The 54,130-nt window shown below is 69.3% G+C and carries 47 protein-coding genes and 2 pseudogenes (1 of these 49 only partly in view); 29 read left to right on the top strand and 20 right to left on the bottom strand.

Annotated elements, in window-relative coordinates; translation table 11 throughout:
* Positions 1-470: ABC transporter permease (locus tag AB0J06_RS07460; protein WP_357425691.1), on the bottom strand; the 470-nt coding region annotated here is incomplete at its 3' end.
* Positions 471-734: 264 nt separating this feature from the next.
* Here AB0J06_RS07460 and AB0J06_RS07455 point away from each other — a divergent pair.
* A complete protein-coding gene (locus AB0J06_RS07455) occupies positions 735-2,756 on the top strand; it encodes a prolyl oligopeptidase family serine peptidase (RefSeq protein WP_357425689.1) in 2,022 nt (673 codons plus the stop codon).
* A gap of 411 nt (positions 2,757-3,167) precedes the next feature.
* On the opposite strand, the gene AB0J06_RS07450 is transcribed toward AB0J06_RS07455, so the two are convergent.
* The 3 genes from AB0J06_RS07450 to AB0J06_RS07440 all read right to left on the bottom strand — a co-directional run bounded on the left by AB0J06_RS07450 (position 3,168) and on the right by AB0J06_RS07440 (position 6,596).
* A complete protein-coding gene (locus AB0J06_RS07450) occupies positions 3,168-3,836 on the bottom strand; it encodes a hypothetical protein (protein ID WP_357425687.1) in 669 nt (222 codons plus the stop codon).
* 229 nt (positions 3,837-4,065) lie between these two features.
* Positions 4,066-6,093 carry a DEAD/DEAH box helicase gene (locus AB0J06_RS07445; RefSeq protein ID WP_357425685.1) on the bottom strand — a complete coding sequence of 676 codons (2,028 nt, stop codon included), beginning with the start codon at positions 6,091-6,093 and terminating at the stop codon, positions 4,066-4,068.
* Positions 6,090-6,596, bottom strand: coding sequence for a helix-turn-helix transcriptional regulator (locus tag AB0J06_RS07440; RefSeq protein WP_357425683.1), 507 nt, complete (start codon positions 6,594-6,596; stop codon positions 6,090-6,092). The genes AB0J06_RS07445 and AB0J06_RS07440 overlap by 4 nt, the downstream gene beginning before the upstream one ends.
* 76 nt (positions 6,597-6,672) lie before the next feature.
* Here AB0J06_RS07440 and AB0J06_RS07435 point away from each other — a divergent pair, with 76 nt between their 5' ends.
* The 6 genes from AB0J06_RS07435 to AB0J06_RS07410 all read left to right on the top strand — a co-directional run bounded on the left by AB0J06_RS07435 (position 6,673) and on the right by AB0J06_RS07410 (position 15,548).
* Positions 6,673-7,221: a hypothetical protein gene (locus tag AB0J06_RS07435; RefSeq protein ID WP_357425681.1), complete on the top strand. Its 549-nt coding sequence runs from the start codon at positions 6,673-6,675 to the stop codon at positions 7,219-7,221.
* A gap of 435 nt (positions 7,222-7,656) precedes the next feature.
* Positions 7,657-8,973, top strand: coding sequence for an AAA domain-containing protein (locus AB0J06_RS07430; RefSeq protein WP_357425679.1), 1,317 nt, complete (start codon positions 7,657-7,659; stop codon positions 8,971-8,973).
* Between the two features lie 620 nt (positions 8,974-9,593).
* Positions 9,594-11,099 carry an ATP-binding protein gene (locus AB0J06_RS07425; protein WP_357425677.1) on the top strand — a complete coding sequence of 502 codons (1,506 nt, stop codon included), beginning with the start codon at positions 9,594-9,596 and terminating at the stop codon, positions 11,097-11,099.
* Positions 11,096-12,070: a PD-(D/E)XK motif protein gene (locus AB0J06_RS07420; protein ID WP_357425675.1), complete on the top strand. Its 975-nt coding sequence runs from the start codon at positions 11,096-11,098 to the stop codon at positions 12,068-12,070. The genes AB0J06_RS07425 and AB0J06_RS07420 overlap by 4 nt, the downstream gene beginning before the upstream one ends.
* A gap of 7 nt (positions 12,071-12,077) precedes the next feature.
* Positions 12,078-14,930, top strand: coding sequence for a Z1 domain-containing protein (locus tag AB0J06_RS07415; protein WP_357425673.1), 2,853 nt, complete (start codon positions 12,078-12,080; stop codon positions 14,928-14,930).
* A 12-nt stretch (positions 14,931-14,942) separates the two neighbouring features.
* The gene (locus tag AB0J06_RS07410; RefSeq protein WP_357425671.1) at positions 14,943-15,548 is read left to right on the top strand and encodes a hypothetical protein; all 606 of its coding nucleotides are present in this window, start codon (positions 14,943-14,945) and stop codon (positions 15,546-15,548) included.
* Here AB0J06_RS07410 and AB0J06_RS07405 read toward each other — a convergent pair.
* Positions 15,545-15,967, bottom strand: coding sequence for a DUF4259 domain-containing protein (locus AB0J06_RS07405; RefSeq protein ID WP_357425669.1), 423 nt, complete (start codon positions 15,965-15,967; stop codon positions 15,545-15,547). The genes AB0J06_RS07410 and AB0J06_RS07405 overlap by 4 nt on opposite strands.
* Positions 15,968-16,128: 161 nt before the next feature.
* Between AB0J06_RS07405 and AB0J06_RS07400 the strand changes: the two genes are divergently transcribed.
* Both AB0J06_RS07400 and AB0J06_RS07395 read left to right on the top strand, forming a co-directional pair.
* Positions 16,129-17,433: a DNA cytosine methyltransferase gene (locus AB0J06_RS07400; RefSeq protein WP_357425667.1), complete on the top strand. Its 1,305-nt coding sequence runs from the start codon at positions 16,129-16,131 to the stop codon at positions 17,431-17,433.
* Positions 17,430-18,254: a very short patch repair endonuclease gene (locus tag AB0J06_RS07395; RefSeq protein ID WP_357425665.1), complete on the top strand. Its 825-nt coding sequence runs from the start codon at positions 17,430-17,432 to the stop codon at positions 18,252-18,254. The genes AB0J06_RS07400 and AB0J06_RS07395 overlap by 4 nt, the downstream gene beginning before the upstream one ends.
* Position 18,255: 1 nt before the next feature.
* Here the strand turns inward: AB0J06_RS07395 and AB0J06_RS07390 are convergent.
* Both AB0J06_RS07390 and AB0J06_RS07385 read right to left on the bottom strand, forming a co-directional pair.
* Positions 18,256-19,091: pseudogene (locus AB0J06_RS07390) on the bottom strand (IS481 family transposase).
* 198 nt (positions 19,092-19,289) lie between these two features.
* Entirely contained in the window at positions 19,290-19,529 is a 240-nt protein-coding gene (locus tag AB0J06_RS07385) for a winged helix-turn-helix domain-containing protein (protein ID WP_357425663.1), read from the bottom strand.
* A 569-nt stretch (positions 19,530-20,098) separates the two neighbouring features.
* On the opposite strand from AB0J06_RS07385, the gene AB0J06_RS07380 reads away from it, so the two are divergent.
* The 8 genes from AB0J06_RS07380 (at position 20,099) to AB0J06_RS07345 (ending at position 26,037) form a co-directional block, all read left to right on the top strand.
* Positions 20,099-20,326 (top strand): hypothetical protein, encoded by a 228-nt coding sequence (locus AB0J06_RS07380; protein WP_357425661.1) that lies wholly within the window; start codon positions 20,099-20,101, stop codon positions 20,324-20,326.
* A gap of 356 nt (positions 20,327-20,682) precedes the next feature.
* On the top strand, positions 20,683-20,922 hold the full coding sequence (locus AB0J06_RS07375) for a hypothetical protein (protein WP_357425659.1): 240 nt from the start codon (positions 20,683-20,685) through the stop codon (positions 20,920-20,922).
* Complete coding sequence (locus tag AB0J06_RS07370; RefSeq protein ID WP_357425657.1) at positions 20,919-21,269, top strand: DivIVA domain-containing protein; 351 nt, start codon at positions 20,919-20,921, stop codon at positions 21,267-21,269. The genes AB0J06_RS07375 and AB0J06_RS07370 overlap by 4 nt, the downstream gene beginning before the upstream one ends.
* 2 nt (positions 21,270-21,271) lie before the next feature.
* Positions 21,272-21,484: a hypothetical protein gene (locus AB0J06_RS07365; protein WP_357425655.1), complete on the top strand. Its 213-nt coding sequence runs from the start codon at positions 21,272-21,274 to the stop codon at positions 21,482-21,484.
* A complete protein-coding gene (locus AB0J06_RS07360) occupies positions 21,453-21,761 on the top strand; it encodes a hypothetical protein (RefSeq protein WP_357425653.1) in 309 nt (102 codons plus the stop codon). The genes AB0J06_RS07365 and AB0J06_RS07360 overlap by 32 nt, the downstream gene beginning before the upstream one ends.
* Positions 21,762-21,896: 135 nt before the next feature.
* Positions 21,897-22,490 carry a helix-turn-helix domain-containing protein gene (locus AB0J06_RS07355; RefSeq protein WP_357425651.1) on the top strand — a complete coding sequence of 198 codons (594 nt, stop codon included), beginning with the start codon at positions 21,897-21,899 and terminating at the stop codon, positions 22,488-22,490.
* A 6-nt stretch (positions 22,491-22,496) separates the two neighbouring features.
* Positions 22,497-24,686, top strand: coding sequence for an MMPL family transporter (locus AB0J06_RS07350; RefSeq protein WP_357425649.1), 2,190 nt, complete (start codon positions 22,497-22,499; stop codon positions 24,684-24,686).
* 313 nt (positions 24,687-24,999) lie between these two features.
* Positions 25,000-26,037 carry an alpha/beta hydrolase family protein gene (locus AB0J06_RS07345; protein ID WP_357425647.1) on the top strand — a complete coding sequence of 346 codons (1,038 nt, stop codon included), beginning with the start codon at positions 25,000-25,002 and terminating at the stop codon, positions 26,035-26,037.
* 329 nt (positions 26,038-26,366) lie between these two features.
* Here the strand turns inward: AB0J06_RS07345 and AB0J06_RS07340 are convergent, their stop codons facing one another.
* Positions 26,367-27,302, bottom strand: a complete 936-nt coding sequence (locus AB0J06_RS07340) for a peptidoglycan DD-metalloendopeptidase family protein (protein WP_357425645.1) — start codon at positions 27,300-27,302, stop codon at positions 26,367-26,369.
* A gap of 449 nt (positions 27,303-27,751) precedes the next feature.
* Here AB0J06_RS07340 and AB0J06_RS07335 point away from each other — a divergent pair, with 449 nt between their 5' ends.
* Entirely contained in the window at positions 27,752-28,258 is a 507-nt protein-coding gene (locus AB0J06_RS07335) for a DUF6461 domain-containing protein (RefSeq protein ID WP_357425643.1), read from the top strand.
* A gap of 206 nt (positions 28,259-28,464) precedes the next feature.
* Positions 28,465-28,911, top strand: a complete 447-nt coding sequence (locus tag AB0J06_RS07330; protein WP_357425641.1) for a pyridoxamine 5'-phosphate oxidase family protein — start codon at positions 28,465-28,467, stop codon at positions 28,909-28,911.
* 31 nt (positions 28,912-28,942) lie between these two features.
* Here the strand turns inward: AB0J06_RS07330 and AB0J06_RS07325 are convergent, their stop codons facing one another.
* Positions 28,943-29,320, bottom strand: a complete 378-nt coding sequence (locus AB0J06_RS07325; RefSeq protein WP_357425639.1) for a hypothetical protein — start codon at positions 29,318-29,320, stop codon at positions 28,943-28,945.
* Positions 29,321-29,414: 94 nt separating this feature from the next.
* Between AB0J06_RS07325 and AB0J06_RS07320 the strand changes: the two genes are divergently transcribed.
* Complete coding sequence (locus AB0J06_RS07320) at positions 29,415-30,326, top strand: TIGR03619 family F420-dependent LLM class oxidoreductase (protein ID WP_357425637.1); 912 nt, start codon at positions 29,415-29,417, stop codon at positions 30,324-30,326.
* On the opposite strand, the gene AB0J06_RS07315 is transcribed toward AB0J06_RS07320, so the two are convergent.
* Positions 30,323-30,754 (bottom strand): TIGR03668 family PPOX class F420-dependent oxidoreductase, encoded by a 432-nt coding sequence (locus AB0J06_RS07315; RefSeq protein ID WP_357425635.1) that lies wholly within the window; start codon positions 30,752-30,754, stop codon positions 30,323-30,325. The two genes, AB0J06_RS07320 and AB0J06_RS07315, sit on opposite strands and share 4 nt — an antisense overlap.
* A gap of 432 nt (positions 30,755-31,186) precedes the next feature.
* Here AB0J06_RS07315 and AB0J06_RS07310 point away from each other — a divergent pair, with 432 nt between their 5' ends.
* Positions 31,187-32,038, top strand: coding sequence for a hypothetical protein (locus tag AB0J06_RS07310; RefSeq protein WP_357425633.1), 852 nt, complete (start codon positions 31,187-31,189; stop codon positions 32,036-32,038).
* Between the two features lie 301 nt (positions 32,039-32,339).
* Here AB0J06_RS07310 and AB0J06_RS07305 read toward each other — a convergent pair.
* The 7 genes and pseudogenes from AB0J06_RS07305 to dacB all read right to left on the bottom strand — a co-directional run.
* Positions 32,340-32,483: pseudogene (locus AB0J06_RS07305) on the bottom strand (IS5/IS1182 family transposase); the annotation flags it as partial.
* A gap of 207 nt (positions 32,484-32,690) precedes the next feature.
* Positions 32,691-32,927 carry a hypothetical protein gene (locus AB0J06_RS07300; RefSeq protein WP_357425631.1) on the bottom strand — a complete coding sequence of 79 codons (237 nt, stop codon included), beginning with the start codon at positions 32,925-32,927 and terminating at the stop codon, positions 32,691-32,693.
* Between the two features lie 113 nt (positions 32,928-33,040).
* Positions 33,041-34,354, bottom strand: coding sequence for an EAL domain-containing protein (locus AB0J06_RS07295; protein WP_357425629.1), 1,314 nt, complete (start codon positions 34,352-34,354; stop codon positions 33,041-33,043).
* Between the two features lie 37 nt (positions 34,355-34,391).
* Positions 34,392-35,237 (bottom strand): alpha/beta hydrolase, encoded by an 846-nt coding sequence (locus AB0J06_RS07290; protein WP_357425628.1) that lies wholly within the window; start codon positions 35,235-35,237, stop codon positions 34,392-34,394.
* A 50-nt stretch (positions 35,238-35,287) separates the two neighbouring features.
* A complete protein-coding gene (locus AB0J06_RS07285) occupies positions 35,288-38,653 on the bottom strand; it encodes a glycosyltransferase (RefSeq protein WP_357425626.1) in 3,366 nt (1,121 codons plus the stop codon).
* Complete coding sequence (locus AB0J06_RS07280; protein WP_357425624.1) at positions 38,653-39,168, bottom strand: hypothetical protein; 516 nt, start codon at positions 39,166-39,168, stop codon at positions 38,653-38,655. The genes AB0J06_RS07285 and AB0J06_RS07280 overlap by 1 nt, the downstream gene beginning before the upstream one ends.
* Positions 39,169-39,646: 478 nt before the next feature.
* Positions 39,647-41,245 (bottom strand): D-alanyl-D-alanine carboxypeptidase/D-alanyl-D-alanine-endopeptidase, encoded by a 1,599-nt coding sequence (gene dacB, locus AB0J06_RS07275; RefSeq protein WP_357425622.1) that lies wholly within the window; start codon positions 41,243-41,245, stop codon positions 39,647-39,649.
* Positions 41,246-41,401: 156 nt separating this feature from the next.
* Between dacB and AB0J06_RS07270 the strand changes: the two genes are divergently transcribed.
* Genes AB0J06_RS07270 through AB0J06_RS07245 form a run of 6 tightly spaced genes read left to right on the top strand, consistent with a single transcriptional unit; the run spans position 41,402 to position 48,077 of the window.
* Positions 41,402-41,935, top strand: coding sequence for a hypothetical protein (locus AB0J06_RS07270; protein ID WP_357425620.1), 534 nt, complete (start codon positions 41,402-41,404; stop codon positions 41,933-41,935).
* On the top strand, positions 41,935-42,633 hold the full coding sequence (locus AB0J06_RS07265) for a PIG-L family deacetylase (protein ID WP_357425618.1): 699 nt from the start codon (positions 41,935-41,937) through the stop codon (positions 42,631-42,633). The genes AB0J06_RS07270 and AB0J06_RS07265 overlap by 1 nt, the downstream gene beginning before the upstream one ends.
* Positions 42,627-44,066 carry a glycosyltransferase gene (locus AB0J06_RS07260; protein ID WP_357425616.1) on the top strand — a complete coding sequence of 480 codons (1,440 nt, stop codon included), beginning with the start codon at positions 42,627-42,629 and terminating at the stop codon, positions 44,064-44,066. The genes AB0J06_RS07265 and AB0J06_RS07260 overlap by 7 nt, the downstream gene beginning before the upstream one ends.
* Entirely contained in the window at positions 44,063-46,189 is a 2,127-nt protein-coding gene (locus tag AB0J06_RS07255; protein ID WP_357425614.1) for an ATP-grasp domain-containing protein, read from the top strand. Before AB0J06_RS07260 ends, AB0J06_RS07255 begins: the two co-directional genes overlap by 4 nt.
* Positions 46,186-47,364, top strand: a complete 1,179-nt coding sequence (gene wecB / locus AB0J06_RS07250; RefSeq protein WP_357425612.1) for a UDP-N-acetylglucosamine 2-epimerase (non-hydrolyzing) — start codon at positions 46,186-46,188, stop codon at positions 47,362-47,364. The genes AB0J06_RS07255 and wecB overlap by 4 nt, the downstream gene beginning before the upstream one ends.
* Complete coding sequence (locus AB0J06_RS07245) at positions 47,361-48,077, top strand: HAD family hydrolase (RefSeq protein ID WP_357425610.1); 717 nt, start codon at positions 47,361-47,363, stop codon at positions 48,075-48,077. Before wecB ends, AB0J06_RS07245 begins: the two co-directional genes overlap by 4 nt.
* 201 nt (positions 48,078-48,278) lie before the next feature.
* Here the strand turns inward: AB0J06_RS07245 and AB0J06_RS07240 are convergent, their stop codons facing one another.
* The 3 genes from AB0J06_RS07240 to AB0J06_RS07230 form a co-directional block, all read right to left on the bottom strand.
* Entirely contained in the window at positions 48,279-49,865 is a 1,587-nt protein-coding gene (locus AB0J06_RS07240; protein ID WP_357425608.1) for an MASE4 domain-containing protein, read from the bottom strand.
* Between the two features lie 69 nt (positions 49,866-49,934).
* Positions 49,935-50,504, bottom strand: a complete 570-nt coding sequence (locus tag AB0J06_RS07235; protein ID WP_357425606.1) for a hypothetical protein — start codon at positions 50,502-50,504, stop codon at positions 49,935-49,937.
* A gap of 260 nt (positions 50,505-50,764) precedes the next feature.
* Complete coding sequence (locus tag AB0J06_RS07230; protein ID WP_357425603.1) at positions 50,765-51,418, bottom strand: PilZ domain-containing protein; 654 nt, start codon at positions 51,416-51,418, stop codon at positions 50,765-50,767.
* Between the two features lie 158 nt (positions 51,419-51,576).
* Between AB0J06_RS07230 and AB0J06_RS07225 the strand changes: the two genes are divergently transcribed.
* Both AB0J06_RS07225 and AB0J06_RS07220 read left to right on the top strand, forming a co-directional pair.
* Positions 51,577-52,662: a MerR family transcriptional regulator gene (locus AB0J06_RS07225; RefSeq protein WP_357425601.1), complete on the top strand. Its 1,086-nt coding sequence runs from the start codon at positions 51,577-51,579 to the stop codon at positions 52,660-52,662.
* 177 nt (positions 52,663-52,839) lie between these two features.
* Positions 52,840-54,130, top strand: the 5' portion of a protein-coding gene (locus AB0J06_RS07220; protein ID WP_357425599.1) for an EAL domain-containing protein. The gene runs 560 nt beyond the window's last position; the window shows 1,291 of its 1,851 coding nt (coding positions 1-1,291); the start codon lies at positions 52,840-52,842; the stop codon falls past the right edge of the window.

Raw genomic sequence — 54,130 nt, 5'->3', positions numbered from 1 at the left:
TAGGCGGCGATCGCGGCGATGCCCATCGTCATCTGGGTGGAGACCCGGATCCCGGCCAGGATGACCGGCCAGGCCAGCGGGATCTCCACAGTGGCCAGCCGTCGCAGCGGGCTCATCCCGATGCCGCGCGCGGCCTCGGTGAGTTGCGGGTCGATCTCGGTCAGCCCGACCACGGTGTTCCGCAGGATCGGCAGCACCGCGTAGAGCGTCAGCGCGACCAACGGCGGCATGTAGCCCAGCCCCAACGGCGGGATCAGCAGGCCGAGCAGCGCGAACGACGGGATCGTCAGGACCGCCGCGGCGATCGCCACCGCGATCGCCCGGCTCCGCCGGTGCCGGTACGTGGCGACAGCGATCAGCACCCCGATGACCGTGGCGATCGCGACGGACATCAGCACGATATTGGCGTGTTCCAGAGTCTGCGCCAGCAGCAGGACACGGCGACTCTGCAGGTATTCGAAAAACGTCATGCGTCACCTCCCTTGCTGCGGTTCGGACAAATCCGCAGGCGGCCCACGGATGCACACGCATGCGACCGCGGCCCTGGCAGTAGTGACCGCGGTCGGACGAGATACCCAGGCGCTCGGCTCGCTAATCGTTACGAAGGTCACGGTTGAGCCAATATCGACCTATCTCAACATTTAGCGGGGACTGGTTGCACCGGCGAGTCTCGCTTGTCCCGCGTCCCCGCGGCGTTGGTGCGGAACGGCCGCGCGTCCGGAATAGTTCGCGGGGTGATCGAGGATGACGGGTGGCTGTGGCTGGAGGAGCTCGACGCCGCGGACGCCGCCGCGTGGGTGCGGGAGCGCAACGCGGAGACGGTCGCGGCGCTGGCCAGCGGTGACGGGTTCGACCGGCTGACGGCCGAGCTGCGGCAGGTGCTCGACGCTGACGACCGCATTCCGTACGTGCGCTGGCGCGGGGAGCACCTCTACAACTTCTGGCGCGACAGCGCCCACCCACGCGGCCTCTGGCGGCGAACCACCCTCGACCAGTACCGCCGGCACGAGCCGGAGTGGGAGGTGCTCCTCGACGTCGACGCGCTCGCCGCCGAGGAGGGCGAGAACTGGGTCTGGCAGGGCGCCACGGTGCTGCGTCCCGAATACGAGCGTGGCCTGATCAGCATGTCCCGCGGTGGGTCCGACGCGGCGGTCGTCCGCGAATTCGACCTGAAGCGTCGCGCGTTCGTGGCGGAGGGCTTCACGCTGCCCGAGGCGAAGAGCCGGGTGTGCTGGATCGACGTCGACCACATCTACGTCGGCACCGACTTCGGGCCCGGCTCGCTGACCTCGTCGGGCTATCCGCGCATCGCCAGGAAGTGGCGGCGGGGCACGCCGCTATCGGACGCGGAGACCATCTACGAGGGACGGACAGACGACGTTTCCGTGTACGCGACGCACGATGCGACACCCGGCTACGAGCGTGACTTTGTGGGGCGTCGCCTGGACTTCTTCCGCAGCGAGGACTACTTCCGCAATGGCGCGGGGGAGCTGGTCCGGATAGCGGTGCCGGAGGACGCCACCTGGGACGTGCACCGGGAGTGGCTGCTGATCCGACCGCGTTCGGCGTGGAGCGTGGACGGGGTGACGTACCCGGCGGGTGCGCTGTTGGTGACCCGGTTCGACGCGTTTCTCGCCGGTGAGCGGGAGCTGACGGTGTTGTTCGAGCCGGACGCGCGTACCTCGTTGAGCTCGTACGCCTGGACCCGCAACCATCTGATCCTGGTCCTGCTCGCCGATGTGCGGACCCGGCTGGAGGTGCTCACCCCGCACGGGACGGGCTGGCGGCGGGCGCCGCTGCCGGGGGTGCCGGAGTTCGACTACACCGGCATCCTGGACACCGAGCCGGACCGCAGCGACGCGTACCTGCTCTCCTCGGCCGGTTTCCTGCAGCCGGACTCGCTGCGGCTGGGCGAGGTCGGCGGGGCGGTCGAGACGCTTAAGCAGGAGCCGTCGTTCTTCGACCCGGGCGGCATGACCGTCCGGCAGTTCTTCGCCATCTCCGCCGACGGCACGTCGGTGCCGTATTTCGTCGTCGGCGATCCGAGCAGCTCCGGCCCGACGCTGCTCACCGGGTACGGCGGGTTCGAGATCCCGCTGACCCCGCACTACAGCGGGGTGACCGGGCGGGGCTGGCTGGCCCGGGGCGGCACGTACGTGGTGGCGAACATCCGGGGAGGCGGCGAGTACGGCCCCGAATGGCACCGGGCGGCGCTGCGCGAGCGGCGGCCCCGGGCGTACGAGGACTTCGCGGCCGTCGCGACGGACCTCGTGCGGCGCGGGATCACCGAGCCGGAGCGGCTCGGCATCGAGGGCGGCAGCAACGGCGGTCTCCTTATGGGTGTCATGCTGACCCGCTATCCGTCGCTCTTCGGCGCGGTCGTCGCGCAGGTGCCGCTCTTCGACATGCGGCGCTATCACCGGCTCCTGGCGGGCGCCTCGTGGATGGCCGAGTACGGCGACCCCGACCGGGACGACGACTGGGCGTACCTGCGGGAGTACTCGCCCTACCACCAGGTGCGGGCCGGACAGCCGTACCCGCCGGTCCTGCTCATCACGTCGACACGGGACGACCGCGTGCACCCCGGGCACGCGCGGAAGATGGCGGCCCGGCTGCGCGAGCACGGCCACGACGTGTCCTACTACGAGAACGTCGAAGGCGGGCACGGTGCCGCGGCGGACAACGAGCAGCGCGCGTTCATCTCGGCGCTGACGTTCGAGTTCCTGTGGCGGCGACTCGCGAGCGTGAACGCCTGACGTTGCCGACGCTTGCGAGCGTAAGTATCTCCCCGAGCCGTGCGCGACGTATCTGTGCGCGTACGTGCGCCGGCCGGGCGTGTGCACGTACGCGCACAAGCAAGCGGTTGTGCGCGTACGTGCACATGGAAGTGTTGAGTGAGGATCGGAAGCGGCGCGCGATCTGCCTCTGTTGGTGCCGATCAGGACGTCGTACACGCCGCCTTGGCGAGACGCTCGTCCCACAGACGACGAGTCGTTGCCCGCAGTGCCGTAGGGAGAGGTTCGCCAACCCGGTGCAGAAGGAAGGCGGGGCCGGGGAGGCTGTCCGGGGGCCGCCGTGTGTGCAAAGGTGCGAGCGATCGTGTCCACGGTCGGGCGACGTGTCAGCGCATGCTTGCGTTCCGAAGTGAGTGTTGAGACACCGCCTGACTAGTGCCGACCGGGTACGTCGGGGGCCGGGAACCAGGCGTCGTCTTCGAGTTGGCCGAGATACAGGTACGCCCAGTTGCCCCCGCCCGCATGCACTCGTGCGAAGAACGCACAGGCTTCGTTGATGTAGATCCCGCCCCCGGCCTGCCCCTTAATCGACCCGAGCCGCTTAGCGAGTAACCTCGCCGGCCCTGGGCCCACGTAGTCGGACAAGCGGTGCTCAATCCTTGCTCGGCCGGACGCCACCTCGTACTTGATGTTGCCGTCGACTTTCAGGACGTAATGGATGCCGACGTGCGGGCCTACCCAGGGGTCACCCGGAGCGAGGTCGGGCGGCGGGACAGGGGTGATTTCCTTCCCGTCATAGTCGAACTTGAGGAACTCGTTGTACGTGCCCGCGAAATACGCCCCGTCCCGGTCCGGGACAAGAACGTCGCGGTACTCGTTGATGTAGAACGATCCTCCGGGGAAGCCGTTCAGTTCTTGCTTCACCATGTTGACCATCTCGACGAGGCGGTCATGGCGGTCCGTGGTGAGCAGCTGCTTCTCCCGGTCGCTGACTCGGTAGATCAGTCGGACTTCCATTCGTCCACTCGGCCCGTGGACGACGGAGTACTTGGCGTCTTTGGGGGCATTTGAGGGCGACAGCCCTGGATAGCGCACCAACATGTGGCCTCCTTGATCGCTCAGCTAACCGCGGGCGCGTTCGTGGAGATGTCGATCGCCGCCTCCAACCGACTCGCGCATTGGAGGTGAGCGTAGTGCATCGATTCGATGTCGGCAGATGACTGTTATCGGCACTCAAGCCCGCACTCAATCTGTGGGGCTCACCAGCAGACCAGGAGGTACAGCCGTCGAGTTTGGACTCCCCGTTCGTGGCGTGACCAGCGAAGGGAGGTCAGGAGGGCCACGCAAAGCCGCCCGGGACGTGGGCGAGAAAACGGCGTTGGCCGCCTTCCATGTACCACGCTCGTCCATCGTGGGTCACGGAAAAGCTGATACCGCGATCGAACAGTTTCCGCCACGCGTCCAACACTCGGCGTGCATTTGTGGCTAGTTCGACAGGCGCAGGATCGTCCACAAGGGCGAACTCTGTCGCGCCGTCGGGGGCGCGCCGTTCGATGACTCCGCCACGCTTCTGCCGAAGTCGGTAGCTGCCGCCATCCTTGTCCGTGGGTCCGGGCAAAGGGCTGCCCGGTGTTAGGGCGGCCGTATCGCCTGGATCTAGATCCTGCGGTTGTGGATCGGTCGACTCGACCTCGAACGGCTCGGTTAGCTGCCCAGCAACGTACGGCGCGAGTCCGGCGGAGTCTTCCCCCCACACGAGCACCAGCCGACGAAGCGGCGTTACGCGAAACCGGCCGCCCGGGCGGCCACGCACGCGTTCGACCATCGTGAACACGTGCTGGGGATTACGGATCAATGCCCCAGAGCTGTTGGTCACGGTGCCAAGGGTGTCGACCGAGTACTCCTGGCCGACAAGCATCCCTTCCCAGCGAACAGGCTCATCCGGCGGGCGATGACCCAGCCGGTCCCACTCCTGTTCCTCGGTCGGCCGCGGGGTGGCCGGCGGCCCGGACATCCGCTCCGGTTTCTGATCTGGGTCGAGCGGCCAGCACTGGTAGTGGTTGGTTCCTTCGCCGGTGAGGTCCGCCCAGTCCTCCTTGGCATAAATCTGTTCGTCGACCGTCCCGGCCACATACATCAGGTGCATGTCGGCGTGCTTGCGCGGTGCCGACTCATCGAAGTGACGGCGTAACACCCGTCCGAGCGCCTGAATCCGCTGCCGAACACTGGAGGTAGAAGCGACTGAGACGCCGATATCGGCCTCTGGCACGTCGATGCCCTCGACGAGGGATTTCACGGATACAAGTACCTGGACCTCGCCGGTACGGAATCGCTGTAGGGCGTGAACCCGGTTGCGCGTTCCGAGCCGCGAATGTTCCAACGCGATCGACACGTCCGGCATCTGCGACACGAGTTGGTCGTATAGCGCCTGCGCTTCTGACACTCGTTCGTGGAACAACAGCACCCGTCGCGCCTTGCCATTCCGCAAAGCCTCTGTGATGATTCGTTGCGCCACCCGGCTCCGCTCGACTGCCCGGTAGAGCAGATCCTTGCGTCGCGCCGTCATCGCCATGTATCTGCGCGCGACCTGTCCAACGTCGTCACGACGCGTCTGCAACTGCTGTGCACGACCCGACTCGAAGCCCAGAGACCGCAGCTCGTCGGCTAGGTCGTCCACCCGTCGGCTGATTGCGTCGTACTGCCGCTGTTCCTCGTCCACGAGCCGTACCCCGTGATGATGGATGTCGTAGTCCGGCAACCATCCTTGGAGTCGTGCATCGCGCAACGTGAAGCGGTACACCACGGATCCCAGCGAACGACCGACAAGTTGTTCGTCGTATCGCAGCGGCTGCCCTGCTTCGTCTAGCTCCTCGCGGTCTGGAGTCGCGGACAGGCCTAGCCGATAAGCTGCGTCTGTCTTCAGCACCTGGGCGAACGTGGGTGCACCGGCACGGTGGCACTCGTCGACCACGAGCATCAGAGGCTGTGCCGCACGGGCTAATGCTGGCAGCTGCTTCGCAGCGGTGTTGAGCACTCCCACCAGAGCTCGGCACCGGGACAGATCGGCCGATTTGCCGGCACCGAGCAGGCCAATCTCTGATGGTTGAAGGGTGGTATACCGCGTTAGCACGGCTTGCCACTGTCGAGCGAGGGCCTCGGTAGGGACAACGACGGCAAGCCGGAGGTCAGGACTTTGTTCGGCGGCGCGGGCTGCGCAGGCGAGCGCGATGAGCGTTTTGCCGCCACCGGTCACGATCTCGAGTGTTCCGCGGTACGGCCCGCCAGCATCGCCGCGGGTCCACGCTTGCACCGCATCGGCCTGCCATGGCCACACCGCGAAGTCACGTGTCTTAATCACTGCGACTGAGTCTTCCTGTCGTCGAGCACGCGGCGCACCTCGTCATGGATGAGGGCGGGCAAGGTGGTGCGCGCCCAGGCAGCTAGTTCCGCGCGTACCGTCGCCGCGACTACGTCTGCCAAACGATCAAGATGATTGTCGTCGGCGGGTGTGGCCGAGACGCTCGGCGGTCGCCTGTCGGCGTCCTGGTCGGGGTCGTCCGGCCGTGAGGTCGCGGTTGAGGGCAGGGCGAACGCGGCGTTCGCGACATGGTCGAGAGCGAGACGGTTGTCCGGGATCGTGAGGCTGGACTCGGCTCGAGCGAGCAACTCGGCTTGCGAGAGCTTGAGGGCATCGGCGAGCTGGCGTAATGCCTTCGGAGAAGGAGTCTTTGTACCGTTCTCCAACTCCGAGACGTAGGGATAGCTGAGGAGGGCTCGTTGAGCGACCTCCTTGCGCTTGAGCCCGAGCTCCGCCCGACGCACCTGGATGGCTCGACCGAGACCCCGAGCGTGGTCCTCCATGATCGACCTCCGGCTAGCGTAAAAATTCTGCAGATACTTCTTCCCAAGGCGGGACGTCTAGCGTAATAATTCTGCCATGAGCAAACATGCACCGCGTCAAAGCAGAAGAGCTACGCTGACGAGCAAGACTATTATGCCTGGCCACCGGAGGCTTGCCGATATCGGAGTACGCCGCTGGCGTGTCGCGCCGAGCCCGGTAGACGCGCGCCTGCCGAATTTCTCCATCGTGCGCGTCATCCCGCGAACACGGTTGCGCCCAGGGGTCGTCGTGTGGGCGCATGTGCCGTTCGCGGAGTGCGACGAATACAAGACCCGGCCGGCGGTGGTCCTTCATTGTGACGGGCGAGACGTGACGCTGCTGCCGTGCACCAGCGCGGCGTCCCGGCATCGCCGGCCGGACCGGTATATCGAGCTGAAGCACCCCGACGCGGCGGGCCTCAACAGGGCAACGGCGGTCGGGCTCAAGCCCTTCATCGTCGACGTTCTGGACCTCCTCGATGTGATCGGCGAGTTGTCGGCCGCCGACAGGCAACGCGCTTTCACTGCGTCAGCGCTGTCACCCAGGGCTGCGGAAACGATTGTTGGGCGCTTGCGCGTAAGCAGGGCTCCCCGCGACCGCACATGATCTCATCGTGATGGTCACTTGCGACGTGCGTCGCTGGATAGCTGCCTGAAGGGCCGCGGTCGACGCGACGCCGGAGACGGCCGCGGCCCTGTTGCAACGCTGGTGTGAGCGGAACACCCCCACGGCCCGCGCCGACCTGCGCGCACTCGCCGAGCGTACGGACGATCCGGCGCACCGCCGGTTCGCCGCGGCGTACGCGAAGCGCTGAGCCCTCCCGGGCCTCGATCGGTGACCAGGAGGGTAGCTGTTTCGATCCGTTTGGGTAGCGAGCGCCACCGATGGCCGGGTTGCTCCCGGTGCGATGTTTCGACACGCTCGTCTGACACCTGACGGCGTAGAGACTGATCAGTCAGTCAACGCCGGACCGGGACGTGATTGTGGCCGTCGCAGCCGGTAATGTGCCGGGAACCGTCGGCAAGCAGGGGAGGGGACGACGTGGTCACCCAACTCGCGCTCCCGCCTGCCGTCGAGGCCGAGCGGGTGGTCACCGCCGTGCTCGACGACCTGCGCTCCGGCGCGCACCGCGGGGTCGTGGTCGACTCGCCGCCCGGGGCCGGCAAGTCGACCCTCGTGGTACGCGCGGCGGTCGAGCTGGCCGCCGCCGGTGAGCCGCTCATCGTCATCGCCCAGACCAACGAGCAGGTCGACGACCTGGTCGACCGGCTGGCCCAGGCCGCGCCCGAGCTGGCCATCGGGCGGCTGTCCGCCACGGACTACGTACCCTCGGAGCGGGTCTCCCGGCACGCCACCGTGCGGGTCGCGGCGAAGGTCGCGGACCTTGCTGGCGCGGCCGTCATTCTCGGTACGGCGGCCAAGTGGGCGATGGTCTCTGATGGCTCGTGGCCGTGGGCGATCGTCGACGAGGCGTACCAGATGCGCTCCGACGCGCTGTTGCGCGTGGCCGGCCGGTTTGAGCGGGCGCTGTTCGTGGGGGATCCCGGCCAGCTCGACCCGTTCTCGACGGTGGAGACGTCGCGCTGGACCGGGCTGACGTGGGACCCGATGCAGAGCGCGGTGGCGGTGCTGCTGCGACACAACCCTGAGCTGCCGGTGCACCGGCTGCCGGTGTCCTGGCGGCTGCCCGCGTCGGCGGCGCCCGTGGTGGCGGAGGCGTTCTATCCGTTCACTGGGTTCCGAGCAGGGACGACGGCTGACGAGCGGCTGCTGCACCTGTCGGCTCCGGGTCCGGGAGACGCAGTGGATGCGGCGGTGGAGCTGGCCGCGTCGTCGGGGTGGGCGCTGTATGAGCTGCCGGCGCGGCACACGCTGCGGACGGACATCGAGGCGGCATCGGCGTGCGCGGCGCTCGCGCTTCGGGTGCTGGAGCGGGGCGCGGTGGCGGTGTCGTCGGGGGTGTCCGCTCCCGTTGACGCGTCCCGGATCGCGATTGGGGCCGCGCATCGCGACCAGGTCGCGGCGATCCGGTCACAGCTTGGCTCGGCCGGCGAGGGCATCACGGTGGACACCGCCAACCGGCTGCAGGGCCGGGAGTACGACGTGACCGTGGTGCTGCACCCGCTGTCGGGACGGCGGGACGCGACCGCGTTCCACCTGGAGTCGGGGCGGCTGTGCGTGCTCACGTCACGGCACCGGCACGCGTGCATCGTCGTGGCGCGGGCCGGGATCGCAGAGCTGCTGGACGCGCACCCGTCGACCGAGCCGGTCCACCTCAACGTGCCGGTCAAGTTCCCCGACGGCTGGGAAGCGAACCAGGCTGTGATGGCGCATCTAGGCAGGTACAGGGGTGTGTGAAGCCGCACCAACGAGTCAGAGCGCTCACGTGCTCTCCCGCACCACCTCCCCGGCGAAGCCGTCGTCGCTGATCCTGGACCGTGCTACCTCCCTGGCCGACGGCCGAGGCGGTGGTGATTTGGCCACGGTTTCGGCCGTTGTTCACCGACGAGGAGTTGGTTATCGCCAGCAACCGGTGGTGGACGTTTTCCTCACACATGTCCTGAACCACCCGCCACACGCACCGACCACCCGGGGAGAGCGCGTATGAAAGCGGATACCGTCCAGCTCGTGAACGTCTTCGGCGCGAATCGCCGGCACGTCATTCGAGTCCTCCAACGCCCCTACGTGTGGGAGCAAGAGCGGAACTGGGAGCCGCTCTGGTCCAATGTCCGGGTGGCAGCCGAGAAAGTTGAGGCAGAGATGAGCGGGACTAGGGCCTTGGCCGGACAGCCGCCCCGAAGCCAGTTCCTCGGAGCGATCGCGCTGGAACGGCTGCCCCCGGCGCCGGGTCCGGTCCTCGCTATGAAGATGATCGACAGGCAGCAAGGCCTCATCACCCTCCAAGTGTCTTCTGGGGCTGACGGAGATTCGACATATGCTGTGGCTCGGTCGGCGCCCGAGCGAATGCTGGAGGCGCGGTGAGCGACTGGATCCCGGATGTTCCAACTGACGGCAGTATCGACCTGCCACCGGATCCGAGAGCGCTCGACGCCATCGGGCGGAACCACTCGCTTGAGACGGCGCTCGCTGACCTGGTTGACAACTCGGTCGACGCCGGTGCCACAAATGTCGTGATCAGGCTCGTAGTCGCAGGCGGTCTTCCGCGCGTGCTCTATGTGGTCGACAATGGCCGAGGCATGGCTCCCGACAAGATAGATACGGCCATGACGGTAGGCGGGCGGCGTGACTACGAGAATTCTGACCTCGGACACTTCGGGCTTGGACTCAAGGCTGCGTCGTTCAGTCAGGCACGCAGCCTCACCGTCATGTCCCGCGCTGCCGGGCACGACCCGGTCGGCCGCAGGTGGCGGGTGAACACCGCGACGAAGCGGGACTTCTCGTGCGACGTCGTTCCCGCTCCGTTCGTCACCGCAGAGTTCGAACGGGACTGGCGAATCTCACTCGGCAAGTCTGGAACCATCATCCGGTGGGATGATGTCGTCACTTTCCCTGCCGGGTCGGAGGCGCATCGCGTTGAGATCTTCATCGATCGGCTAATCACCGGCGCGTGCCAGCATCTCGGGATCGTGTTCCATCGCTTCCTCGAACAGGAGCGGCTGAGCGTCGACTTCGAGGTCTACAACGTAGATGAGGCATATCTCGGACCTCCGATCCCAGTCACCCCGCTGAACCCGTTCGCATACTCACGGCCGGGTGCAGAGGGCTACCCCAAGACTCTGACCGCAACCGTCGACGGTGTCGACATCTCCTTCAAATGCCACATCTGGCCGGGCAAGAGCAGCACCCTGTCCTACCGGCTGCGGGGGACGCCCGGCGACTATCAGGGGCTTTACTTCTACCGGCGGGACCGGCTGCTGCAGTTCGGCGGCTGGGAAGGAATCCACGTGGCGCACGCGAAGCTGCAGCTGGCGCGAGTCGAGGTCGACATTGACGGAGACGTCGCCGGTCTGTTTCACATGAACGCGGAGAAGTCCCGGGTGCTCGTCGGACTGGAGTTTTCCCGCCTTGCCGCAGCAGCTCGGTCGTCCGACGGCACTAGCTTCAATGATTACTTTGACCTTGCCGAGCAGGTCTATCGCACGGCGAGCGCCCGCTCGATGAAGCGAACTGCGATGATTCATCCCGGGTCCGGCCTGCCGTCCACCGTTAAGGACGTGATCCGTAAGGAGGTGCCACCGATCCTTGGCCGTGATCCTATCGAAATCCGCTGGGCGACCTTCGCGGACGACTCGTTCTTCCAGGTGGATCGAGAACAAAGCACGTTGTGGCTCAACAAGCGCTACCGCAAGATGCTGCTCGGCGGCAAGCACGGTGGCCTGAATGATCTTCCGTTGGTCAAAGCATTGTTGTACCTGTTGGTGGCGGATTCGTTCGAGGGCAACTACCACGGTGCGCGCGACAAGGACAATATCGATCTGTGGCAGTCCGTTCTCACCACCGCTGTGCAAGCGGAGCGGCGGTGAACGTGGATAGACGTCATGTCTCGGTCGAGAGCTTCGATCGGTATCTCGCAAGCGAAGTTCCGGTCGTCCTGCCGATCCGCGGGACACCGGCAGTGTCCGTGTTCGTTCGACCGGCGAAGCCGGAGCTCGGTCTGCGGATCGAAGTCGACCCGGACGCTCATGTTCCGGTCACCGGGCTGAACAACATCGTCGCTCGTGTGGCGGATCACGAGGGACAGCAGTATCTGGAAGTGGTCGTTGTCGCGGCAGCCCTGTTCCGTGATGCGTACCCAGTGCTCTGTTCGATGGCCGACCGTATCCAGATAGAGGGGATGAAGCCCGCCCACGCGCTGCGGGAGACGCTCGGACAGTTGGCCTCCCTCCTCCGTGAACCGAAGTCGATCTCCCAAGAGCGCGAGATCGGCTTGTTCGGCGAGTTATTGACGCTCCGTGGCCTGGCGGCGAGAGTCGGCGGTTCGGCGGCAGTGGGTGCCTGGCGAGGTCCGCAGGGCGAGGAACATGACTTCGGCCTGCCTGCCGCAGATGTCGAGGTAAAGACGACGATCAGTGAGCGCCGCGCTCATTGGATCGATTCGCTCACCCAGCTGCAGCCCACGACGGACCGGCCGCTGTGGCTCGTGTCGCACCAACTGACTGCTGCGGGTGCAGGCTTTGGAAAGACGCTGCCGGAACTGATCGACGAGGTGGGATCAACTCTCGGCAGCACGACTCGCGATGACTTCGACGCGAAGCTGAGCACGGCCGGGTGGTCGGCCGCCTACGCCCTGCTGCTGACCTCGCGCTGGGAGCGTCGTACGGAGAGCGCCGCCTTCCAGGTGGATGAGCAGTTCCCGCGGTTGGTGCCGGACACCCTCCAGCGAGCTGGCGTGCCGATCGCTCGGTTGATCCAGGTTCGCTATCGAGTTGACCTGGACGGCATCGCCAGCCCGCTCGCCATTCCCGCAGTCATCGTCGCCGCACTCGGATCGTGAGGACATCATGAACGAACCACTGGTCAACGCGTACCTCGGTGCTCTCGGCGCAATGGTCAGCGGGCCGAAGGCGCTGGTGCGGCGGGCCGCCGTCGAGGCGGAGGACATCGAGCCCGACCTCGATGTGTCAGAGGACCGTCTGCGGGAGTATGTCGCGGCCGCCGACCCGAATGACGAGCTCCGGGTGCAGCTGCATATTCGGCTGGCCACCTGGGACCACACACCCATCGAGCCGGGCCTGTGGATGGGTGACACCAGACCGAACACTGAGATGCGACGTGCACGGATCATGAAGCTGCTCGGCCTCGGCGACAAGACGGCCGCCGAGTTCGCCGACCACTTCTCGATCGCCACCGACGACGACACCGTGATCGCGGGCAAGTGGGAACCGTGGTACACCGCCGACTTTCAGCGGCAACGCGACTTCTACTGGAGCCACTACGTGGCCTACCTCCGTAAGCGGAGGAAGTGGAATGCCGAGGCGATCACTCGTCTGGATGCAGCCACGAGCCGGGTACTGGAACGCTTCGCCAACCCGGCCCAAAGTAAGCCGGTTACAACTAGGGGGCTGGTTGTCGGGTACGTGCAGAGCGGTAAGACGGCGAACTTTGCCGGGGTCATCGCTAAGGCAATCGACGCGGGCTACCGCCTTATCATTGTGATGACCGGCACGACCAACCTGCTTCGGGAACAGACCCAGCGGCGGCTGGACATGGAGCTGGTCGGGCGGGAGAACATCCTCCGCGGCATCGACGAAAACGACATCGAGGCCGCTAAGCATATCGACTACCTAAATGAGGATGATTGGATCAAAGGCCGGTTCAATCGGTACGGGGTGCAGCCGAGGACCCTGGGCAAGCCCGAGATCCGGCGGATGACGACCCGTCGCTTTGACTACCGCTCCCTCCAGCAGGGCTTGCCGGCGCTGGAATTCGAGCGCACGGACAAGACCAAGCCCGTCTGGAGCCCGGAGAATCTGTACCCCACCGACGCTCGGCTCATCGTGGTCAAGAAGAACGAGTCGGTACTGCAGAACCTCATCTCGGACCTGAAGAACAATGCCGACCGGCTCGAGGACATCCCCGCTCTCATCATCGACGACGAGTCCGACCAGGCGTCCATCAACACCGTCGACCCGGAGAAGCAGTCGCCGGGCGCCAAGAAGGAACGCACCACGATCAACGAGCGCATCTCGACGCTGCTCCAAATGCTGCATCGGGTGCAATACGTGGGGTACACCGCGACACCGTTCGCGAACGTCTTCAGCGATTACACGGACAAGAACGATGTGTTCCCGTCGGACTACCTGCTCGCCCTGCGCCGACCTCTGGATTACATGGGTGTTGAGGATTTCCACGACATTGATTCCTCGGTTCCCGAGTCGGAGCGGACTTTCTCGAACTCGAAGGAAAAGGTTCATGTCCGCCTGATCGACGACGGTGACGAGGAGTTCGCTTTCCAGCAGGCACTCGACTCGTTCGTGCTAGCCGGTGCCATTAAGCTGTACCGGCAAGGGCTGAACCCCGATGAGGATCATTACCGGCACCACACGATGCTCGTGCACGAGGCCGCCAAGAAGGCCAAGCACAAGATCCGCGCGGAGACTATTCAAGAACTGTGGAGTAGGTCGGGCCACATCCTTGCCCCCGGCATGAAGAGGCTCCGCAAGCTCTATGACACTGACTTCGCTCCGGCGTCTCACGGACTCGGTCTGGGATATCCGATGCCCCCGTCGTTCGCGGAGCTCGAACCGCTGATTGGACGGGTCGTTCGCAAGATCGCGCCGAACGGCGACCCGGTACTGGTGATCAACAGTAGCAAGGAGCCGGATCAGGAAGAACTGGACTTCGACGGTGGCTCGGTGTGGCGGATCCTGGTTGGTGGCAACAAGCTGGCTCGCGGGTTCACCGTTGAAGGCCTCACAATCACCTACTACCTCCGGACCGTCGGGCACGCCGAGGCCCTGATGCAGATGGGGCGCTGGTTCGGCTTCCGGCCTGGCTACCGAGACCTGGTCCGCCTGTTCATCACCGCCAAGATCCGCGACGCCTTCGAAGCCGCCTGCCGCGACGAGGAGCTTTTCCGCGACGAGCTGCGGCAGTACGCGGTGATGGCGGACGGGCGTCCCCTGGTCACCCCGGCTGACATTCAGCCCTTGGTCGCTCGGCACGGGCTCCGCCCCACGGCGGCCAACAAGATGCGCTACGCCCAGCTCGTGGAGAAGCGCAGCCAGAGTAAGGAGCCCAGCTCCGGCTACCCCGGCTTGGCTGAGCAGGAGAAGCTGAGGAACAACGTCAAGGTCATGACACCGTTGTTGCAGGCCGCGTCGAACAGGAGCACGTTGTCTGCTGGCACCCGAAGCTTCGATGCGATGACCGGCGAGGTTTCCCACGCCGAGATGGTCAAGGTACTTAAGCAGCTCCAGTGGCGGACCGACGACACCTTCAAGGCCGACCTGGCCTGGATTGAGAGCCTGGACGACCAGGCCGTCGACAAGTGGATCATCGTGCTTCCACAGCGGCGCTCCGACCGCGGCGTGACCATTCCCGGCCTCGGCACGTTCTCGCTCCATGGCCGCAAGATCGAGAATGGCAGCCTGCGCGGGAACTCGGAAAGTCTCCACCGCGCGGGGCTCGCGTCACTCACCGGTCGAACCTCAAAGACCGGCTGCGCGATCATCTACCCCGTGATCGACAAGGACCGGGCCTACGAGGAAATCCCGCATGACACGTGGCCGGACGATGTGGTCATGGCGATCCGGCTCGAGCTGCCCGAGAAGGCGGTTCCGGCCGGCACCCGGCCCTTGGTTTACCAGGTTGCCCCTAAGCGGCCCATCCCGACAGAAAATCACGCATGGTAAGGATGTAGGACGTTGCCCGAGCCAACAGTTCCGGAGAAGGTCCGCGCCGAGGTCATTCGCGAGCTCTATCGCCAGGTGGACACGCTCGACTGGGAGGAACTCCCGGTACGCGCCAAGACCGCCTACTACACGCGCTGGGTGGAGGACGACGCGATCGGAGGGATGCTCGCCGACTACATGACGTCGGAAGGCATGCGAGTGTGGCTCAAGGACGGACCCCTGAAGGAGTACGCGCGCGCGGTCGAGAGGTTCGGATCGTACGCCCAATTCGTCTCGAAGCACTTGACGCCGCCGAGTCAGTTCGTTCCGCCGATCCTTGGCTCCGACTGGCAGGTACGGCCGGAAACCATCCGGGAGAAGCCTATGCACTGCAAGGCCACCGATGGCTCGCGGGAGCGCTACGTGTGCTGGGGCCGCGTGCGCAACTTTCGCGACCTGGTCTGGGCGGCGTTAAATGAGGCGATCGACTCGACCGAGCGTCCAATGATTGTTGTGTACGGTACCGACGCTGTTCCGGTCGATGCCGAGAGATCTAAGCGGTTCCGCCGCATCGCTGAGCATTGCGGACTTGATGTGGATTTCGTGCGACGGCGATGGTTAGCAGCAGCGGCGGGCTAGTGCTTTTCGCCTAACGCCGCGTAGAGGCGTTCCAATGTCTCGACCGCGAGATCACCCTCGACGTCATCGGCCCACCTTCGCCGCCAGGAGGAATCCTCCCGCATGATCACCTCTAAGGCCGCCGTGGCGAGTCGTAGCAGGCCCGGGCTGGCATCGACATAGTCGGCGCCGTCGACAAACCGAGGCGAGTGGGGGGTCGTCAGGTCAGGCAAGCCGGTGTGGGCCTGAAGGGTTACTGCGGCTGCGGCGACCGCCTGAGCTGCGGCCACATCGGATAGGGGAGAAGTCGAGTCTGCGATTGCTCGCCGCAGCGCTCCCGATACCGCTTCGGTCCGTTCGGCCGGCGCGGCTGCCTCGAACTGCTCGCACCACTCGGCCGCAGCGTCATTGTCGAAGGGCCCCACGTTCCAGGTGGCCATGTTTTCCCCTTGTTGAGTCACGGCTCAGGTAGATGACGGTCGCGGACGATCGGAGGACGAGCCAATGTATAGCGGACTCCTGGTGGCCGGGGATAACAGGCGGCGAGCGGCGGCCGGCGAGCCGGCTTCTAAGATCCACAACTCCGCGGTATGCTTCCGCAATGCTTGAGCAGCGGGGGGAGCCGAAGGACCGCACCTCGGTCGAGCTGTTCGCCGGCGGCGGCGGGCTAGCGATGGCGGTCCACCGAGCTGGCTTCCGTCCCCTCCTGGTCAACGAACTCGTCAAGTGGGCCTGCAAGACACTAGATGCCAACAAGGCGGAGGGCCGCGGCGATGAGGAGTTCATCCCCCCGGCCGGACAGGCGTGGCCGTTGATCCCTGGGGATGTGCGCGAAATCAAGTTCGACCACTTGTGGGATCAGGTCGATCTGCTTGCCGGTGGGCCGCCGTGTCAGCCCTTCAGCCTTGGCGGAGTCGCCAAGGGTGACGAGGACCGGCGGAATATGTTCCCCGAGATGTTCCGGGCAATCCGGGAGATTCAGCCCAAGGTCGTCATCTGCGAGAACGTTCAGGGTTTGCTGCGTCCGTCGTTTCGGCCCTATTTCGATTACATCGAGCGTGAGCTCGCCCTGCCTTTCGAGCAGCGCGAAGAAGGGGTTAACTGGCGCGAACACGACGCCGCTCTCCAAGCGCGTCTGTCGGAGGCCCCCACCGACCCGAAGAAGCGGTACGAGGTCGTAACCACTCGGGTGAACGCGGCCGACTATGGGGTGCCGCAGATACGCAACCGGATCATCATCGTCGCCTTCCGGTGCGACCTGGAAGTCGACTTGACGCGGTTCAAGGAGTCCATCGCGCCGACTCACTCCGAAGCCGCGCTCCTTCGCTCCATTCAGGACGGCTCGTATTGGCGGAAGCACCCGGAAGTGCCGTACCACGTTCGGGAACGCGTAGAGTCGCGGCTACCGAAGGTGATCCCCTTCGATGACGGAAAGCTTCCCTGGCTGACCCTGCGCGACGCGCTCAAGGAGGAAATCGACCGGCAGCGGCCGCTGCCGCCGGTCCCCTGGGACAAGCTGGACCGTCGTGAGTACCAACTCGGTGGCGTGCTCGACCACATTGGTTGGCCAGACGCTCGCATCTATCAAGGCCACACGCCGAACGAGCTGGATCGGCCCGCGAAGACTGTGAAAGCTGGGGTGCACGGGGTTCCGGGCGGCGAATCGGTAATGCTCACCGACGACCTGCTCTCCGAGCCTGCCGCCAACAGTCCGCTGAAGTATCGCCATCGATATATGACGGTCCGGGAGGTGGCGCGGGTGATGACCTTCCCCGATCGCTGGATCCTCAAGGGCCCCAGAAGTGAGCAGATGCGCCAGCTCGGGAATGCGGTCCCGGTGCGGTTGGGCGAGTTCTTTGCACGTGCTATCGCTGTGGCGCTGGATGAGGCCGAAAGCCGACGATGACCGGCGGTGAAGGGCGGGTCGACGGCGCATGGGCCGATGCGCTCCCTCCTGAGCGGGCCTGGAAAGGCCGTAAGGGACGCAGCCGGCGAGCGGTAACGGCGGAACAAGACCGAGCCGCCGGCGGTCCCGATCGCCGGTGGGTTGATCTCGACGGCGGCCGTCAGGCACGCGCCTCGGTCGAGCTGAAGCTTCTCCCGAAGACCAGGAGGCTCCGAGCGTATCTGCGCTGGTCGGATCGCGGCCGCTCGCCAAGCAGATATTTAGGAGAGGTCCGCAGGGCCACCCGTGCTCTTAATCTGGCGGAGGGTTGGCGGCTGGCGCGGGAGAAGGGTTTACTCGCTCTGCCCGCGCCGGTTCCCGGTTCATGGGCCAAGTCGCCAGCTGTCCGCTTGTCGATGCAGGGCAATAGGGGCCGCGATACGCAGCCGGAACGCCAGCTCCGCTCCATATTGTTCCGAAGTGGACTCAGATATCGGGTTAATATGCGGCCCTTGAAGAAGCTGCGCCGGACTGCGGACGTGGTGTTCCTTGGCGCAAAGATTGCTGTCTTCGTCGACGGATGCTATTGGCATGGCTGCTCTGAACACTACCGGCCGGCCCGCGAGAACCAGCAGTTCTGGCATACTAAGATTAATGGCAACAGGGCGCGCGACGTCGAGACGGATCGGCTGCTCGCTGAGGGCGGGTGGCAGTCAATTCGAATTTGGGAACACGAAGAGCCGCAAAGGGCGGCGCTCCGCGTGATCGCCGCTGTTCGGGCAATCCGAGGATGCCCACAGGAGGACGCCCTGCCTGGCCGGACTGGTCATGTTACGCCCTGACCTAGTTGTACTGCCCTGAGAGGTTGGGGACGCGGCTGGCGGGTGGTTTGCCGCCGACTGCGGCGTCGGGGCGGTGGTGATTGTAGGTGTGGAGCCATCGGGGTAGGGCTTTTCGGGGGGCGGTTCGCTGTGGTAGGGCTTGGCGTAGGCCATTCGACGCTGATGGTGCGGTTGAAGCGTTCCACTTTGCCGTTGGTTTGCGGCCGGTAGGGTTTTGTGCGTTTGTGGGTGATGTTGAGGCTGGTCAGGGTGTCTCGCCAGGCGTGGGATCGGTAGCAAGCGCCGTTGTCGGTGAGGACCCGTTCGACGGTGATGCCTGCGGCGGTGAACCAGGCGTGGACGCGGGCCCAGAATTCGGCGGCGGTTGGGGCCTGCTCGTCGGGTAGGACTTCGGCGTAGGCCAGGCGGGAGTGGTCGTCGACGGCGGCGTGCAGGTTCCGTAGCCGTAGCGCACGGGTTTGTCGCGGCGGATGGGTTGGCCGGTGGCGAGATCGATCGCCCGCACGTGGGGAACACCAGCACGGGTGAGGACTCGGTGCACCGTGGAGGGGTGCATGTCCAGCCGACCCGCGATCGACGCCGCTTCTTCTCCCGTAGGTGGCAGATCTTGCGCTCAATCGGGCGGAGTGTGCGTCGCGGGCTGCGGTGCGGGCGGCTGGATCGGTCGCGAATGCCTGCGGGGCCGTGTTGGCGGTAGCGGTCCGCCCATCGCTTGGCGGTGTTGTGCGAGACCTGGAACCGGTCCGCCGCGCGTCGCAGGGGCCAGCGGTCGTCGACGACGCAGCGGGCCAGCCGCAGACGACCTCGTTCGGTCAAGGGTGCGTTAGCGTGGGGCACGAAGACCTCCAGGTCAAGATGTGGGCTCTCGACAAGCTCCACACTGACCCGGAGGTCTTCACCCTTTCAAGATCATTCGATCCGTGTCGCCGTCACCAACGTCTGTGCGCACTTCTAATCCTCAGCGACTAACCGCCCCGTGCGGCCGGCACTGCACGCTGAGTGATCAGCGCCGGAAGAGCTTTCTCCCGGCTGCAGTCACCGTTCGGCTTCGTCGGCGACGAAGACGCCGAGGCCCTGGTGGCCGTACAACTCGCCAGTCTCGATCAAGATTGTGATTGCCTGACGGACCGTCGACTGGCTGCCTACCCCGTACTGCTCGGCGAGCGCCTTCGTCGAGGGCAGCTTGTGGCCCGGCGGCCACTCACCCGACGCGATGCGCTGCCTGATGTCGGCGATGATCCGTCGGTAGTGCGGTTCGAATCTCTGTGCGGGCATGCGAGGTTCTCCCAGCTAGGCCCACACATCTGATCACGAGCATCTCCCAACTTCAAGAGCATCGTTGACTTTACCAGTAATGCCGGTACAGTGACCGTCGTAGGAATCCTCCCAGCTAGGCACTGCGGTCGATTCCTCGCCGGGGCAGTGCATCTGCTGGCTGCCAGCCGACCCGATCTCGGCTGGCGTCAGCCCTGTCCCGGCACCTCAACTGTTCATCGCTGCGAGGCATTGGCCTTGCAGCACGGCGTCCACAGGCGAGTTTTCGCAGGGCGGCACCGTGTGAAGCGGCTCGGCCGGCAGATCCCGGACGCGTCGTTCGTCCTCTTGACGACCAAGACTCTTGGCCTGACCGACCAACTGTTCACCACCTCCCGCCACTCTGCGTCGCAGCTGCGGGAGTCCAAGCCGGCCCGGGGCGGGTGCTGGGCAACGGTCGTTCCCACTGCGCAGATGACCGACCCCGCCCGCCTCGGTGCCGCCAACTCAGCCATCGATCGTTCAAGAGGGAGCGCATCGTCCACATCAGAGCAGCGGAGGTCCTGGGCGAGATCCCCGTACCTGTGCACGTGACGGCGGAGGATGAGCGGTTCGCCGTACTGGCGGTCGTGGTGCACGCGGCCGAGGAGTGGCCGGCCGGTCCGGTCTGCCGCAACGAGCGGGTGCCGCATCCGTGCCGCCTGAACCGGTGGGGTCGCGAGGTCCTGCGGTTGCGCGGGCTCTCCGACGCCCAGATCGACGAACTGCCACAGACCGCGGTCGCGGGGCGGCGCGCGGCGGGGGAGCTGGCGCGATGAACGAGTGGGCATTTGCGCGAGCAAAGCCGGACCGCTACGGGACCCACGGGATGGGCGTGATCCGCGACCCGGCGCTCTACCGGACGAACTCGGGGCCGCACCGAAGTGGTGGCCACGTGGAGACGACGCCGGCGGAGAGGAGTGCCGCCCATCAGAACCACCACAAGGCGGCACGCATAAGCCCGCATGAAGTCCGGGGCGGGGCCGTGCGAGTCATCGTTGGCTGGAGCGTTGTGGCGATAAGTCCGCTCCGTGGCGAACCCCGAGGGATGGTGGAAGTTCCACCATCCGCGTTCCAACCGTCATTTGCACTTCACGGCACCTCCGCGAGCGTCGATCCTCGTACCGTGCGCGTAGTGAACGCGACGCCGCCGCAACAATTCGGCCCACTCGCCGCCACCGCAGCGGGTCTGCCCGGGCAGTTCATCCTCCACTGGCCGGCCATCGCCACGACGCCGCAGCAATTATTGAACCAATCAAATTTATCACTCGAGGCGATCGCATTGCTGCATCGGTTCGGCGTGCAAGCGGCGGTGCAAACGGCGATCGCGATAGCGATGCGGCGGACGCCATGGCCGCGCGGAGGTGCGCGGTGACCGAGTACGGCGAGCCGATCCGCCGGGGCTCAACGCGGCTGGGGCCGGATCAGGTGCGCCGGGCGCGGTTCGAGCCGCCGGCGCGGCGCCGGGCGGGGCTCGACGCGGAGCAGGTGTACGCGTTCCTGGCCATGGTCGCCGACGAGCTCGGCCTCCTGCACCGCGACATCGCCAACGTCCAGGCAGAGAACGACCTGATCAAAAAGGGTCTGCGCGCCTGGCAGACCCGGCACGCGGGCTGCGGGGTGGCCGAACCTCGCTGGCCGGGGACCCCGGTCACCAAGCCGTTCATCGGTCGCGCGCCGGGTCCCGATCCGCGCCCACGAGGCCGGGGCAGGGAGGCGTGATGATGGACGGGCCATTCGCGGGCGCGTCGACACCGATGTCGGACGAGCTGGTCCGGCACTACCGCGACACGCTCACCGCGCACACCGACGACGCCACGTTGGGGGCGTGCCCGTCGTGTGAGCGCAGCCGCTGCGACGAGTGGCGCTGGGCGTACGAGCAGCTCGTCACGGCGGGAGTGCTCGGTGATCTCCCTGGTCCGAAGGCAGCGTCATGACGACGACCGGCCGACCGCGGCCGAGGAGTGCGAGGAGGCCATGAGCAATCTGCGCAGCGGCGACGACGACATGCACTACGAGAACGGTTCGCACCGCTGGGTGCCGCCGATCGGTCGGGCCGACCAGGCCGCCTGGGAGGACCGGGTCCGCGAGCACCAGCGCCAGCACCAGCGGCAACTGAGTGCCTCGAACGCGCCACCGCCGCAGGCGGAACGTCAGCGGCCGCGGATCCCGCGTCAGCGGCTTCCGCAGCCGGCGCGCCAGCGGATGCGGTAGGGCGCAGCGCTTCGTACCTCGTCGGCGGTCCACATCCGTCAATGGTGCACGGCGACCGACGAGTGTGACGAACGCTACCGACCAAATCGGTCGGACCGCCGACCGATCCGGTCGGTCGACGGTACCGTGGGTGACATGACGCGACCGTTCCGGCAGCAGATCGACGAGGGCATCCTCGACCAGGCTGCCGCGCTCTTCGCCCGCCGCGGTTTCGCGAAGACGTCGGTGCAGGACATCGCGGGCGCCGTCGGCCTCTCCAAAGCCGGGCTGCTGCACCACTTCGCGACCAAGGACGCGCTGCGCGCGGCCGTGCTCGCGCAGGCGGAGACCCTGGGGCGGCGCGTGCTCGACCAGGTGAGGGACCTGCCGCCCGGGGCCGCGCGTGATCGGCGTGCGGTGGAGGCGCTGATCGACGTCGCGCTGGCCCATCCCGGCATGGTCGCGCTGCTGCTCACGCCGGCGACCCAGGACGGGCTCGGTGACCCCGAGCTGGAGTTCGCCACCGCCGCCGCGCTGCAGGCCTTCGGCGTCGACCCCGACACCGCCGAGCCCGAGCGGTTCGTCCGCGTCGTCGGCGCATGCGCCGCGCTGGCGGTCCTGACGCTCGCGGCCCATCGCGAAAACCAGACCACCGCGTGGCGGCAGCACGTCGTCGCCACCTGCTTCGACGCGCTCGGCCACCGAGGCCCCGGCGCTGCTGTTTCTGATCCCGACCAGGTGGAGGCCTGATCACCCATGGCTCGTCTGTTGTCCCGATTCGGTGGCTTCTCCCACCGGCACCGACTGATCGTGGTCCTCGTCTGGCTGGCCGTCCTCGTGGGCGGCGGCGTGGGCGCGGTCACCCTGGCCGGGGAGACCTCGACCAAGTTCTCCATCCCCGGGCAGGAGTCCACCACCGCACTGGAGCGGATCTCCGAGAAGTTCGGCGCCGGCGGCGGTGCGACGGCCCAGGTCGTGGTGCAGGCCCCGGAGGGCCAGCAGCTGACCGCCCCGGCCAACGCCGCGGCCGTCAAGGGCCTGGTCGCCGAGCTGGCGAAGCTGCCCGGGGTCACCGCCGCCACCGACCCGCTGAACCCGGCCGCACCGACGATCAACCGCGACCAGACCACCGCCTACAGCACGGTGACCTACGCCGCCCCCGTCGGTGAGGTGACGCCCGGTCAGCAGGACGCGCTGCTGGCCGCCGTCGACGCCGCCGGCGACAAGGGACTCACCGTCGAGGTCGGCGGCGACGCCACCCAGGCGCCCCCACACGTCGGTGGCATCGCCGAGGCGCTCGGCGTCCTCATCGCCCTGGTGATCCTGGCCGTCACCTACGGTTCGCTGGTCGCCGCCGGCATGAACCTGCTGACCTCGCTCATCGGCGTGGGCATCGGGGTCATGGGCATCACCATCGTCACCGGCTTCACCGAGCTGTCGGAGACCACCCCGATCCTGGCCGGGATGCTCGGCCTCGCCGTGGGCATCGACTACGCCCTGTTCATCGTCACCCGGTACCGGCAGGAGCTGCGGCGGGGTGCCGACGTCGGCACCGCGATCACCACGGCCGTCGGCACCGCCGGGTCCGCGGTGGTCACCGCCGGCCTGACCGTCGTCATCGCGCTGGCCGGGCTCTTCGTGGTCGGCATTCCGTTCCTGACCCAGATGGGTGTGGCCGCGGCCGCGACCATCGTCGTCGCCGTACTCGTCGCGATCACCCTGGTGCCGGCCGTGCTGAGCTACCTCGGCCAGCGTGCGCTGCCGCGCAGGCAGCGCAACGCCACGGTCGCGGACGGCGAACCGCAGGAGGCCGCCGGCCGGCGCGGCTTCCTCGCCGGCTGGATCACCACCGTCACCCGCCGTCGCGTCGTGGCCCTGCTGCTCTCGGTGGGGGTGCTCGGCGCCATCGCCGTGCCGGCGTTCTCCATGCAGACCACCCTGGTGCAGACCCCGGCCGAGGGCACCAGCCAGGCCGCGGCCAAGCAGTTGCTCGCCGACGGGTTCGGCGCCGGCTTCAACGGCCCCATCACCATCCTGTTCGACGGCGCCGGGGCGGCCCAGGCCGCCGCACAGGCCAGCGGCCCGATCGGCAAGCTCGACGACGTCGCCGTCGTCACCCCGCCGATCCCCAACGCCGACGGCACCGCCGCCCTGCTCACCGTCATCCCCAAGTCCGGGCCGACCAGTACGGCGACGGAGCAGCTCGTCGGCGACCTGCGCGCGCTGCTGGGCGACTCCGACGGGCCGCCCGCGTACGTCACCGGAGCCACCGCGGTCAGCGTCGACGTCGCGAAGGCCCTCGATGACGCCCTGCCGGTCTACCTGGCCCTGGTCGTCGGCCTGGCGCTGGTGCTGCTGGTGCTGGTCTTCCGCTCACTGCTGGTGCCGCTGGTCGGGGTGCTCGGCTTCCTGCTGACCATCGGGGCGTCGCTCGGCGCCACCGTCGCGGTGTTCCAGTGGGGCTGGCTCGCGGACGCGGTCGCCCTCGACAGCACCGGCCCGCTGATCAGCCTCACCCCGATCCTGGTGATCGGCATCCTCTTCGGGCTGGCGATGGACTACCAGATCTTCCTGGTCTCCCGGATGCACGAGGCCCACAGCCACGGCGCCGGCGCGCTGGACGCCATCCGCACCGGCTTCCGCCAGGCGGCTCCGGTCGTCGTCGCCGCGGCGGCGATCATGTTCGCCGTCTTCGCCGGGTTCGTGCCCAGCGGCGACGCCACCATCAAGTCCATCGCCTTCGCGCTCGCCGCCGGTATCGCGTTCGATGCCTTCGTCGTCCGGATGGTCCTCGTTCCCGCCACGCTGGCCCTGCTCGGCGAGCGGGCCTGGTGGCTGCCGCGCTGGCTGCGCTGGCTGCCCACCCTCGACGTCGAGGGTGCCGGGCTGGAAGTGCCGGCGACGCGGGACGAGCAGCGCGACCTGATCGGCGTCGCCGGACGGTGACCGGTCGGGCCTCCGGGGCTGATCCGCCCGAGCCCTCGAGCCCAGCGTGTGTACGGCCCGCCTCCTTGGAGGCGGGCCGTTTCGCGTGCGGTTCGCAGTTGCGGACACCCCCGGAACGGTCGGGCGTGCCCGGTCGTTGGTCGTCCGCTGCCACGCCGGCCCGCTCGGCGCAGGGCGTTGCGCGTTCGGCGGCCGGTTCGACCGGCGATCACCCGATCCCTTGACCCGACGCGGTTTCCGCTGACAGCGTTCCCTGCGCCGGCATCGACAGACGTGTCTGCTCGGTGCAACTCCATGAGAAGGAGGAGCGAGCGTGCGTATCGGTTTCTCAGTCAGTATGCGTGTCCGCCGGGCGCTGGCGGCCCTCGCCGGATTCGCCGTGATCGCCGGATCGCCGGGCGCCGCCGCTGCCGCGCCGGGTGACGCGGCCGGCTCGGCCGCCTCGGATCGGACGGCAGGCGGGGCGTACGTCGTGGCCGAACAGGCCGTCGGGCCGCGCCTGGTCGACCTCACCATCCAGTCGCCTGCGCTCGGAAGCGCGGCCAAGGTGCGGCTGCTGACCCCCGACGGCTGGGCCGAGCGTGGCCGGTTCCACCGCTGGCCCGTGCTCTACCTGCTCCACGGCTGCTGCGACTCGTACGTGAGCTGGACCCGCTCCACCGACGTCGCCGGCATCCCCGAACTACGCGACGTCCTGGTCGTCATGCCCGAGGCGGGGGCGGCCGGCTGGTACAGCGACTGGTGGAACTTCGGCGCCGGCGGCGCGCCGCGATGGGAGACGTTCCACCTCACCGAACTGCGCCGGATCCTGGAGCGCGGGTACGGCGCCGGCTCGAAGCGCGCCATCGCCGGACTGTCGATGGGCGGGTTCGGTGCGATGTCCTACGCGGCCCGCAACCCGGGCATGTTCCGCGCGGCCGCCTCTTTCAGCGGCGTCGTGCACCCGTTGGCGGACGCCGACACCCTGCTGCCCTTCTTCGGCAGCACCGGGCTCGACCCCTACGCCCTGTGGGGTGACCCGGTCGCGCAGCGGAAGATCTGGGAGACTCACGACCCATACCACCTGGCGAAGCGGCTGCGCCACACCCCGCTCTTCCTCGCGACCGGTGACGGCACCGCCGGCGGTCCCTTCGACCCGCCGGGGCGGACAGACTCGCTCGAAGCGATGCTGCACCGGGAGAACGTCGCGTTCGCGGAGCGCCTCAAGGAGCTGCGCGTCCCCGTGACGACCGACTTCTACGGCCCCGGCAGCCACAGCTGGCCCTACTGGGAGCGGGAGCTGCACCGGGCGCTGCCGATGCTGCTCAAGGCGCTCCATCTCCGGGGCGGGACCGGTGCCACCGGCGCGTAGCTGAACGACCCGGCCGCGGTGGGTGATTCCGGCCGATGTGTCGATCACCCATCGTGCCGGGCGTCGGGAGCCCGCGTCGCTGCGCTACTCCGGCCGGCGAAGGCGGGGAATCCGGAAAGGCGCTGGAAACCGGGAGTGGCCGGCGCTCGACCAGGACAAGTCGCGCCGCTACGCGCTCTCCGTCTACAACGGACTCGTCGAGAGGTACGGGGCCGAGTCTACGGCTGGGACGCCACGGCCGACTGACGCCGACCGGTTCGGTCGTACTCAGCACAACGCGGCAGCCGCAGGGCTTTCACCCTGCGGCTGCCGGCTTGTTCCGCGCTCGGCTACGAGCAGCCGGTGGTGGGCAGGCTGCTGGGTGCCGGGGGCGTGCGACCGTCGTAGATGGCCAGTAGGAAGTTCTGCGGGCACCGGTAGGTGTTGCCGGTGCGGATGCTGAAGTGCAGGTGCGGACCGGTCGAGTTGCCGCTGTTGTCGGTGAGACCGATCTGCTGGCCCGCGGTGACCGTGCTCCCGTTCGCCACCGACCAGCTCATCAAGTGGCAGTACGTGTAGACCACGCCGTCGGTGCCGGTGAGGTTGATCCCGATGCCGCACCCGCTGTCGTTGAGCCGGGCGACCCTGCCGGCCCGGACCGCGTACGCCCGCGTGCCGTTCGGCACGGGCAGATCGATCGCCGGCGGAGGCGACCAGTGCGGGTCGTCATACGCGCTGCGCGAAAGCGCGGTGCGGGGTAGCGGCAGGGAGACGCTCGGGGCGGTGGATGCCGAAACAACGCGTACGGCGTCCGCCACGACGTAGCCGGTGCCGGTGGTCCAGCGGCTGACGCCGACGGTGTTGTAGTTGCCCCCCGCGAGGGAGAACGTGCCCAGGCGCACCCATCGCCCGCCATTGAGGCGCTGGTTGACGAGCACGCTCTGCTTACCGCTGGTCGTCGATATGACGTACGGAGTTTTGTCGTTGTAGCCGCGGTCGGCCGGATACCAGACCTCCACCGCGTATCTGCCCGTGCTCGGGATGTTCATCTTGTACCAGGCCGCGTCGCTCCGGCCCTTGTACGGGGTGGCGACCTTGTAGCCCGGGCCGTAGCGCTGGCTGGACCAGGCGGACCCGTGCCAGTCGTTGCTGGCGGTGAACCGGCCGGCAGTGCTGTTGTCGACGGTCACCGTCGCGGCGGCCGCCGGTCCGGGCGGCAACACGATCGTCGCTAGGAGGGCCGCGAGCGCGACGAAGGCATATCGGCCTGCGTTGCTACGTCTCATGTAAACCCTTTCGGCGTCGAGGAACTTGATGGAAAGAACCAAGATCACGTGGTGTAGGAAAAAGGCGTCTGCACCGACTTGGCTCGTCGTCCTTCACCCTGCCGAGGGACGGGCGCGCTGGCGTGTGTCCCGTTGCCGCTCACCCGCGCGAGTGAATTTCACATCGGCGTCGATGAGGATGTTCCGAGGTGTGCGACGGCGCGGACCTGCGGAAACTCGGCGCGCCTGGCTGGTCCGGTCATCGTCAAGCGCTACGGCGTGAAGGACCCGGATGTGCCCCTTGACGAGACGATCTTCCGATCAGGTCGGCGCTCCGGGGGAATGGCAACTGGCCGGTCACCGCTACCGACAACCGTTTGGGTCGACCTGTGGCCTTCGTGAGTGCACTCGGTCCGCCCGGCTAGTGCTGCCCTCGTCGAGTAAGCACAAACGGCTTATAGCGTGTCGAGGTGAACGTAGAACAGTGGACGTGGGCGGGGCAGGAGCACTATGCAGGCTTCTGCCTCACCTTCGTGCAGGATCAAGAACCGGCCGCAGTCGCGGCGGCGCTTGGCGCTGACCCCCCAACACTGATGACAATGGCCGAGGCGAAACAGGCCTACCCAATCGACAAACCCGGGGCGCTGCTCCGCCTCGGCGCGTTCGGCAACTGGGTCTTCTGCTTCGAGGACCGGGCTCCGATCGCGAACAGGCCGCCGGCGATCACACGCCTGTCGCAGGGCACGCGAATGCTGCAGGTCACCAAAAGCGGCGACGGGATGGTCATCGTGCGTGACGTCGTCGACGGGCGGAAGGTGGAGATGTTCGAGCCCGGTGGGGCCGTCTATGTTGACGGACCGCTACGGCCACGGATCGCGGCCCTCCTGCCGGCGAACTCCAGGATCGTCGCGGCGCTTGCGGTTGTGGGCGACGAGGCGGTGCCGACCTGGACCGTGCAATCCTGGATGGCCCACTAACCACGGCCCTGAGCACGCTCAACGAGCCGGCCGGCCGACGCTGAACGCCCGGCTTGCCCCGCCGAAAGTCATAGGTCAACAACGCCACGTATCTGGGACGGTTGTAGGCGGTGAACGGCTGGGCCGAGCTGGACGTTCTCGACGAGCTACTGAGCGACGTGCGTCCGCGACGGGTTTCTGTCGGAGGCCCGTGAGAGTGTCGGCGCATGACGTGGTGGGAGGACCTGGCCGCCGCGGAGCCGGAGTTCGCCGAGCGGGTGCGGGCGCGGTTCGCGGTGCGCAAACACGGGACGATGGCGACGCTGCGCAAGGACGGATCGCCACGGATCAGCGGCACGGAGCTCGAGTTCGGTGAGGACGGGCTGTTCATCGGGAGCATGCCGGGCGCGCTGAAGGCGCTCGACCTGCGCCGCGATCCGCGGTTGGCGTTGCACTGCCCGACCGAGGACGCCCCGGAGGGCGACGAGACGTCGTGGGATGGGGATGCGAAGATCGCGGGACGGGCGCACGAGGTGCCGGGACCGGACGGGTCGCACCGCTTCCGGATCGAGATCACCGAGGTGGTGCTGACCCGGGTGGGGGAGCCGGGCGACCATCTCGTCATCGAGAGCTGGCATCCCGGTCGAGGCCTTCGCCGTCGCACTCGCACCTAGCGATGCGCTGCGAGTCGGACCGGTCGATCGCTTATCTGTAGTAGCCCTTGCCGCCAGGCTGCGTCTCCAGCCACTCCTCGTAGAACCCGTAGCCAATTACGGCGAGCGGCCAGAACGAGACGGCGACGACCACGACAACCCCGAGCACCGCCAGGAGCCAGGACCAACGCGTGGTGCTCACGCGGCGGCAGTAGAACCACAGCACCGCCGCAAACGGATATCCGATGAGCGCCGGAAGGGCCGTGGTCAGGAACTCCTCGACATTCCCGTGGTAGCCACGGATGTGGTGCCGGACGAACACCGCCACGATGAGCGCGACCGCCGGCAACGTGACGAGTCCGCCCAGCACCAGGGTGCTGGCCAACAGAACCGGCGGCAGGCGAAGCGCGAGCGGTCTGGTCGATGCCATAGCGGCGACGATATCCGCGCCCGGTCGATTCTCCGCTGCACTCCAACGACTCGTCTCGCCGGCACCGCCCGCGCGAGCGGGGTACGGTGCGGTCGTGGACGTTGGCTTCGCTGCACCCGTCTCCGGTTCCTGGGCCACCCCCGACAACATGATCCACATCGCGCGTCGCGCCGACGAGCTGGGCTACCGCTCGCTCTGGACGTTTCAACGCCTGCTCTATCCCGCGGACGACGGGTGGGGCGAGATGTACCGCAGCGTGCAGGACCCTGTCGTGACGCTGGCCTTTCTCGCCGCCCACACCGATCGGATCCGGCTCGGTACGGCGGTGCTCAACCTGCCGTTCCTCTCCCCGGTGGTGCTCGCCAAACAGCTCGCGACGCTCGACATCGTCTCCGGCGGTCGGCTCGACGTCGGCCTGGGGCTGGGCTGGTCGGACGAGGAGTTCGAGGCGACCGGCGCGGACAAGCGGGAGCGGGGCCGGCGCGCCGCCGAGTTCGTCGCTGTCCTCCGGACACTGTGGAGTGAGGACGTGGTGGAACACAGCGGGACGTTCTACCGGGTGCCGCGTACCCGGATGGATCCCAAGCCCGTGCAGCGGCCGCACCCGCCGATCCTGCTCGGTGGTGGCGTGCCCGAGGCGTTGGGCCGGGTGGGCCGCGTCGCCGACGGCTGGATCAGCGGTAGCCAGGCCGACCTGACCGCGATCGGCGACGCGGTCGCCACCGTGAAGGCCGCGGCCGCCGACGCCGGCCGGGACCCGAGCGCGTTGCGGTTCGTCTGCCGAGGAGCAGTCAAGGTACGCCCGGCGGGTGCGCCGGATCGTCAGCCGCTCACCGGCACGCTCGATGAGATCCGTTCCGATTTCGACGACCTCGCCGGGCAGGGAATCACCGAACTCTTCCTGGATCTCAACTTCGACCCGGAGATCGGCTCACCGGACGCTGACCCGGCGGAGTCGCTGCGACGGGCCGACGAGGTGCTGGAGGCGTTCGCGCCGCGTTCCTAGGGCACGGTGACCGAGCCGGAGGCAGGCGACCAGCCCGCCCAGCGGGTGACGTCGACCGCGAGGACCGGGCCGTGCGGCGGACGTTCGACGTACTGCGGGTATTTGGCGGTGAGCGCGGTGCGGGCGGTGCCGGCCTCCGCCTCGTCGGTCACCACCCGGCCGTGGCCGTCGAGCCGCACCCACCAGATCTTTGACCAGTCCTCGTCGTATTCGTCGACGAGCAGGCAGGCGCGTCCGGTCGCTTCGAGATTGGCGAGCCGGCGGGGGTGCGCGTTCCGCTTGGGCTTCTCGTCGATGGCGCTGTAGACGACGTCACCGACCAGGGCGAAGCAGATCGGCACCAGGTGCGGTTTGCCGTCGGAGTCGACGGTCGCAAGTCGTGCCACCCGGGCCGACTCGACCAGGCCATGCAGGTCGGACGCCTCCACAGGTCCCACCGTAGTCGGTTGGTGGCAGCCGCCGTGCGGAGACTGCGTCAGGCAGTCATGCTTAGAGCGCGACCCTCAATAGGGGTCGCCGCTGGAAATTACGCAGCGTGAGGCGATTGCCGACGAGATATCCCTGCCGGACGTCGCGAGAGGGCCGGCGGCACGTGAACAACTGGGACGGGCCATTCCGCGTCCTGCTCATCCCAACGAACGGGTGATTCGCGTAGAACCTTTGGGGGCTCGTCTACGCGGGAGGACGAATGTGACGACGTCCTGTCGGGTGGGCCCGTGCTGCGGCTACAACTCAACTCTGTCACGTTGATGAGCATCGCTTGACAGTTGTCCAGCCATCCACTACCACTGAATGGCATCTCGCCACGAACGCGCGATTGTTCGTCGGCACACCCCCCGAGGCGCTGAGGGCGATACCGCGTGGACCTTGAAAGGTTGCTGGACAAGCCAGTACTGAAGCACCTGAGGTCAGGTGTTGCGACAATTCGGGCGATCATGTTCGTCGGGTCAGTGCTCGGTAGCGGACTAGCCTTGATTGTTTTGGCGGCCCGATATTTTTCCGTGTCCTGGAAGTTGGCAACCGCGCTGTCGGTACTGCTGATCTTGCTGCTGTCGGTCTCGGGGTACGCCTGGCGCTACGTCACTCGTGTCTATGACCCCGCCTTCTACGAGATCGTTGATCTCGAAGGTCTCCTGGTCGTCGAGCCTCTTGGAGATCACCGTCGTTATACGTATACGCGGAGCCAGACGGTGAAGGCTACGCGCGACGATCTTCGTCTCGTGGAGTTTCGTGCACACTGGACAGGTAAGGGTCATAACGGCACAAGCCGTGTTGAATCGTTGATCCCCGAGCACGCGATTCTAGACGGCCGCCGAGCTGAGTCAGATGGTCGGGTGCATCGCTGGATCTACCCGCGCCGTCCCCTCGAACGGGGTAAGGCGTTGCGCGTCGGCATCCGTCAAGTGCACGAAGATGACGTCGAGATCCAACTGCCCTACTTCCGGGAAGGCGGTGGCCGGTACAAGACCGGTAAGATCACGGTGATAGTCAAGCTGCCTTTCAGTGAGCACTCGCCCGAGAGTGTTCGAGGCGTCGTCTGGAACAGTAACCGGACGCCGCGGAAGGGCGCCGTGGTAGATGAATTGCCGATCCCGACGCCGCGAGTCGATAGCGCGGCCGGCACAGCGGAATATAGGGTCACTGTTGAGAAACCGAGTCCCTACCACTCTTACGGAGTGGAGTGGACCTGGCTGCGTGAGCCCCCTGACTAGAGGCGCTGCACATTAAGCGCTTCATGATTCTGGTAACTAGTGAGGGGAGATCTCCGCATGGGTGGCGACTGACGTTGATAGTTGGCTAGTGAGCGCTAACGGCGAAGCCCCTACGTCACCCCAACGACGTGGCCGTGGGGGCCTCTGCTGTTGGTTTTCGTCGCTCGGCTACAGACCGGACCACGGGGGCATGCAAAATGGTGTGCACGAGGGCGTTGCGCTGAGTGATCGAGGCAAACTGATCTGGTGCTCGGGTGCCGGCAGAGTGAGCCTTTGGATAACGGTCGTTGACGTTGCTTGATCATGTGGTTCGTCCGTGCTCGATGTGGAGAAGCACGAGTGCGGCAGCGGTGATGTGGCCGATCATGTTGGGGTCGAGACTGACCCGCCGCAGGGCCTTGAGCGTCGTTTTGAGCACCGCGTTCGCCTGCTTCGCGCGGGCTCGGGCGTGGGCCTGAAGCCAGTTGAGTTGCGTTTGCGGCTTGTGAGCCTGCAGCCCTTGGGGTTCTTGATCGGCAGGGTGAACGTGCCGGTTCACGCTCGTATCCCAGGTCGGCGAGGGCGCGATCGTCACGGGTCCACTCGGTCAGTGTCTCTAGCATCTCGGGATGGGCTTTGAGGCAGGTCAGGTCGTGTCGTGTTCCCGCGGTGATCAGCGCCGCGACGCGTTGGCGAGTTCGACCTGCCCGGCGAGCCGCTGCGCGTCCGAGCCGGGGACCGCGCGCAGCGCGCGACGGGCGAGCGCGGTGATGTGCCGGGCCATCAGCTCGTGCGCGTCCGTCGGGTCGAGCCCAGCCCGGTGCACGAGGTCAGGGTCGATGCCCGAGAGCTGCTTTTCGAGGCCCTCGGTGATGAGCTGCTCGTACGCGCCCCGTGCAAGATCGGTCACTCGCGCAACCTACCGCCGCGCGGGGCGGACATCGATCCTCCGAGCGGCGCGGTTGGTGCGGCTATTCCTGCCGGTCCGGGGTCGGTGCACCGGCCCCGGCGCGGAGAGGGGATTCAGGCGGCTTGCGGGACGACGGCGCCGATGCCCATCTGCGCGGCCGGCGTGAGCCAGTGCAGCAGCGACCGGGCGGCCTTCAGCACGAGCGGCCGATCGTGCGTGATCACGTAATCGAAGCGGCGCTGCCGGTCCGGCCCGTCGTCGCCGAGGTCGCGGGCGACCAGCGCGGCCGCGTAGTGCGGGCCGACCACGATGACGTTCCACTCGCCGCGCAGCGGATCGTCGGCGGCGAGCATGGTGCCGCGGATGCCGGGCGCGGGTTCGGCGGGAAGGTTGACGGCGAGCGCCGCGATGAACGGGGCGTGCGCGGCCATCTGGCTGAAGCGGCGGGCGGTGGTCGGGGTGAAGTGCCGCTCCTCCTGGAAACAGGCGAGCAGGACCGGTCGTTCGTGCCCCTCGTCGGCCTTCGCCTCCAGATAGCGGCTGATCGGCATCAGCAGCTCTTTCGTGGTGCGGTCGACCGGACGGCACGCCGAGACGATCTCGAACGGGGTGGCGGCGTCGCGGCGCGTGATGGGCGCCACCGCGTCGGCGGCCTCGACCAGGCGCAGCGGCCGGCAGGTCGCGTCCGGCTCGGCGGGGAGCGGAGCGGGTCGCCCGTAGAACCAGCCCTGCCCGAAAACGGCGCCCATGCTACGGGCGACGGCGAGGTGCTGCTCGGTCTCGATGCCCTCGGCGAGGATCGTGGCGCCGGTGCGTTCGGCGTAGGCGAGGACCGCGCCGACGACCTGCGCGGTGTACGGGTCCTTCGGGCGGCGCAGCAGTTGCATGTCCAGCTTGACCACGTCGGGGTGGACGAAGGGCATCAGCGCCAGCGACATGGGGTCTGCGCCCACGTCGTCGAGGGCGACGCCCCAACCGGAGGCGCGGCAGCTGGCGGTGGCGGCGAGCAGCGCGGCCGGGTCCGCGGCGATGGCGCGTTCGGTCATCTCGGTGACCACCCGGAGCCGCTGCTGCGCCTCGGCGAGCACCGGAAGCAGGTCAGCCGGGCAGCCGGCGCGCCAGGCGGCCGGCTCCATGTTGACGAAGAGCGTCAGCGACGGGTCCAGCCGTGCCTCCAGCGCCGCCCGGTAGGCCTGCGCCCGGCAGACCCAGTCCAGTTCGGCGTCGCGCCCGACCTGTCGGGCCGCCGCGAACAGCGTGGCCGGCGACTCCCAGGGGGAGCCGACCGGACCGCGGGCTAGCGCCTCGTACCCGATGATCTCGCCGGTCTCGATCCGCACCAGCGGCTGGAAGACCGGCGTCACCGCGCGCGCGTCGAGGACCGCGTGGATATCCACGTACGGTCCGTCGCGCAGGGTCCCGGGCATGCCGTTCCGATCGGCGCTCGCGCGCCCTGTTTAAGGGTTATGCGGCCAGGAAGCCGGTGACGGTCGCGACAAACGCGGCCGGGTCGTCGATCCACGGCATGTGCCCGGCGTCCGGTTGGATCACCAGCCGTCCCTGCGGAAACAACGCCGTGAGCTCGCGCAGCAGCCGTACGGTCGGCGCGGGGTCGAGCTCGCCGCCGATGACCAGCACGGGCGCGGTGAGCGAGGCGAGCGCCGCCCGCGTCTCGGCCGGGTCGCCGAACGCCCCCGGCACCCGGAAGCCGGCCTCGGCCTCGGGGGCGCGCTGCGCCTCGTCGGTGTCGGTGAACTCGGCGGCCGCCGCGCTCCACCGGCCGAAGTAGAACGGCGATGCCGCTCGCCAATTCTCCGCGGTCACCTCGCCGGCCTCGATCCGCAGGATCGCCGCGTACGCGTCGGCGTACCAGGGCTCGTCGGCCCGGCGGTGCATCGTGGAAAGCCACTCCTCGTCGGTGAACTCGAGATCCGTGGCGCGCCAGCCGGGGGCCACCAGGACGAGCCGATGGAGCCGCTCCGGATGGCGGGCCGCGTACAGGGTGGCGATGTTGCCGGCCGCCGAGTGGGCGAGCAGGTCGAGCCGTTCGAGTCCGAGGTGGAGCCGCAGCGCCTCGACGTCGTCGACGAGGCGGTCGCACCGGTACGAGGAGGGGTCCTCGGGTACGGCCGAGTTCCCCGTGCCCCGGTTGTCCAGCAGGATCAGCCGGCGGTGCGCGGAGAGCCCGCCGAGGTCGCCGAAGTAGGCGGAGGCCCTGCCTGGCCCGCCGGGCAGGCAGATCAGCGGTGTTCCGTGACCCTGCTCGTGGTAGGCGAGCGTCGTGCCATCGAAGGCGGCGAAGGTCTGCATCCGCCCATCCTGCCGCGTCACATGCGAAGGGAAGGGGCCCGTCGGTGCCGTCATCGACCGCCGACACGTGCGGCGGGCCCATCGTCAACCGGACCGGGAACGGCCTGCCGGGCGGGACGCTGCGCCCCGCCTGCGACTCCGCGCCCCGGCCGTGCGGGACGCCAGGGCAGCAGGCGCGGTGGGCGGCGGGCGGCCACGTCCTCGACCCAGCCGGTCAGCAGCAGTGGGACCAGCAGGAGCGCCAGCGCCGTGGCGAAGTAGCCGACGTCGGAGAGACCGCCCAGCCGCCAGACCTCGATCCGGTCGCCGACCACGAAGCACAGCGCGATGGCCACGTTGTGCCAGAGGTAGACCGTGACCGCACGGGCGTTGAGCAGGGTGACCAGCCGGTCGAGGAACCGTGCCCGGGACAGCCACGCCATCGACGGTGTCGCACGCAGCAGCAGCAGGACGAAACCCAGGGAGAAGAAGCCCTGCGCCAGCGGGATGTCGTTGAGGTCGAACCCCACCTCGGCGGGGCGGGTGAGTGCCCAGCCGGCGCCGATGCCCAGAGACAGGCTGGCGACGCCGATGAGCAGGGGCAGCGTTATGCGGCGCAGCGTCCCGTCGCGGTGGGCGAAGCCGATCACCCAGCACGCCCCGAACGTGGCGACGTCGGTGACGACCGAATGTACGGCGTCGTCGAGCACCTGGGGCACGACCTGCAGGATGACCAGCACCCCGAGAGGCAGGAGCACGGTCGCCACGGGCCGGCGCCGGTAGAGCCACAGCGCGGCGGGGGAGAGCAGCACCAGCCACAGATACGTGACCAGGTACCACAGCACGCCGGTCGCGTCTTGCGCCCACGGGCTGCCCGATGGTGAGACGAGCGGAACGACCCACATCAGCAGGCGCGGCCACTCGGGCAGCTCGGCCCAGCCGTCGTGCCAGACCATGGCCGTCAGCAGCACGGCGCCGAACACCCACAGCGCCGGCAGCAGGCGGCGCACCCGGCCCGAGACCGCGGCCCGGACCGGCTTTCCGTCGAGTGATCTGGCCATCAGCGAGCCGGCGAGCGCGAACATGACTCCCATGGCGGGAAATGCGAAGCTGAGCCACGCGAAGCCGAACATGTGGTAGACGATTACCCGGCCGAGGGCCAGGGCCCGGAGCGCGTCAAAGTAACGGTCACGCGCAGCGGGGGAGGTCACCGTGGTACGGGTGCGGGTCACGGCGGGACGCTGTCTGTGGCCCGAGACCGCCGCCTCGCCGGTGCGCTGCAGCTTGTGCCAGCCCAGCCGGACGCCGGTCAGCGCGGTCACCACCGACTGAATCAGCACCAGGTACATCAGCTGGCGGTATGCGAACTGTTGGAGTGGCAGTGTCCACAGCGGACGTATCCGTTCCCGGTCGAGCCGGAACGCCACCAGTGCGGTGACGAACTGCAGGGCCAGCATGGCCAGCCACGCCGTGGCGGTCTGCACCCAGTCGGCGAAGAACAGGCCGTAGACGGCCATCAGGTCGATGACCGGCCCGAGCAGCGGCAGCACCACGCCGAAGAGGGCGAGCATCGGCAGGCAACGGCGGCCGAAGCGACCCGAGGACCCGTCGTCGAGCACCGCCCGTCGGTGCTTCCACATCGCCTGCATCGTGCCGTAGCTCCACCGGTAGCGCTGCTTCCACAGCTGCTCCAGGCTGGCGGGCGCCTCGGTCCAGGCGCGCGCCGTCTCCTCGTACACCACCTTCCACCCGACGCGGGACACCGCCATGGTGATGTCGGTGTCCTCGGCGAGCGTATCGCCGCTCATCCCGCCCACGTCGATCAACGCCCGGCGGCGGAACGCGCCGATCGCGCCCGGTACGGTCGGCATGCACTGCAGCGTCTCGTAGAGGCGACGGTCGAGATTGAAGCCGATCACGTACTCGATCTGCTGCCAACGCCCGATGATGCTGTTCTGGTTGCCGACCTTGACGTTGCCGGCCACCGCCCCAATCGACGGGTCGGCGAAGGGCCGCACCAGCCGCCGGAGCGAGTCGCGCTCGAAGATGGTGTCCCCGTCGACCATCACGATCAATTCGTGGCGGGCCAGCGCGGTGCCCGCGTTCAGCGCGCTCGACTTGCCGCCGTTGGGCTTGCGCAGCACCCGCACGTTGGGCAGGCCGAGACCCTCGACGATGTCCGCGGTGCCGTCGGTCGAGCCGTCGTCGACGACGATGACCTCGATCTCCGGGTAGTCGCCTCCGGCCAGGGAGCGGACCGCGGCGGCGATGCCCTCCTTCTCGTTGTACGCGGGCACGATCACCGACACCGGTTCGGTGACCGGTGGGCCCCAGGACCATCCGCGCGCGTGGCGGCGCCGCGCGTGCCGTCCCGCGAGGACGAAAAGGAGCAGAGTGCGCGCCAGCGTGAGCAGGCCGACGACGACGAAGAGCACCGCGAGCACGGAGAGCGTGCCGTCGGCGATCCGGACGGCCCAGACGAGTGACGCCCCGCGCCACCGGTCGAACTGCGAGGCCGGCGGGTTTTCGGTCACCGGCGGCGCGGTGACCGGGGCCTGCTCGGAGAGCGACCGGTTGAAGCCCGCCGTGACGGTGGTGAAGCGGTAGCCGCGGGCCTGCATCGCCGGGATGAAACGGTCGAGCGCCGCCACGGTCTGCGCCCGGTCGCCGCCGGAGTCGTGCAGGAGGATGATCGCGCCCTGGCCGTCGGGCGGCGTCATGTTGCGAACGATCGCGTCGACCCCCGGTTTGGCCCAGTCCTGGCTGTCCGTGTCGTTGACCACCACCAGGTAGCCGAGGCTGCCCGCCTCTTTCATCACCGGCCAGTCCCGGTCGTCGAGCGCCTCCGCCTTCGATGAGTACGGGAACCGCAGCAGTGACGTCCGCACCCCCGCGGCCTTGGCGATGGCCAATTGGGTCTGCGAATACTCGATCCGTCGCCGCCACCCGGGCACGGCGGTGAGATCCGGATGCGTGAAGGTGTGCGCACCCAGCTCGTGGCCGTTCGCGGCGATCTGCCGCGTCAGCACCGGCTGCCGGACCACCTCGGAGCCGACCACGAAGAACGTGGCCTTGGCCTGGTGACGGCGGAGCACGTCCAGCACCTTGCGGGTCCACCACGGATCCGGCCCGTCATCGAACGTCAGCGCGATGGTCTTCGCGGGCATCCGGTAGGACTGGGGGTGTTCGCCGGACGCGTTGATGATCGGGCCGCCCGTCAGCACCTCGGTCGGCACCGTGTCCTGTTCCCCGGTCTCGTGCACCGAGTCCGGGGTGAGCTCCGAGTTCGCGTACGCCGCGACCAGCAGCAGGCTGGCGAAGACGAAGACCAGCACCGAGACCACCACGCGCCGGGGGCGGGGGCTGTTCCGTCGCTCGCGCCGAACGCGCGCGCGTAATTCCCGCCGGGTGGGCCCCGGCAGAGTGGGGGTCGCCATCAGCGCACCGACGCCCCGGGGGACCCGGGCGGGGCCGGGATCGTCACGAACGGCTCAGGGATCGGGGTGTCGGCGGTCGCCGGCGCGGCCGTCGGTTGCGACTCCTGCGGCGCGATCGGCTGGTTGGGTACGGGCGGCGGCCCGGCATCCGGCATCCCGCTCGGGTTCGGCGTGGGGATGGGATCCTGCGGTGGTCTGGTGGCGGGGGGCGCCGTCGCGGGTGGCTGCGTCCTCGGCGGCTGCGGGCTCGACGCCGTCGCTCGAGGTGTGGCGGGCCGAGTCGCCGGGTGACCCGTCGCCCCGTTGAAGTCCATGCCTCCCGGGGACTGGACGGGGGGAACTGTGGACCCGGCCACGGCGAGCATCTCCGGGCGCCGGTCGGCGCCGGGCGTCGGCGCGGAGGGCTGCGGACTGGGTTTCAAGTCCCGTAGCGCCAGCGCCGCGGGGGCGCTGACCGGCCCGCCGGCCAGGCTGACTCCGATCAGTGCCGCATAGCTGAGGCCTCCGCCGGCCATGCCGATGGCGAGCCAGCGTACGAGGCGCTGCCGGCGGCCGGTCAGGTCGACAAATACGGGAATTGAGCGATTTTCAGAAAGGGCGACTGAGTCAATCTTTTCTGGGATCGCCAGATCAACGACAAATCCTGGCCGTATGTCTTCGGCAGTCACGCGGCAAGCCTAGTAAAGGAATCCCTGAGGAAGTCCGTGAGGCGGTGTTTGAATGGGCGCGAAGATCGGCTTAAAAGAAATGTCCATGGAGACGATAACGGAGTTGTCCGCGCCTAGTTGTCCTCGCGTTCCGGGTTGCGTAAAGGATGTGAAACGGGGTCGGTCCACGGCGATCTCGCCGCAATCCGACATCTCCGTCACGCGGTGCGATTTTTCCGTGGGGGGGCGGTGAATGCGAATGGTGAACCATATTCAATTCAATGCGTACACGGGAGGGTCCCTCATTATGTGGAAAGCGATAACAAGGGACCCTTCCGTGCATTTCTCAGCAGGCGATCGGCTTCACCCAGGAGCACTCCAGCCCTTCGGGGGCGGACGGGGCCGAGGGCGCGACGGGAGGCACGGCCCTCGCCGACCGTGCCGCCGTACCCGCCGTCCCGCTGTACGAGGCCAGCGCGATCGCGATCTGGTCCTGGATGCTCGTCACCGACGACGCGATGTAGTTGTTCAGCACGATCGAGAAGGCCAGCGGCCTGCCGTCGGCGTCGGTGACGTAACCGGAGAGCCCGGAGACCGCGGTCAAGCTGCCGGTCTTGGCGTGCACGTTGTTCGCCGCCGGGGTGTTGCGCATCCGGCTGCGCAGCGTGCCGCCGACGAAACGGTCGGGGTTGCCGGCGACCGGCAGGGCGTCGTACCAGTTCCGGAACCATGGCTCGGCACGCACCGCGACCAGCAGGTCGGCGAGTTCGGCCGGCGGGATCATGTTGCGCCGCGACAGCCCGGACCCGTCGGCCTGGCGCAGCGTCGCGGTGTCCATGCCGGCGGACCGCACGTAGCCGGAGATCGCGGCCAGACCGGCGGACCAGGTGCCGGCGCCGGAGACCTGGCGTCCGATGGCCTTGGTGAGCACCTCGGCGTGGCCGTTGTTGGAGAGCTTGAGGAACGGCACCATCAGCTCGGCCAGGGTCATCGACTCGTGCGCCGCGACGGTCTTCGCCGGCGCGGGGGTCGCCCGGCCCAGGGTCGTCGCGCCGAGCACCCGTACGCCGTGGGCGGCGAGCGCCCGCCGGAAGACGTCGGCGGCGTAGCCGGTCGGCTCGTCGACCGTCATCCAGTCGCTGGTGGCGGAGGCGCCGACGGCGAGCTGACCGGTGACCACGATGGTGTTGGTGCCGTGCCGGCGTTCCATCGAGATCGTGCCGCCGCCGCCGGCGCTGGTGGACGCGCGGTTGTCGATGGTGACGTAGCCGGTCGGGGGACTCAGCGTGACCACCGGCTTCGCGCCGGGGGACCCGCCCGGGCCCACGGTGACGATGACGTTGCCGGCGTCGTAATCGGTGTCGGGGGCGACGGTCAGCGCGGAGACCTGTGCGGCGTAGTAGTACGACTCGTCGTCCCAGGCCCACTCGAGACCGAGCCGCTGATCGTCGAACCAGGTGTCGTCGGCGACCAGATCGCCCTGGACGACCCGCACGCCGGCGGCGGCGACCTTCGCGGCGAGCGCGTCGTAGTCGGCGGCGAGCATGGTCGGGTCGCCGGTGCCGCGCAGGTAGAGGTCGCCGTGGAGCACGGGTCCGCGCCGGTCACCGGCGGTGCGCACGTCGGTGCTGAACCGGTGGTCGGGCCCGAGCAGCTCCAGCGCGGCAGCGGAGGTGAGCAGCTTGGTGTTGGACGCCGGCAGCAGGCGCCGGTCGCCGTTGCGGTCGTAGAGGGGGTCGCCGGTCGCGGCGTCGACGACGACCACGCCGGCCTGCGCCCCGGCCAGCCGGCCGTCGGCGAGGATCGCGTCGATGGTGGCGTTGAGCCGGGTGAGCGCGGGCTCCGGCGCGACCGCCGTGGCGGTCGCGGCCGGCACGCCGGCGGTCGCGGCCGCCGCGGCGAGCGCCACGAGGGCGAGGGTCCGGGGGAGGAGACGACGATGCATGGCGTGATGCTGTCACGCAGGTAAGTTGCGGGATATCGCCCGACGGGTGAAGTTTTCTGCCGCCGGGCAACTCCTCAACCGCCGGGCACAGCCACCGATGGGGACCTCATGATCCGGTGACATCACCGCGCCGGATACCCGTACCTGGAGGATCCCGTGCGTCGTGCTGTCTGGAGCGTGGGCGCTCGCCCGCGCCGTATCGTCCGCGCCGCCGCCGCGATCCTCGGCGCCACCGTGGCCGCCGTCGTCCTCGCCGCCCCGCCCGCGGCCGCCACCTGGGACAGCCTCCCCGGCAAGCTGACCATGGACTGCGTCGTGCTCGGCGCCGACAACACCTACCGGGCCGTCTTCGGATACGACAACAACACCCGCTACTCCGGGGACATCCCGGTCGGCCGGTACAACAAGATGACCCCGAGCCAGTTCAACGGCGTCCAGACGACCCGGTTCTCGCCCGGCGCGCACCGCGCGTCGTTCGCCACGCCGCCGATCGCCCGGAGCCAGCCGGTCACCTGGCAGGTGGGATGGTTCGCGGTGACCGCGACGGCCAAGTCGCCGGTCTGCGGACCCAACGTGCAGCTCCCGGCCGAGGGCAACGGGCTCGCACCGGTCATCGTGCTGGCCGCCAGTGTCATCGCGGCGCTCGTCGGGATGCGGGTGCGCCGCTGGCGCCTGCACCGGGGGATGTGATGCGCAGCGTGCTGGCGGTCGGCGCGCACCCCGACGACATCGAACTCGGCTGCGGCGGGGCGCTCTCCGCGCACCGCGCGGCCGGTGACACGGTCACCATGCTGGTGCTCACGGGTGGACAGAACGGCCCGGGCAGCTGCCTGGAACGCCGTCGCGAACAGGAACGGGCCGCCCGGGTGCTCGACGCCGTACTGGTCTGGGGGCGGCTGGTCGACTGCACGGTGGCGCCCGACGCGGCCACCGTCACCGTCGTCGAGACCGTGCTGCGCAGCGTCGCCGCCGACATCGTCTACGTCCACGCGCCCGACGACTCCCACCAGGACCACCGTGCGGCCGCGGCCGCCACCCTGGCCGCGACCCGGCACGGCAACCGGATCCTGCACTACCGCAGCCCGTCGACCACCCAGTTCAACCCCACGATGTACGTCGACATCTCCGCCCACCTCGACCGCAAGCTCGACGCGATCGCCTGTCACCGCACCCAGGTCGACGCCTCCGCGATGGTCGACCCGGAGGTGGTCGTCGCCTCCGCCCGGCACTTCGGCGCGCAGGCCCGCACCCGCTACGCGGAGGCGTTCGCCCCGGTTCGGTTCGTCTGGGACCTGCGGCCCGTGCAGAGCGCGCCGAGCGCCCGGGCCGCCGCCGTCGCGGAGGTCACCGAGGTGGCCGCGCTCGCCGGGCAGCTGCCGCCGTGGTGACCGTCGCGCCGGCCCCGCGACACGCGGCCGGCCACCGGGAGGAGCACCACCGCTGGGCCCTGCTGGCGTACGTCGTCCTGCTGGTCGGCGCGTTCGTCGCATTCGGCGTCGACAGCACGCTCGGGGTGATCGCCGGCGCCCTCAACCTCATCTTCCTGGCGTATTTCTTCCGTCATCTCGCCTTCGCCATCTCCGCCGCGCGCTGGGCCGAGGACGACCTGGCCGCCGCGGACGTCGGCGTCGAGTCGTACGCGCCGCCGTTGGCCGTGCTGGTCGCCTGCAAGAACGAGGAACTCGTCGTCGACGGGATGGTCTCCGCCCTGCTCGGGCTCGACTATCCGCGCGACGCGCTGACCCTCGTCGTCGTCGACGACGCCTCCACCGACGGCACCGGCGCCCGGCTGGACGCCTGGGCGGCGTCCGACCCGCGGCTGCGGGTGCTGCACCGCGCCCCGGACGCCGGTGGCGGCAAGTCGGGTGCGCTCAACGACGCGCTCGCCCAGATCGAGGCGGAGATCGTGGTGGTCTTCGACGCCGACCACGAGCCCGAGCGCAACGTGCTGCGCCGCCTCGTCCGCCACTTCCGCGACCCCGAGGTCGGGGCCGTGATGGGGCGCTGCGTGGTCCGCAACGGCGTCGAGTCGTCGCTCGCCTCGACCATCTTCATCGACTACCTCTCCGGCTACCTGGTCAACGAGTACGGCCGGCAGGCGCTGTTCGAGCTTCCCGCGTACGGCGGGGCGAACTGCGCCGTCCGCACCGACGTGCTGCGCGCGCTCGCCGGCTGGAACCCGCACACCGTCACGGAGGACACCGACCTGACGCTGCGGGTGCTGCTCGGCGGCAAGCGGGTCCGCTACGACCCGGCCGCGGTGGACTTCGAGGAGGCGGTGCTCTCCTCGTCGCGCTTCTGGCGGCAGCGCTACCGCTGGGCGCGCGGGCATCAGAAGTGCCTGCGCGACTACTGGCGTACGGCGCTGCGCAGCCCGCATCTGGGGTTCGCCGAAAAGGTCGAGACCATGATGTTCCTCTGGGTCTACCACATCCCGGTGCTCTGCGGGATCGGCCTGGTGCTGACCGCGCTGCGCGGCTTCGGCATCGGCGGCGAGGCCGCCGTCGGCCTGCTGCCGCTCTCCACCCTGCTCTTCGCCGGCCCGTTCGCCGAGCTCGCCGTGGGGCTGCTGCTCGGCCGGGTCGAGCGGCGCGCCGCGTGGCTGCTGGTCGGCTTCATCCCGGCGTTCGGCCTCGCCATCCTCACCGCCACCGCCGCCTATCTCGACGGGATGTGGGGGCGGCGCTACAGCTGGGCCAAGACGGCCCGCTCCGGCGCCACCTCCGTACGCCCGGCCGCTCCCGCGCCGGTCGCTGCGGCGTCCGTCTCGTTCGCCCGCCGTGCGCTCCCCGCCGGCGTCTCAGAAGGGGAGTCGCGTTGACCGCCTCGCCGATCACGCCCAACCCGGCCGCGATCTCCGTCAGCGAGCTGCTGCGGCAGGCGCTGCGCCGCAACCGGTACCGCTCCTCCGGGGCGGCGCTGCGCCGCCGTACCGTGCTGTGGGAGATCGCCGGCGCGACCGCCTGGTGTCTGGCCGGGTTCGCGGTGTTCATCAACGCGGCCCGGCATGTGGAGGTCTGGCTCTCCGCCGGCGCCCTCGGGCTGCTCGGCGAGACCAAGATCTCCGGCGCGCTCGGTGACTCGTTCCTGATCTTCGGGCCGGGGGACCGGCCGCTCGTCGCCGAGCTGACCGCCTCCTGTTCGGCCCTGACCAGCCTGCTCGCCCTCTCCGCACTGGCCGTGTTCGTGCTGCGGCGCCGCCCGCACGCCCTGGGCGGGTTCCTGGTGGCGGCCGTCTGGATCGTGCTCGCCAACCAGCTCCGCCTGATCCTCTCGCTCCTCGCCGGCGTGCACCTCGACGTCAGCGCGCTGGTGCTCTTCCACGACTGGGTCGGCGCGCTGCTCAACTTCGCCTACACGCTGGTCGGACTGCTCATCATGATCGCGTTGACCATGCACAGCCCGGAGCGGGCCGAACAGGACCGGTCCGGTCGGCACACCGCCGGACGCCCCGACGCGTGGGCCCGACCCGGCCTCGGCTACCGCGTGGAGAGCGTGGGGCGCCCGGCGCGGACGCCCAGGATCCGGATCGCCAGCTTCGTGCACCGCCGGCTGCTCCCGTCGTCGGTCTCCCGCAAGCTCGCCGCCCGCCGCGAGCGCGGGCGCATCGACTACCGCCTCGGCCACCTCGATCCGGCCGAGCGCGCCGCCGCCGTACGCGAGCTCGCCGGGCGGGGACTCGGCGTGCACACCGCGACGCTCGTGGCCGTGGCCACGCACGAGACCGCCCACCTGGTCCTCGACGCGCTCGCCGACGCGGTCGCCGCCCGCCAGTGGGAGCCGGTCTCCGACCGGCAGATCACCGCGCTGCGGCTCTGGTCGCGCGCCTGGATCATGCGCGCCGAGGCCAATCCGTCCACATCGGAGAAAACGCCTGCCGCTCCGGCGGTGACGCCGGGCGTCGCGCCCGCCCGTCCCGCCGCCGCCAGGCGCGGGCGGCTCGTCGCGGTGACCGGCGCCGGCGGTCCCGCCGGGGTCGCCGTGATCCGCGCGCTGCGCGCTGCCGGCCACCGGGTGCTCGCCCTCGACGCCGACCCCGACGCGGTCGGGCTGCGGCTCGGCGACACCGCCGCGGTGCTGCCCCGCGCCGACGCCGACGGGTACGGCGAGGCGCTGCTCGGCATCGTGACCGAGCACCGGCCGGCCGCCCTGATCTGCACGGTCGCCGAGGAGTACGCCGCGCTCGGCGCCGTCACCGCACGCCTCACGGCGCTCGGCTGCCGCACCTGGCTCCCCGACACGACGGCGGTGCGGACCTGCCTGAACAAGGCGATGTTCGCCGCCGCGCTGCACGCCCGGGGGGTGCCGCACCCGGCGACCGCGACCACCCGCGAGGGCGCCGGCGCGCTGCCCGGCCCGTGGATCGTCAAACCGGCGGGCGGTCGGGGCAGCCGCGACGTGCACGCCGTCGACACCGCCGCCGAGCTGGACCGGGCGTTCGCCACGGTGGCCGTGCCGATCGCGCAGACCCGGCTGACCGGGCGGGAGTTCACCGCCGACGTCCTGGTCGCCCGCGACGGCACGATGCTGACCTGCGTGCCGCGCTGGCGGGACGAGACCAGGGCCGGCATCTCGGTGCGGGGGAGCACCTTCGACTCCGCCGCCGTGACCCGCGTCGTCGGCGACACGCTGCGCGCGGTCGGGCTCACCGGTCCGGCCAACGTGCAGGGATTCGTCGCCGACCCCGCCCCGCTCGCCGACGACCCGGACGCCGAGGTCGCGGTCAGCGTCGTCGAGGTCAACCCCCGCTTCTCCGGCGGTCTGCCGCTGACCCTCGCCGCCGGCGCCGACGTCGTGGGCAGCTACCTCACCGGCATCCTCGAACCCGGCGCGCCCCTGCCGCGGCTGAGCTTCCAACCCGGGGTGCGGATGGCGCGGCACTTCGCCGAGGTCTACTACGCCGCCGACGGCACCGCCGTCGCCGATCCGCTGATCCCGGCGTGACGACGGAGCTGCACGGGGAGCGGGTGCCGCGGCGGGTGCTGGTCCCGTTCGGCACCCGACCGGAGATCATCAAACTGGCGCCGGTGGTCCGCGCCCTGCGCGCCGCCGGCCACACGGTCACCACCGTGGACACCGGCCAGCACGCCGACCCCGCGATGGGCGTCGACATGCAGACGGCGCTCGGGCTCGAACCCGACGTGCGGCTGCGGCTGCCCGAGGGGGTCGGTCGACTCGGCGCGCTCATGGCCGGTGCCGCCCGGGTCCTCGCCGCGCACCCCGTCGACGTGGTGCTCGCCCTCGGCGACACGCACACCGTGCCCGCGTACGCGCTCGCCGCCCGCGCCGTCGGTCTGCCCTTCGCCCACCTGGAGGCGGGGCTGCGCAGCTTCAACCAGCGCAGCGTCGAAGAGGTCAACCGCCGGGTGGCGGCCGCCGCCGCGCAGCTGCACCTGGCCCCCACCGCCCGGGCCGCGGCGTTCCTCGCCGCCGAGGGAATCCCCGCCGAACGGGTCTTCGTCGTCGGCAACCCGGTCATCGACGCTATGCGCGAACGCTCCGCCACCCCGACACCGGTCGACGGCCGCACCGGCGTGCTGGTCACCGCGCACCGTCCGAGCAACGTCGACGACCCGGCCCGGCTGCGCCGCCTCGTCGGTCTGGTCACCGCGCTCGCCGCTCGGGTCGGGCCGGTGCTCTTCCCGGTGCACCCGCGCACCGCCGCCCGGCTGCGTGAACACGGGCTGGCCGAGCGGCTCGCCACCGCGCCCGGCGTGACGCTGCGCGAGCCGCTGCCCTACCAGGAACTGCTCACCGCGCTCGCCGCCGCCCGCGTGGCGGTGACCGACTCGGGTGGCCTGCAGGAGGAGGCGGCCTACTTCGGCGTGCCGGTCGTCGTGCTGCGCCGGTCGACCCCCCGATGGGAAGGGGTCGAACTCCGCTCCACCGTGCTCACCGGACTGACCAGCGACGACGAGGCGGACCGGGCGCTCGCCGCCGCGCGTGCCCTGAGCTGCCCCGCCGAGCAGACCCGGATCGCCGCGCTGCCCTGCCCGTACGGCGACGGCACCACCGGCCGGCAGGTCGCCGAACTCCTCGCCGATCCCGCCACGACCCGGCTGCTGACCCTCATCGAACCCGACCACACCGACGGCAGCCTGCCCTGGGTCTCCCGGTGAACTGGCCCGGCCCGTTGCCCGCCGGGGTCGTCGTCGACCTCGACGACACCGCGTACCCGCAGGCCGCGTACCTGCGCGGCGCCGCCGCCGCCGTCGGCCGGGCCGCCGCCCGCGCCGGGCTCGACGGCGGCGCGCTCAGCCGGGCGCTCCGCGCCGAACTGGCCGCCGGCTCCGACCGGGGCGGCACGATCGACCGGGCGCTCGCCGGGTGCGGCGTGCCGCCGGGGCGCGCCGCGGAGCTGCTCCCCGCCCTGGTCGCCGCGTTCACCGCGTACCGGCCACGGCGCCTGCCGACCTATCCGGGCGTGCCCGCGGCGCTCGCCGCGCTGCGGGTGCGCTATCCACTGGCCTGCCTGACCGACGGCAACCCCACCATCCAGCGGGCCAAGCTCGCCGCGACCGGCCTGGCCGACGCCTTCGACGCGGTGGTCATCACCGACGAGTTGGGTGGGCGGGCGGCCCGCAAGCCGAACCCGGAAGGGCTGCGGCGGGTGGCCGAGCTGCTCGGCCTCCCCGCGCAGGACCTGGTCGTGGTGGGGGACCGGCCGGGCAAGGACATGGCGGTCGCGGCCGCGGTCGGGGCACGCTCGATCCGGGTACGCACCGGCGAGCACGCGCACGCCCCCGACGATCCACCCGCGATGCTGGTGCTGTCCGACCTCGCGGCCGTCGTTCCGCTGCTCTGCCCGGGCGCCCTCCCCATCGGTTACTGACCGACGGACGGGTCGACGCGGGGTCAGGGGCGGCGGAGCCGGCGACGATCTCGCCCACCACGGCGAAGAGCTCCGACGCGGCGGAGCCTGCGGCACGTGGGCGAGCCGCTGCGGCAGGAGCAGCCCGTCCCGTCCGCCCTGTGGCGGGTCGCGTGTGCGCCGGATGTGATGACCGATCGATCAATGTCCGCATACAAGAGGTCACCGCGGGGATGGCACGCCCGTGACCTCGTGTTGTGCCGACGGCGCGGGGAGGTCGATGACGAAGCACGCGCCGGGGCCGGTCGGGTCGTACCAGGCGCGCCCGCCGTGTGCGGTGGCGAGCGTGGCGACGATCGACAGTCCGAGCCCGGAGCCGGGCATGTGACTGGTGCGCGCCGCGTCGGCCCGACTGAACCGCTCGAAGAGCTGGGGCACGAATTCGGCCGGCACGCCCGCGCCGTGGTCGCGGACCCGGATGCGCACCACGTCCCCCTCGCGCCTTCCGGAGAGTTCCACGGGCTGGGCGCCGTACTTGATGGCGTTGCGGATGTAGTTGCAGACCATCTGCTGCAGCCGCAGCGGGTCGGCGTCGAGCGCCAGCCCGTCGGGACAGTCGATGGTGATGGTGGCGCCGGGAAACGAGCGGGCGCTGTCGCGCAGTTCGGCGGCGAGACCGACGCGGACCGGGGAGACGTCGAGACGCCCACTGTCCCTTGTCGACACGGTCAGCAGGTCCTCGGTCAGCAGGCTCATCCGGGTGAGCAGACCGGCCGTGCGGCCGAGCAGCTCGTCGGTCATGGTGTCGGAGAGCGTCCGGTGGTTCTCTTCGAGGATCTCGACGAAGCCGGCCGCCGCGGTGAGCGGATTGCGCAGCTCGTGGGAGACGACGGCGACGAGGTGGTCGCGGAGCGCGTTGGCGTGCTGCAGCTGGGCGTTCTGATCGGTCAGTTCGACCGCGCTGCGGCGGACGCGTTGGTAGAGCAGGGTGATCTCGCGCAGCAGCGCGGCCAGCACGACCAGGGCGGCCACCAGCGCCAGCACGCGGGCGCCGTACCAGCCCGCGGAGCTGCGGACGCGGGCGATCAGGGTCAGCACCACGTCGCCGCAGGAGGCACAGACCGCGATGATCGCCCACGCCTCCAGACCGGGGAGCCCGTCGCCGCGGAACCGCAACGCGGCCAGGGCGAGCGCGACCAGGTTCGCGCCGATGATGTACGCCCCGAACCGGTGGGTCAGGATGCTGAAGTCGCCGTTCTGGATGATCACCGGGATCCGGTGGGCCTCGGCGGTGACCAGCCAGGCCGTTGCGGCGACCGCGGCGATGACGACGGAGCAGGCCGACCAGGCGATCGCCACCCGTCGGCGTCCAGTGGGGAGCCGGCCGGAGTAACGGCCCGGCCAGGGCGCCAGCGCGGCCCCGATCAACAGAGGAAAGCCGACGTGCCACGCCGTCCACAGCCATGGCGAGCTGCTCGGCGTCGCGCCGAGCAGGCCCTGCGGCGCGAAGAGACCGGGAAACACCAGGGCGTGCGGCACGATCACCGCGGCCGACCAGAGGTACGCGCAGGCGAGGACGAGCAGCCGCCCCGTACCGCCGGCCAGGAACTGGGTGAGCAGCAGGAAAGCGGTCAGCAGGTCGAATGCGAACACGATCGCGAGAAACGCCGGCAGGAACGCCGGCACCGACCCGAGTTGGTGGTCCGAGACGGTGTAGATCGCCAGGGCGACGAGCGGCGTCACCGCCGCGGCGATCAACGGTGCGCGACCGACCCGCGCAGCGGGCAGTGAGAGACTCCGGGGGGACACGGACGACCCATCGGCCGCGGCGCGAGGCGTCTGAGTCGATCGGTGGGAACGGGTCGGGCTGCCGCCGGATCAGCGCGCGCGGGAGTGGCGGGGGAGCGCAGCGGGCCGCTCGTCCTGCCGTCCCCGTCGCAGCTGCGACACGGACCACCGTGCCTGCGCAAGCACCAGGCCGAGGCGGGCCAGCGGTTCGGGACGGTACGGCGTCGCGTCGAACCCCCACTCCTCGGCGAGGAGCTCCGCGTTCCTGATCAGATTGTCCAGATCGTTCAGGCCCAGCCGGCGGCGGCGAACGTTCGTGGCGATCACCGCGGTCTTCGCCGCGAGCTCCAGCCGGCCACCGATGTCGTTCACCGCCACCTGATCGCCGAACTCGTACCGGATGCTCCGGGAGACCTCGTCGGCGGTGACCGCGTAGAGGCGACGGGACCATGCGGCCGCGTCCTCGGCGAAACGCTGGAGCTGATCGGGGCCGAACCGGCCGCGACCGAGCTGTGCGACGGCGGCGCCGAACGCCGCCTCGACGAGCCCGAAGTAGGACATCGCGTCGCGGGCCGCGCCCTCCGCTTCGAGGTGGCGCTGCAAACGACGGCTTTCGAGCACCATGGACCGCAGGTAGTGGCCCTCAAGCGTGGTCAGCAAGGATCCCTCTCCGGTCGGCCTGCGGCAGCTGCTCGGCCGGCCGCCGACGCTCCGGGCCACGCGAGCGCTGACGCTGACCGGCATGAGTCAGTCCGGTGACGCTATCAACCGTCGCGCACTCCTCGGTAGAGCCCGCCGGGTCCGCTACGGCCGTCGCTGCGGGCGGTGGCAGGCTGGTCACGCAGCGGTCGTGCCGGCGCGAGCGTGTGGTCCGCGGCACGGCCGGGACACGGGGGGAAACCGGGGATGGCGGGGCGTGGTCAGTCGTTCAGCCGGCCGTTGCGGAGCATGAGCTGGTGCCGGAGCACGTACCGGCGGATCACCCGCGCGTCGCGCTCGTGCGGCTCGAAGACCAGCACCAGCAACGTCTGCTCCCCGTCCTCTTCCTGCCACACCCGCAGAACCCGTCCCTCGACGGAGAGGATGTCCTCGCCGAGTTCGACGCGGACTTCCACCTCGTCGCCGCCCGCCAGCTCGATCTCGTCGAAGCGTGCCCGGACCCCGCCCTCGCTGATGTCGATGACCCGGCCTTCCACCGTGTCTCCGCTGGGGCTCAGCCGGCGGACCTGGACCAGCTCGTTGCCGCCGCCCCGGACGTAGGAGCGGCTCTGCTCCAGTTTGGGCGGCCCGTCGGGCCGCATCACCCAGCGCGGGAGGGCCCCGCCCACGACCTCGATGAGGTGACCCGCCGCGGCGTAGCGGCCGCGCTCCCCGGCCGGCCACCGCACCGTGATCTGGTCGCCGACATCGGGCACCTCGGTGACCCGCAGGTTGAGCGGCGCGGCGATGGCGAGCACGCCGTCTCCGGCGTCCTCCACCCGCGACTTGTACGAGTCTCCGCCGAAGACGCTCACCTCGACCAGCGCGTTGATGGCGGGCAGCGAGATCTCGCTGTGCCTGACACCGTCGACCATGACCTGTCCTCCGAGACGCGTGAACGCAGGGCGCGGTGCCCCGGCGCAGAGCGCTGACCTTGGCCTTTCGGCCGGCGGCGGACCGAGCTGAGGAAAAACGCCGTCCGTTTGACCCTCGACCCGGTCGAGGCCACAGGATCACCGGAGTGGAGAGCGAGATGCGCAGCATCGGCCAGATGGCCCGCGCCAGCGGGCTGAGCGTGAGCGCCCTGCGGTTCTACGACGGCGCCGGGGTCCTGGTGCCGGCCATGGTGCATCCGGAGACCGGCTACCGCTGGTACGGCCCCGAGCAGCTGCGGCCCGCCCGGGTGGTGGCCCGGCTGCGCCGGGTCGGGATGCCGCTGGCCGACATCGCCCGGGTGCTGGAGCAGTGGCCCGACGCCGGGGCCGTGCGCCGGCTGCTGGACGGGCACCTGTGCCGGTTGGAGGCAGGGCTCGCCGATGCCCGCCGTGAGCTCTCCCGGGTCCACGCCGTGCTCGACCAGGAGGAGAACGTCATGACAATCGCCCGTACGCCGGTCCGGCTCACCGCGACCGCCGCGGAGCTGGCCGCCGGGATCGACGCCGTCCGGTTCGCGGTCGGCGACGATCCCGCGTTCCCCATGCTGACCGGGGTCCTCATCGAGGTCGAGGCGAGCGTGCTGCGCCTCGTGGCGACCGACCGCTACCGGATGGCGATCGCCGAGGTCCCCGTCACGGGCGTCGTCGGCCCCCCGACGAGCCTGATCGCGCCGGCCGCGTTCGTCGACGGGGTCCGGGCTCTGCTGCCGGCCGCCGGTACGGCCGCCGTCACCGTCGACGCGGACGGGATCACGGTGCGGGCCGATCGGCGGCAGGTGGGCGCGGAGGGGGTGGAGCACGATTTCCCCGACTACCGCCGGGCGCTCCGGGACCGGGGGACGACCGACACGGCCCGGCGGGTCGCCGTGGATGTCGCGGCGCTGCGGGCGTCTCTCGCCGACGCGCCCACCCGCACGGTCGTGCGCGAGCACGAGGGGGTGCAGTGCGAGGTGGTCGTCCTCGCCGTCGAGCCCGCCGGCACGCTGACGGTCGCCGGCGCGGAGCCGCAGGGCGGAGCGGAGACGCACGTCGGGGTCAACCGGGAGTTCCTGCTCGAAGCGTTGGCCGCGGGTGGGCGGGGCCAGCTGGTGCTCGAACTGGACGGGCCGATCAGGCCGCTCGCGGTGCGGCTCCCGGACGACGACGGGACGTTCTCGATCCTGATGCCCACCGTGTTGTCGTAGGTCGTGCGGCCGTCCGATCCGGCCGCTCCCGGCAGGGTGGGGCGGTCGGATTGGATGTTATCCGACATTGCTTTATTTTTCCCCTGATGCGCCGATCAGAGGGCAGTGAATGGACTGATCGACGCTGTGCGCGGGGCGCTTCCGAGAGGACTGCCGCTGACGCCCACCGAGTGGTCGATGCGCCACCGCGTGATCCTCTGGCTGATCGGACTGCACGCGCTCGGCCTGTTCGCATTCGCGTTGTGGCGCGGCGGCGGGCCGGGGCATGCGGCCCTGGACGTGGCGCCCCTCATGGTCATCCTCGTGGTGGCGGCCCGGCGCCAGATCGGCCGCCGGTTGCGCTCGGTCGTCGCGACCCTGGGGCTGGTCGGATCCTCCGCGATCCTGGTCCACCTGGCGGACGGGCTGACCGAGGCGCACTTCCACTTCTTCGTCATGATGTTCGTGATGACGTTCTACCAGGACTGGCTGACGTTCCTGGTGGCCTCGGCATTCGTGTTGATCGAACACGCGGTGGTGGGCGTGATCGCGTCGCATCTGGTCTACAGCCATCCCGACGCCCAGCATCAGCCGATCAAATGGGCGGCCATCCACGCGACGTTCATCGGTGCCGCCGCGGTCGCGTCGCTGGTGAACTGGCGACTGACCGAGACCGCCCGGGACGCCCAGCATCGGGCCGCCGCCGAACTGGCGTACCAGAGCAGCCACGACGCGCTGACCGGGGCGCTGAACCGAACGGAGTTCGAACGCCGGGTCGCGGAGGTTCTCCCGGCAGGCGATGCGCAGAACGCGGTCTGCGTACTGAATCTGGACCGCTTCAAGATCGTGAGTGAGGCGGGTGGCCAGGCCGCTGGTGACGCCCTGCTGTGCCAGGTCGCCGCCGCCATCCGGGAGCTGGACCCCGACGGCCCCGACCTTGCCCGCCTCGGCGGCGACCGATTCGCGCTGCTCCTCTCCGGACACACCCTCCCGGCCGCGGTGGCCGTCGCCGAACGGATCCGGACCCGGCTCGCGCAGGGCCGGTTCGCGTTCGCGGACCGGACATTCGAGGTCACCGCGAGCGTCGGCGTCGTCGCCGTCACGCCGCTGACCCCGGGACCGCAGGACGTCATCGAGGCCGCCGAGGCGGCGTGCTACACCGCCAAGAACAAGGGGCGCAACCGGGTCGAGGTCTACGAGCCCGACGACGGTGCCCTGGCCCGTCACCGCAACGCGATGCACTGGGCCGGCAGGGTGATGGCCGCGCTGCGCGAAGAGCGGCTCGAGCTCTACTTCCAGCCCATCAGTCCGGTGACCGGCCACGGTTACGGGACCTTCGGCGAGCTGCTGCTGCGGCTGCGCGACACCGATGGGAGCATCGTCGCCCCGGGACTCTTCCTGCCCGCCGCCGAACGCTACGACCTGCTGCCGGCGCTGGACCGCTGGGTGGTGACCTCCGCCTTCTCCACCCTCGCCCGCCGCTATGCGG

It is taken from the genome of Micromonospora sp. NPDC049679 (assembly GCF_040659735.1).
Classification (GTDB): Bacteria; Actinomycetota; Actinomycetes; order Mycobacteriales; family Micromonosporaceae; genus Micromonospora_I.
The sequence above is the reverse complement of the archived record's forward strand: the minus strand, read 5'-3'. Positions and strand labels throughout refer to the sequence as shown.

Excerpts from the sequence above, each read along its gene's own strand:
- AB0J06_RS07395 (WP_357425665.1), top strand. The coding sequence starts at position 17,430 with ATGACCGGCGGTGAAGGGCGGGTCGACGGCGCATGGGCCGATGCGCTC.
- AB0J06_RS07280 (WP_357425624.1), bottom strand. The coding sequence starts at position 39,168 with ATGGCCGGCGGAGGCCTCAGCTATGCGGCACTGATCGGAGTCAGCCTG.
- AB0J06_RS07325 (WP_357425639.1), bottom strand. The coding sequence starts at position 29,320 with ATGGCATCGACCAGACCGCTCGCGCTTCGCCTGCCGCCGGTTCTGTTG.
- AB0J06_RS07450 (WP_357425687.1), bottom strand. The coding sequence starts at position 3,836 with ATGTTGGTGCGCTATCCAGGGCTGTCGCCCTCAAATGCCCCCAAAGAC.
- AB0J06_RS07415 (WP_357425673.1), top strand. The coding sequence starts at position 12,078 with ATGAACGAACCACTGGTCAACGCGTACCTCGGTGCTCTCGGCGCAATG.
- AB0J06_RS07330 (WP_357425641.1), top strand. The coding sequence starts at position 28,465 with ATGACGTGGTGGGAGGACCTGGCCGCCGCGGAGCCGGAGTTCGCCGAG.
- AB0J06_RS07385 (WP_357425663.1), bottom strand. The coding sequence starts at position 19,529 with ATGCCCGCACAGAGATTCGAACCGCACTACCGACGGATCATCGCCGAC.
- AB0J06_RS07405 (WP_357425669.1), bottom strand. The coding sequence starts at position 15,967 with ATGGCCACCTGGAACGTGGGGCCCTTCGACAATGACGCTGCGGCCGAG.
- AB0J06_RS07355 (WP_357425651.1), top strand. The coding sequence starts at position 21,897 with ATGACGCGACCGTTCCGGCAGCAGATCGACGAGGGCATCCTCGACCAG.
- AB0J06_RS07340 (WP_357425645.1), bottom strand. The coding sequence starts at position 27,302 with ATGAGACGTAGCAACGCAGGCCGATATGCCTTCGTCGCGCTCGCGGCC.
- dacB (WP_357425622.1), bottom strand. The coding sequence starts at position 41,245 with ATGCATCGTCGTCTCCTCCCCCGGACCCTCGCCCTCGTGGCGCTCGCC.
- AB0J06_RS07435 (WP_357425681.1), top strand. The coding sequence starts at position 6,673 with ATGAGCAAACATGCACCGCGTCAAAGCAGAAGAGCTACGCTGACGAGC.
- AB0J06_RS07225 (WP_357425601.1), top strand. The coding sequence starts at position 51,577 with ATGCGCAGCATCGGCCAGATGGCCCGCGCCAGCGGGCTGAGCGTGAGC.
- AB0J06_RS07400 (WP_357425667.1), top strand. The coding sequence starts at position 16,129 with ATGCTTGAGCAGCGGGGGGAGCCGAAGGACCGCACCTCGGTCGAGCTG.
- AB0J06_RS07290 (WP_357425628.1), bottom strand. The coding sequence starts at position 35,237 with ATGCAGACCTTCGCCGCCTTCGATGGCACGACGCTCGCCTACCACGAG.
- AB0J06_RS07440 (WP_357425683.1), bottom strand. The coding sequence starts at position 6,596 with ATGGAGGACCACGCTCGGGGTCTCGGTCGAGCCATCCAGGTGCGTCGG.
- AB0J06_RS07350 (WP_357425649.1), top strand. The coding sequence starts at position 22,497 with ATGGCTCGTCTGTTGTCCCGATTCGGTGGCTTCTCCCACCGGCACCGA.
- AB0J06_RS07230 (WP_357425603.1), bottom strand. The coding sequence starts at position 51,418 with ATGGTCGACGGTGTCAGGCACAGCGAGATCTCGCTGCCCGCCATCAAC.
- AB0J06_RS07295 (WP_357425629.1), bottom strand. The coding sequence starts at position 34,354 with ATGCCCGGGACCCTGCGCGACGGACCGTACGTGGATATCCACGCGGTC.
- AB0J06_RS07265 (WP_357425618.1), top strand. The coding sequence starts at position 41,935 with ATGCGCAGCGTGCTGGCGGTCGGCGCGCACCCCGACGACATCGAACTC.
- AB0J06_RS07285 (WP_357425626.1), bottom strand. The coding sequence starts at position 38,653 with ATGGCGACCCCCACTCTGCCGGGGCCCACCCGGCGGGAATTACGCGCG.
- AB0J06_RS07365 (WP_357425655.1), top strand. The coding sequence starts at position 21,272 with ATGGACGGGCCATTCGCGGGCGCGTCGACACCGATGTCGGACGAGCTG.